Origin of the sequence: Micromonospora sp. NPDC050695, from assembly GCF_040654415.1 — a bacterium.
Taxonomy (GTDB): domain Bacteria; phylum Actinomycetota; class Actinomycetes; order Mycobacteriales; family Micromonosporaceae; genus Micromonospora.
Window position 1 is genome coordinate 1 of the sequence record NZ_JBFAHZ010000019.1, and the last position, 55,635, is coordinate 55,635.

Sequence of the window (55,635 nt, forward strand, 5' to 3'; positions counted from 1 at the left end):
GCCCGGTAACATTCCGAACCCGGAAGCTAAGCCCTCCAGCGCCGATGGTACTGCACTCGTGAGGGTGTGGGAGAGTAGGACGCCGCCGGACAATCATTCCAGAAAAGGTCACCCCGCAGGGGGTGGCCTTTTCTGCGTTTCCGAGGCTTCTGCGCAACCCTGGTTGTGGTGACCGACTCGGTGATATCGGGGTGTCCCGGGGCGGGGCTCCCCCGATATCACCGAAACCGAGTCGGTCAACGAGATTCGGGCGGGTGGGTCAGTCGCGGGTCTGCATTCCGGCGCGGAGGTGGCGCATCAGGCCGCCGGCGTCGCTGACCGAGCGCCCCGGAAACATCGCCATCACCACGCTGCCGTGATCGGCCCAGCCGCACACCGCGAAGTCGCCGCCCTCGCCGCTGGTGCTGCCACACTTCATGACGCCGCCCAGGTCGCCCGCGGGCAGCTCGCGCAGCCCGCTCACCGCGCCCGTCTCGTCGGACATCAGGCCGAACAGGCTGTCCAGGTCCCGTTCCGGCTGCCAGAGCAGGGTGGTGCCCCCGAAGATCAGGACGGACCGCTTGTCGTCGGCCGGGTCGCGGTAGACCGCGCCGAAGCTGCGGTCCAGCTCGATGTCGGCCGCCAGGCCGCTGCGCAGGTAGTCGGCGGTGCTCTTCGCCCGTTCGCTGTCGTCGCGGGTCAGGCCCGCCACCTGGTCCGGCGAGGTCAGGGCGGTGTCCTTCTGCTGCGCCACCCGCCACCCGCCGACGCCGAGGACCCCGGCTCCGGCCAGACCGACCACCAGCGCCACCGCCCAGCCGACCTTGCGTCGCCGCGACCAGCCGGCCTGCCGCTCGTCGGGGTCGCCCCCGGGGTCACGGGTGCTCAGCCGGATCGGCTCGTCGGTCAGCTCGACGGGCTCGCGACCGCCGTCGAGCGGGCGCTCGGTGAGATGTGCGTCGGACATAGCCGACACCGTACGCGAATGGCAGGTGGCGCACGTCGGGTCCGCCGAAGCCCTCCGTAGACTTTCACGAGTGACCGACAGACTCGATGCCCAACGCCCCGATGCACCCGCCCTGGCCGGCCAGTACCAGCCCGGTGAGGTAGAGCAGCGACGGTACGAGCAGTGGGTAGCCGCCGGGCACTTCCGGGCCTCCGCCGACAGCGACAAGCCGCCCTTCACCATCGTCATCCCGCCGCCGAACGTCACCGGCTCCCTGCACATGGGTCACGCGTTCGAGCACACGCTGATGGACGCGTTGACCCGTCGCAAGCGGATGCAGGGCTTCGAGGCGCTGTGGCTGCCCGGCATGGACCACGCCGGCATCGCCACCCAGAACCTGGTCGAGCGTCAGCTCGCCGCCGAGGGCCTGTCCCGCCACGATCTCGGGCGGGAGAAGTTCGTCGAGCGGGTGTGGCAGTGGAAGGCCGAGTCCGGTGGGGCGATCCTCGGGCAGATGCGGCGCCTCGGCGACTCCGTCGACTGGGACCGTGAGCGCTTCACCATGGACGAGGGTCTGACCCGCGCCGTCCAGACGATCTTCAAGAAGCTCTTCGACGAGGGCCTCATCTACCGGGCCAACCGGATCATCAACTGGTGTCCGCGGTGCCTGACCGCGCTCTCCGACATCGAGGTCGAGCACACCGACGACGACGGTGAGCTGATCTCCATCCGGTACAGCGACGAGGTCGTGGTGGCCACCACCCGGGCCGAGACGATGCTGGGCGACACCGCCGTCGCGGTGCACCCCGACGACGAGCGGTACCAGCACCTGATCGGCACCGAGGTCGAGCTGCCGCTCACCGGCCGCCGCATCCCGATCGTCGCCGACGCGCACGTCGACCCGTCGTTCGGCACCGGCATGGTCAAGGTGACGCCGGCGCACGACCCGAACGACTTCGAGATCGGCCAGCGCCACGACCTGCCCGCGCTCACCGTGATGGACGAGCGTGGCGTGATCACCGTGCCCGGCCCCTTCGAGGGGCTGGACCGGTTCGAGGCGCGGCCGGCGATCGTGGCGGCGCTGCGCGAGCAGGGCCGGATCGTGGCCGAGAAGCGGCCGTACGTGCACGCGGTCGGGCACTGCTCGCGGTGCAAGACGACCGTCGAGCCGCGGCTGTCGTTGCAGTGGTTCGTCAACACGGCGCCGCTGGCCCAGGCCGCCGGCGACGCGGTGCGCGACGGCCGGGTGCGTATCGAGCCCGCCGAGCTGGCCAAGCGCTACTTCGCCTGGGTCGACAACATGCACGACTGGTGCATCTCCCGCCAGCTGTGGTGGGGGCACCGGATCCCCGTCTGGTACGGCCCGCAGGGTGAGATCGTCTGCGTCGGCCCGGACGAGCAGCCGCCGACCGGGGACGGCTGGCGGCAGGACGAGGACGTGCTGGACACCTGGTTCTCCAGCGCGCTGTGGCCGTTCTCCACCCTCGGCTGGCCCGAGCAGACGGTGGATCTCGCGAAGTTCTACCCGACGAGTGTCCTGGTCACCGGCTACGACATCCTCTTCTTCTGGGTCGCCCGGATGATGATGTTCGGCCTGTACGCGATGGACGGCAAGCAGCCGTTCGACGTGGTGGCCCTGCACGGCATGGTCCGGGACGAGCACGGCAAGAAGATGTCCAAGTCGTTCGGCAACGTGGTCGACCCGCTGGACTGGATCGACCGGTTCGGCGCCGACGCCACCCGGTTCACCCTGGCCCGCGGCGCGAACCCCGGGCAGGACGTGCCGGTCAGCGAGGACTGGTGCCAGGGCTCCCGCAACTTCTGCAACAAGCTCTGGAACGCCACCCGGTTCGCCCTGATGAACGGGGCGCACACGACCGGCGAGCTGCCGGCCGCCGAGCGGCTCTCCACCGTCGACCGGTGGATCCTGTCCCGACTCGCGCACGTCACCGCCGAGGTCGACGAGCAGTTCGAGGCGTACGAGTTCGCCAAGGTGTGTGACCTGCTCTACCACTTCGCCTGGGACGACGTCTGCGACTGGTACGTGGAGCTGAGCAAGCCGGTGCTCGCCGAGGGCGGTGAGCGGGCCGAGACCACCCGCCGGGTGCTCGGGCACGTGCTGGACCAGCTGCTGCGGCTGCTGCACCCGGTGATCCCGTTCGTCACCGAGGAGCTGTGGCTCGCGCTGACCGGTGGGGAGACGGTGCAGACGGCCGCCTGGCCGGTGGCCGACCGTACGCTGGTCGACGATGCCGCCGAGGCCGAGTTGGCCAGTGTGCAGCGGGTGGTCACCGAGATCCGTCGGTTCCGGTCCGACCAGGGGCTGCGCCCGACGCAGCGGGTGGCCGCCCGGTTGGACGGGCTGGCCGGGGCGGGTATCGCCGCTCACGAGCCGCTGATCCGCTCGCTGGTCCGGCTGGACCCGGCCGGCGACGACTTTCAGGCCAGCGCCACGCTGGCCATGCCCGGCGCGGTCGGTGTCGCGTTGGACACCCGGGGGTCGATTGACGTGGCCGCCGAGCGGGCCCGCCTCACCAAGGACCGCGCGGCGGCTGAGAAGGAGGTCGCGCAGGCCCGGGCGAAGCTCGGCAACCCGGCCTTCATCGGCAAGGCCCCCGAGCCGGTGGTCGCGAAGATCCGCGACCGGCTCGCCATCGCCGAGGCCGACCTGGTCCGGATCGACGCTGCTCTGGAGACGCTTCCCTCGTGACCGACCGTACCGATTTCGCCGCCGTCGAGGCCGAGCTGGCCGCCCGGGGCTTCACCCGCATGGTCTTCGAGCTGGACCGGATCGAGTCGCTGCTCGACCTGCTCGGCAGTCCACAGCGGGCGTACCCGTCGATCCACCTGACCGGCACCAACGGCAAGACGTCCACCGCTCGCATGATCGACTCGCTGTTGCGGGCGTTCGGGCTGCACACCGGCCGGTACACCAGCCCGCACCTGGAGACGGTGCGGGAGCGGATCAGCCTGGACGGGGAGCCGGTCAGCGAGGAGCGGTTCGCGGCGGTGTACCGGGAGGTCAAGCCGCTGGCGGAGCTGGTCGACGCGCGGTCCGACGAGCCGCTGACCTACTTCGACATGACCACCGCGCTGGCGTTCGCCACGTTCGCCGACGCGCCGGTCGACATCGCGGTGGTGGAGGTGGGTCTCGGCGGCGCCGAGGACGCCACGAACGTGATCCAGGCCGGGGTCTGCGTGATCACCCCGATCGGCCTGGACCACACCGAGTGGCTCGGTGACACGCTCCAGGACATCGCGCTGGCCAAGGCCGGCATCATCCACCAGGGCGCCACCGTCATCGCGGCGGCGCAGGAGGAGGAGGCCGCGCGGCCTCTCCTGGAGCGCTGCGCCGAGGTGGGCGCCACCATCGCCCGGGAGGGCGCCGAGTTCGGGGTGTTGAGTCGGGCCATCGCGGTCGGCGGTCAGGTGCTCAGCCTGCAGGGGCTGGGCGGTGTCTACGACGACGTGTTCATCCCGTTGCACGGCGCGCACCAGGCGCAGAACGCCGCCGTGGCGCTCGCCGCCGTGGAGGCGTTCCTGGGCGCGGGGACCACGCGGCAGCTGGATGTCGAGGCGGTCCGGGAGGGCTTCGCCTCGACCAGTTCCCCGGGGCGGCTGGAACGGGTCCGCAACGCGCCGACCATCCTGCTGGACGGCGCGCACAACCCGCACGGCATGGCTGCCACCGTGACGGCGCTGCAGGAGGAGTTCGCGTTCAGCAAGCTGGTGGCGGTGCTCGGCGTACTCGCCGACAAGGACGCGTCGAGCCTGCTGGAGCTGCTGGAACCGGTCATCGACGTGGTGGTGGTGACCCGCAACAGCTCGCCGCGGGCGATGCCGACGGAGGAACTCGCCGCGCTGGCCGTGGAGATCTTCGGCGAGGAGCGGGTCGAGTCGGCCGACGAGATGCCGGACGCGATCGAGGTGGCGGTGGCGCTGGCCGAGGAGGACGTCCCCGGTGAGTTGAGCGGGGTCGGCGTGCTGGTCACGGGGTCGGTGGTGACGGTGGCCGACGCCCGTCGGCTGCTGGTGCGATGACCGGCCCGGAGCGGAACTCCCGCGCCACCGACGGGCCGAGCGGGGCGTCGCCCGACCAGGCCAGGCCCGGGGCCTCAGGGGAGGCGCACGCGGCCGATCAGCCTGGGGAGGCGCAGCCGGCCGATCAGCCGGGCGGGCAGCCGCGCCGGTCGGGGCTGCGTGACCCGCAACGGGCGGTACGCGGACTGGGCGCCGGGACGCTCGGCCTGGAGGCGCTGGTGCTGCTGCTGGCCATCCAGCCGATCCGGGTGGTCGGGGGTGACCTGAGCGGCGCGGCGATCGGCGCGGTGGTGGCCCTGGCGGTGGCCGCCATCCTGGTCGCCGGCATGATGCGCCGCCCCTGGGCGTGGCACGCCGGTACCGTGCTCCAGGGCCTGCTGCTGTTGGCCGGCCTGCTGCACTGGTCGCTGTTCGCGCTGGGCGTCATCTTCGCGCTGGTGTGGGCGTACGCGGTGCACGTCCGCCGGGTCATCCTCGGCTGACCCGGCTCAGGCGTCGGCCCGTTCGCGCCACTGGGTGAGGGCGATGCCGTGGCCGTCCGGGTCGCGGAAGGCCGCCGCCCACACCTCCAGCTTGCTGCCCCGGTTGACCACCCGTGGGGCGTACGTGAAGCGGACGCCCGAGCCGCGCAACCGCTCGTACGCCGCCTCGATGTCGTCGACCTCGAGGTTGACGTGGACGAGCCGGCGGCTGATCGGGGCGGCCCCGGTGACCTCGCGCAGCACCAGTCGGGTCGTGCCGGAGGCGAGCACGGCGTTGCCCGCCCCCTGGTCGACCTCGGTGAAGCCGAGCATGTCGCGGTAGAAGCCGAGGGACCGGTCCAGGTCGGTGACCAGCAGGGTGAGGCCCACCCCGCTGATCGGGCCGGCCGGGTCCGCCGTGGTGCCCCCGTCGAACCCGAAGATCGCCTCGTCGAGTTCCTCGGCGGTGACGGGCCCGGTCGTCGTCGCCGTGCCCGAGGTGGGATCGTCCAGGGGCAGGTCGAGCGGGTCCAGAGGGTCCGTCGCGGCGGAGCCGGAACGTTGGGCGGGAGCCGGGTCGAAGCGTTCGGCCTCGGGCTGGTCGAAGCGCTCCTCGGCGGGCGGGCGCGGTGCCGGGGTGGCCCGTCGGGGCAGCCCGCCCGTGGTCGGCTGGCCGGCCGGCTGTTCGACGACGACACCCTCCAGCACCACCGGGCCGCCCGGGCTCTGGTGCATCACCACCGCCTCGCGCTCCTCCGGGTCGACACCCGGGTCGTCGCGCAGCGGATCGGCGCGCAGCGGGTCCGGGCCGAGCGGGTCACGGAACGGGTCCGGGCCGAACTGGTCGCGGAAGTCGTCGTCCGGCGCGCGGTCGGCCCACGGTGGGGCGTCCTGCTGGATCAGCATCTCGTCCAGGGGTTCGGCGTCGGCGAACTCCGGCGGGAGGTCGGCGACGGCCGCCGACTCGGCGTGCGTCGCCACCTCGTCCCAGAGGACCTTGACGTGCCGCTGGTCGTCGAGCGCGACCCGGATCGGCAGGGTCTGGCCCAGCGACGGCCACTTCGACACCGGCACCCGTGGCTCGATGATCTTCTTGGATCGCGGCGGCAGGCCGGGGGCATCGATCACCAGTTGCAGCTCGCAGCGGCCGAACGCGTACTGGGTGGGTGGTTCGGACGCGCTGTGCACGTGCCCGACGCCGACCACCCAGGTGCGCCCACCGCCTTTTACGGTGGCCAGCGCGATCGCCAGCACCAGCAGGGCGACCCCGATCGCCACGATGGGCCAACTGGTCATGCCGAGGCCGAAGAGGACGACGAACGTGGCCACGGTGCCGAGCACCGTGCCGATCAGCTTGCGTACCGGCGCGATGGGCCGGTTCCCGCCATTCGCCACAGTGGACCTCCCGGGGGTCAGGGCCAGGCTAGGCCGGATCGGCCACCGGGGGAAAGACCGGCCGCCGCGCCGGGGCCGGGACCGGGTCGCTAGGCTGACCGTACCGATCCCGAGCGTCCAGCGCGTACAGGAGGAACCCAGCGTGTCCAGCAACAGCCCGGATGAGCGTAGCCTCGTTCTGATCAAGCCCGACGCGGTCCGCCGCGGCCTGGTCGGCGAGGTCCTCTCCCGCTTCGAGCGCAAGGGGCTGCGAATCGACGCGATGGTGCACCGGACGATGGACGCCGCGCTCGCCGACGCGCACTACGCCGAGCACGTCGACAAGGCGTTCTACCCGCCGCTGAAGGACTTCATGACCGGCGGCCCGCTGGTCGCCCTGGTGCTCTCCGGCGATGAGGTCATCGACGTCGTCCGCGGGCTGGTCGGCGCGACCGACGGCCGCAAGGCCGCCGCCGGCACGATCCGGGGCGACCTGTCGCTGTCCAACCGGGAGAACCTGGTGCACGCCTCCGACTCACCGGACAGCGCCAAGCGCGAGATCGCGCTCTGGTTTCCCGAGCTGGGCTGACGCTCCGCTTCAGCCGGCCGGGGGCAGTTTCGTCGGATTGCCGACCAGGTAGATCCCGGTGATCCGGCCCTCGGCCGCGGTGACGGTCAACGCGTACCGGTTGCCGTCGTCGCGGGTGAGCAGCGCGGCGGGTTCCCCGTTGAGTTCCAGCCTGCGGGTCGTCCAGCGCCGGTGGGGGCCGTAGATCCCGGCGAAGAACCGGGAGATCCGTTCCGAGCCGGTGATCGGGTTGCGGGCCGCCCGCACCCGTCCACCACCGTCGCTCCAGGCGATGGCATCTCCGGCGACCAGTCCGGTGAGCGTCGCCAGGTCACCGTCGCGGGCTGCGGCCAGGAACGCGTCGAGCAGCCGCTCCCGTTCCGACCGGCTGGCGGTGAACCGCCGCTGCTCCTGCCGTACCCGGGTCACCGCCCGGTGGTGCAGCTGCCGGCAGTCCGCGGGAGTCCGGTCCAGGATCTCCGCGATCTCGGTGTACGGCAGTTCGAAGGCGGTGTGCAGGACGTACACGGCACGCTCCGGCGGGGTGAGCCGTTCCAGCACGTGCAGCAGCGCGGTCGAGAGCGAGTCACGCAGCTCGACGCGGTCCAGTGGGCCGAACGGTGACGGCACGGTCGGCACCGGCTCCGGCAGCCACGTCCCCACGTACCTCTCGCGGGCCGCCTGTCGGGCCCGCAGCCGGTCCAGGGCCAGCCGGGTGACCACCCGGGACAGGTACCGACGGGGCTCGTCCACCGTCGAGCGGTCCACGCCCAGCCACCGCAGGTACGTCTCCTGGAGCACGTCCTCGGCGTCGTGGCGGCTGCCGAGCAGCCGGTAGGCGAGCCCGAGCAGCATCGGCCGGTGCGCCTGCAGCGCACCGGCCGCCTCTGCCGCCGCGTTGGTCACACGTGCGCCGGAGGCTCCAGGCGCATCGTCACCCCGATCCGGTTCCACACGTTGATTGTGGCGATCGCGAAGACCAGGTCGGCCAGTTCCTTCTCCGACCAGACCTTCGCGGCGGCGTCCCACACCTCGTCGGGCACCCCGTGCTCGCCGAGCTGGGTGACCGCGTCGGTGAGCGCCAGCGCGGCCCGTTCCCGCTCGTCGAAGAACGGCGCCTCCCGCCAGGTGGCGACCGCGAACAGCCGACGGCTCGACTCGCCGTTGGCGAGGGCGTCCCGGCTGTGCATGTCCACGCAGTACGCACATCCGTTGATCATCGACGCGCGCAGCTTGATCAGTTCCAGCACGGTGTGGTCGACGTTCGTCTGGACGTACTTCTCCATCCCCATGACCGCCTGGTACGCCTGCGGCGCCACCTGGGTCGGGTTCATCCGTTGCACGACTACCTCCCTGATCGGTCCGATACCGTCACGACGGATCGGCCGGGGTGGGCCGTGACAACCGTGGCTGTGACCCCGCTCATGCCCGGGAGGCGGTGCTGGATCAGCCGCGGCCCGCCGGCACGGTGTCCGCCAGCACCTCCCGCGTCGGGGGGATCTGGACGTCCTCGGCGGCCGTGGCGGACGGGGTGGGCGTGGTGGGCGTGGTGGGCGTGGTGCCGTCGCTGTCGCGCGGACCACGCCGGGTCACCCGGGCGGCCAACCGGCGCCCCACCTCGATCATGGGTAGCTCGACCCAGCGGTAGAGCACGTCCGCGACGATCAGCGCCACCACCACGGCGCCCAGGAAGACGGCGGTGCTGCGCCGGCCCATGGCCGGCAGCAGGCCCACCGCCACCCGCGCCGCGATGGACTGGATCAGATACATCGAGTACGACCGCTCGCCGATGAAGACCAGCGGACGTAGCCCCAGCCCGCGGGCGAGCACGCTGCGCGAGAGCAGGGGCGGCAGCAGCAGCGCGGCAGCGGCGGCGTACGTGCCGATCAGCGCCTCCTGGCCGAACCGGATCGGCCAGTACTGCACGGCCACCTGGAACACGATGAAGACCACGATCGCGGCGGTCGCCGTCACCGGGTGGGTCAACGGCCGAACCAGCGCGAAGCCTCGCGGGTGGTGCATCACCACGGCGGTGAGGCAGCCGAGCAGGATCGCCACGTAGTGGATCGGCCAGCTCAGCCAGGCGATGTCCGGCGGGATCATCGCGATGAAGAGCACGAGCAGACCGGCCGTGACCGCGAGCCGGCGGCGGAAGGCGGCGGTCACCAGGACGAACGCGATGGCCGGCCAGAACAGGTAGAACTTCTGCTCGATGCCGATCGTCCAGGAGTGCAGGTACGGCGCGGTCCCGGGCAGGAGTTCGTTGATGAAGAGCAGGTAGTACTTCATCAGGCGTTCGATCGTCTCGGCGCTGCCGCTGAGCCGGGCCAGGCCCCAGGTCAGGAAGAGCACGAGCAGGTAGACCGGCATGATCCGGAAGAACCGCCGCAGGTAGAACGCGCGCAGCGACACCCTGCCGTACCGGTGCTCCTCACGCAGCAGCAGCGTCGTGATCAGGAAGCCGGAGAGCACGAAGAACAGGTGGACGCCGATCCAGCCGGTCAGCCACTTCCAGGACGGGCCGCCGTAGTGGAAGGCGAAGACCATGATCGCCGCCACCGCCCGCAGCCCGTCCAGCGCGGGAAACCGGCGCATGGCCTGAAATTCGTCGTATCGAAGCGAACGCACCGGCGAAGTTTGCGTGAGCGCGCCACCGGGGGTCAAGCCGACCGGACGACTGGCGTTCACGTTCGCGTCACCCGGGCCGCCGCTCACGGTCGCCTCCGACCGATAGACCGACGTGGTCAACCCATGATCGGGAGGAAGAATGACCGAGCTTGATCGACGTACCCTGCTGCAGGCCGGCCTGGTGGCCGGGGCCGGAGTCGCCGGCGGCGCCCTGCTGGGTGGCGCCGGGGCGAACGCCGCTCCGGCCTGGCGCCCGGCGGGACGCCCGGTCCTCACCCACGGGGTGCAGAGCGGCGACGTGACCGCGGACTCGGCGCTGGTGTGGACGCGGGCCGACCGGCCGGGTCGGATGCTGGTCGAGGTGAGCCGCCGGCCGGACTTCCGCGGCGCGCGGACGCTGCGCGGCCCGGTGCTGGCCCCGACCGGCGACTTCACCGGAAAGGTCCGGCTGCGGGGCCTGCCGGACGGCGAGCGGCTGCACTACCGGGTCCGGGTGGAGAGCCTGGACCGGCACGGCGTGGTCAGCGAGCCGCTGACCGGTTCGCTGACCACCGCCCCGGGGCGGCACCAGCGACGTGACGTCAGGTTCGTCTGGACCGGGGACATCGTCGGGCAGGGCTGGGGAATCGACCCGACCTACGGCGGAATGTCGATCTTCCGGGCGATGCGCGAGACCCGGCCGGACTTCTTCCTGTGCAGCGGCGACACCGTGTACGCCGACGGCCCGCTGGTCGAGTCGGTGACGCTGCCCGACGGGCGGATCTGGCGCAACCTGGTCACCCCGGAGAAGAGCAAGGTCGCCGAGACGCTGGCCGAGTACCGGGGGCAGTTCGCGTACAACCTGCTCGATGAGCACCTGCGGGAGTTCGCGGCGGCGGTGCCGCAGATCAACCAGTGGGACGACCACGAGGTGCTCAACAACTGGTACCCGGGGGAGATCCTGGACGACCCGCGCTACACCGAGCAACGGGTCGACGTGCTCGCCGCCCGGGCGAGTCAGGCGTTCCACGAGTGGCTGCCCGTGCCGGACAACGGGCCGCTGTACCGGCGGCTGTCGTACGGGCCGCTGCTGGACGTGTTCGTGCTCGACATGCGGACTCACAAGGACCCCAACGACGGCAACACGTACGCCGACCCGAAGCGTGGTCTGCTCGGCCGGGAGCAGCGGGAGTGGCTGATCCGGGAGCTGAAGAGGTCCACCGCGACCTGGAAGGTGATCGCCAACGACCTGCCGATCGGGGTCGTGGTGCCGGACGGTCCGACCGCCCAGGAGGGTGTCGCGCAGGGCGACCCGGGCGCGCCGGCCGGGCGTGAGCTGGAATTCGCCGAGGTGCTGCGGGCCACCCACCGGGCCGGGGTGACCGGCATGGTCTTCCTGACCGCCGACGTGCACTACTCGGCCGCCCACCACTACGACCCGTCGCGCGCCGCGGTCGGCGACTTCACGCCGTTCTGGGAGTTCGTCTCCGGTCCGGCGCACGCCGGCGCGTTCGGCCCGAACGCGTTGGACGGCACGTTCGGCCCGCAGGCGGCCTTCGTGCACGCCCCGCCACGGGCGAACACCTCCCCGGCGGAGGGCTTCCAGCACTTCGGCGAGGTGTCCATCGACGGCGAGTCCGAGGCCCTGACGGTCCACCTGCGTGACCGGGACGGCACCTCCCTCTGGAGCACGACCCTCCCCGCCCCCTGACCCCTTGGTTGATCATGGCGTTGTCGCCGCGGCACCCCGACGGGGGCGGCGGCAACGCCATGATCGACGGGGTCGGGCGGGTGGACGGCCTCCCCGGGCGGTCGGGATGAGCAGGGTGCTCAGCAGCTCGATGGTCGCGGTCGTGCCAGCGCCGTTCGGTCCGAGCAGGCCGAACAGCTCCCCGTTGCCAACCGTCAGGTCGACGCCGCGGACTGCCTGATCCTCCCGACGCTGGGGTCGTCACCATCCCCTGCGGCTGCGGTACGTGCGGCTCACCCCGACCGCCTCGATCGCGTGTTCGCTCGCGACACGCAGGCTAGAAGCGACCGGGACGGGTGCGAAACGAATTCGGATCGAGCCGAATGCTCAGGCCGAGGCGCTCACCGGCTCGTCACCGATGAGCTGCACCAGCGCCAGTCCGGCCGGTTCCAGGCCGTAGAGCACCCGTCGGCCCGCCCGGCGGCGGTGCACCACGCCGGCGGCCAGCAGAGCGGAGAGCTGCTCCGACACGGTGCTCGGGGCGAGCCCCAGAGTGGCCGCGAGACCGGCGGTGGTGGCCGGCCGCACCAGGGCCCGCAGCACCTGGGCGCGACCCCGGCCGACCAGCACCGCCAACCGATCCGTGGCCGGTGCGGTCCGGGGTGCCGAGGTGGGCCCACCCTCGGCGAGCACCACCGCCCCGCGCGCCTGGTAGGAGACGGCGACGATCTCCGGATGGTCGGTGGCGCAGACGAGTGCTCCCTGCGAGAAGATCAGGGGAATCAGCAGCAGCCGCTGGTCCACCGCCACGAACTGCTGCTCCGACGGCTTCACCAGCGTCAACACCGGCTTGTCCCAGCGCACCCGCTCGTGCAGGTCGGCCAGCAGGGCGTCCGGACCGTCGGCGGCGAGCGCCCGAGCCCGGTGCAGGACCTCCTCGTCCAGCGCTGCCCGCATCGCCGGCCACCACGGCGCGATGGCCGCCTCCCAGTACGCCTCGATGCCGTCGGCGAGCCGGTCCAGGGCGGCCCGCCGGTCCGTGACGAACGGGCCCAGCCACTCCGGCAGGTCGTCCGGGTCGTAGTAGCGGGGGATCTGCTCGGCGATCACCTCAGCCGGCGTCGCCCGCAGTTCGGCGAGTTGTTCGGCCAGGGTCGGCGCGGCCGACGTGGGGATCGGGCTGAGGAAGTCCGGTGCGGGTAGGCCGACGGTCAGCAGCCGGGCCGGCGCGGCCGCCGGCACCTCGTCGAGCACCCGCCGTGCGTGCCGCGCCCAGGCGGTGTACGGCCAGGGCACCTCTTTCGGAGGCCGGCGCAGCACGAACAGGCTGGTCAGCACCTCCCAGAGCGGGCTGGTGGCGATCCGGGTACGGCCCAGCGTCGGCTCGTCCAACTCGATCCGGATCACCCGGCCAGCCTAGGGTGCCGGCGCGCGCGTTTACTCGGCGGCGGTGCGGTGGGTGGGTCTTGTATCGTTGACGGCCGTAAGGCGATGACCCGGCCATCACCGGTGAGCCTCCGGAAGAACAGCCGGGCAACCGGCCCAGTAGAACCGGACGGGTGCGGCCCGTCACAGCCGGCAATGAGCGGGCGGTCGATCCTGACCGCCAAGCGGGGTGGTACCGCGGGCCACCGGGAGCGCCGTTCGAGGCGTACCCCGGATGGTTCGTCCTCGCAGACCCACGTTGCGTGAGCTGCATGAGGAGAGCGACCCCCGATGGCCTATCCGTTGCACGACCCGACCGCCGCCGGTGTCCCGGCGAGCCCGGACCTGCCCGCGGTCGAGCGCCGGGTGCTGGAGCACTGGACGGCCGACAAGACCTTCGAAGCCTCCGTCGAGGCCCGTCCCGCCGGTGACGACGGCAAGAACGAGTACGTCTTCTACGACGGCCCGCCGTTCGCCAACGGCCTGCCGCACTACGGCCACCTGTTCACCGGGTACGTCAAGGACGTGGTGCCGCGCTACCAGACCATGCGCGGGCGGCACGTCGAGCGGCGCTTCGGCTGGGACTGCCACGGCCTGCCCGCCGAGGTGGTGGCCGAGAAGCAGCTCGGCATCACCAGCAAGGCGGAGATCATCGACCTGGGCGTGGCCCGGTTCAACGAGGCCTGCCGCACCTCGGTGCTGGAGTTCACCCAGGACTGGGAGCGGTACATCAACCGGCAGGCCCGCTGGGTCGACTTCGCCAACGACTACAAGACCCTCGACCTGGACTACATGGAAAGCGTCATGTGGGCCTTCAAGACCCTGCACGACAAGGGTCTGATCTACGAGGGCTTCCGGGTGCTGGCGTACTGCTGGCGGTGTGAGACCCCCCTGTCGAACACCGAGACCCGGATGGACGACGTCTACCGGGACCGGCACGACCCGACGCTGTCGGTGTGGTTCGGGCTGACCGCCGACGAGTCCGCCCCGGAGCTGGTGCGCGGGCCGGTCAGGCTGGGCGTCTGGACGACCACGCCGTGGACCCTGCCGTCGAACCTGGCGCTCGCCGTCGGCCCGGACATCGAGTACGCGGTGCTGGAGCACCGGGGTTCCCCCGACCGCGAGGGCAGCGGGGAGCGCTACGTCGTCGGCGCGGCGCGGCTGTCCGCGTACGCCAAGGAACTGGACGGGTACGAGCAGGTCGGCACGGTGTACGGCCGCGACCTGGTCGGCCGCCGCTACACGCCGCTGTTCGACTTCCTCGTCGAGCAGGCCGGGGACAACGCCTACCAGGTGCTCGGCGCGGAGTTCGTCACCACCGAGGACGGCACCGGGATCGTGCACCTCGCCCCGGCGTTCGGTGAGGACGACCAGAACGTCTGCAACGCCGCCGGCATCCCCACCATCGTCACCGTGGACGACCACACCCGGTTCACCGCGCTGGTCCCGCCGTACCAGGGTGAGCAGGTCTTCGACGTCAACAAGCCGGTGATCCGGGAGCTGAAGGAGCGGGGGGTGGTGCTCAAGCAGGACACCTACACCCACTCGTACCCGCACTGCTGGCGCTGCGACACCCCGCTGGTCTACAAGGCGGTGTCCTCGTGGTTCGTCGCGGTGACCCAGTTCCGGGACCGGATGGTCGAGCTGAACCAGGAGATCAACTGGACGCCCGGCCACATCAAGGACGGCTCGTTCGGCAAGTGGCTGGCCAACGCCCGCGACTGGTCGATCAGCCGGAACCGGTTCTGGGGCTCCCCGATCCCGGTGTGGAAGTCCGACGACCCGAACTACCCGCGCCTGGACGTCTACGGCTCGCTGGCCGACATCGAGCGGGACTTCGGCGTACGCCTGAGCGACCTGCACCGGCCGGCGGTGGACGACCTGGTCCGCCCCAACCCGGACGACCCGACCGGCCAGTCGATGATGCGTCGGGTGCCGGAGGTGCTGGACTGCTGGTTCGAGTCCGGGTCGATGCCGTTCGCCCAGGTGCACTACCCGTTCGAGAACGCGGACTGGTTCGAGCACCACTACCCGGGTGACTTCATCGTCGAGTACATCGGGCAGACCCGCGGCTGGTTCTACACGATGCACGTGCTGGCCACCGCGCTGTTCGACCGGCCGGCGTTCCGCAACTGCCTCAGCCACGGCATCCTGCTCGGCTCGGACGGCCGCAAGATGTCCAAGAGCCTGCGCAACTACCCGGACGTCTACCACGTCTTCGACGCGTACGGCTCGGACGCGATGCGCTGGATGCTGATGTCCTCGCCGGTGCTGCGCGGCGGCGACATGGCGGTCACCGAGGCGGGGATCCGCGACGCCGTCCGGCAGGTGCTGCTACCGCTGTGGAACGTCTGGTACTTCTTCTCGCTGTACGCCAACGCCGACGGCTACACCGCCCGCCGCCGCACGGACTCCACGCACCTGCTCGACCGCTACGTGCTGGCGAAGACCAACGAGCTGGTGTCGACGGTCGGCGCGCAGATGGAGGCGTACGACATCTCCGGCGCCTGCGCCACCGTCCGCTCCTACCTGGACGCGCTGACCAACTGGTACGTGCGCCGCTCCCGGGACCGGTTCTGGTCCGGTGACGCCAACGCGTTCGACACCCTGTCGACCGTGCTGGAGACGCTGTGCCGGGTGGTGGCTCCGCTGGCGCCGCTGACCGCGGAGGAGATCTGGCGCGGGCTCACCGGGGAGCGTTCGGTGCACCTGACCGACTGGCCGGAGGCGAGCGAGTTCCCGGCCGACCACGACCTGGTCGCCGCGATGGACGCCACCCGGGCGGTCGCCTCGGCGGCGCTGTCGCTGCGCAAGGCCAAGGGTCTGCGGGTGCGGCTGCCGCTGTCGAAGCTGACCGTCGCCTCGCCGGCGGCGGAGCAGCTGCGTCCGTTCGCCGACCTGGTCGCCGACGAGGTCAACGTGAAGGCCGTGGAGTTCAGCGCGGAGCTGGCCGCGTACTGCGAGCAGGTGCTGACCGTGGTGCCCCGGGCTCTCGGCCCGCGGGTCGGCAAGCAGGTGCAGCAGGTGATCAAGGCGGTCAAGGCGGGCGACTGGGAGCTGGTCGACGGCGCCCCGGTGGCCGCCGGCGTCACCCTGGCCGAGGGCGAGTACGAGTTGCGCCTGGTCGCCGCCGACGCCGAGCACTCCGCGCCGCTGCCCGGCGGTGAGGGCGTGGTGGTGCTGGACACCGAGGTCACCCCGGAACTGGCCGCCGAGGGGCTGGCCCGGGACGTGGTGCGGGTCGTGCAGCAGGCCCGCCGGGACGCCGACCTGGACGTCTCGGACCGGATCGTGGTGTCGGTGTCGGCCTCCGAGGAGGTGCGCGCGGCGGTGGCCGCGTACATCGACTTCGTGTCCGGGGAGGTGCTGGCCGACTCGGTGGACTTCGCCGAGGGCCTCGACGGCTTCGCCGGCGAGGTGGGCGAGGGCGAGGGCGTGACGGTCACCGTCCGCCGGGTGTGACGTACCGGGGCGGGCGCCCTCGCCACCTCCATCGGGGGGAGCGTGAGGGCGTCCGCTACCGTGACACCGCCTGAATCCGCACGACCGCCGGAGGACCAGTGCCCCTGCTCTACACCATCGGCAAGTTGACCGTGGCGCCCACGCTGCGGTTGGCGTTCCGCCCGACCGTGGAGGGTCTGGAACACGTGCCGGAGACCGGCGGAGCGATCTTCGCCGGCAACCACCTCTCGGTGGCCGACGAACTGTTCCTCGGCACGGTCGTGCCCCGGCACCTGGCGTTCTGGGCGAAGTCGGAGTACTTCAAGGGCACCGGCGTGAAGGGCGCGATCTCGAAGTTCGTCCTCACCGGCCTGGGCGCGATTCCGGTCGAGCGGGCCGGTGGGCGGGCCGCGCTGTCCGCGTTCGACGCGGCGATCCCGGCGCTCAAGGGCGGCGACCTGGTGGTGGTCTACCCGGAGGGCACCCGCTCCCCGGACGGCAAGCTCTACCGGGGTCGGACCGGGGCGGCCCGGCTGGCCATCGCCGCCGGCGTGCCGATCATCCCGGTCGGCATGATCGGCACGGACAAGGCACAGCCGATCGGGGCCCGGGTGCCCCGCCCCGGCACCGCCAAGATCACGGTCCGGTTCGGCAAACCGCTGGACTTCAGCGGCCGGCCCGACGACCGCACCTCGCTGCGGCAGATGACCGACGAGATGATGAGCGAGATCCAGAAGCTCACCGGCCAGGAGTACGTGCCCCGCTACGCCCCGCCGCGCGCCCACCCGGACCCCACCCGCGACGCCTGACCCCGCGGCGGCAACGCCCGCCTAGCGGCCCGCCATGCACGTCGCCGCCGGTCGGCTGCGCCCCATGAGCCGGCACCGTGTCATCGGTCAGCAGGAGCAACCGCCGGCACCGTGTCATCCGTCGGCCGGAGCAACCGCCGGCACGCCGACGGCGCCACCTCAGCCCCGTTCGGGCTGGACGATCTGGGCGCGCAGGGTGGCCAGCAGGGCGGCGCTGTCGGCGACCGAGAGCCGGGTGAACACGCCGGTGGCGATGCTGCCGTGGTCGACCGAGGTGCAGACCACCACGTCGCTGCCGTCCGCCCGGCCGACCGCGCAGCGCTCGTGCCTGCCGCGCACACCGGTGTCCACGGTTTCGGGGGCGTCCAGCGCGTACCGGTCGGTGAGCCGACTGATCTCGGCCTCCGCGTCCGACTCCGGGCTCAGGCGGAAGCCGGTGCCGCCGAAGACCGTCACCCGCTTGCCGCTGGTCGTGGAGTAGACGCCGGCGAAGGTGTCCTCGGCCAGCCAGTGCTGCTGGCGTACCTCGCTCTCCAACTGCCGGGCGGTGTCGGCGCTGCGGTTGTCCTGCCGCAGGCTGAGGTCCTCCACCTGCTCGGGCAGAGCCGCGCGGACCGGGTACTGGGCCGAGATCGGGAACCCGTAGTAGGCGGGGCAGCCGCAGCAGCACGCCAGCGTGAGCAGCAGCAGCCACGGCCAGCGGCGTCGACGCCGAACCGGGACCGGCACGTACCCCTTGGGGGCCTGCCAGCCCGGTGGCGCCGCGGAGCGCCGGCCCCGACGCTGCTTCGGTACGGGGGCCGGCGCGGGCGGTGACATCGGCCGGGCCGGCGGCGGCGCGGGCGACATCGGCCGGGCCGGCGGGACCGGCCGCGCGGCCGGTGGCGACACCGGGTGCGAACCGATCGACGGAGCGGGCGGACCGGACCACTGCCGGGTCGCCGGCGGCGTGGGGTAGGGCAATGTCGGGGGCAGTGGGGGCAACTCGGCGGACGGCAGGTCCCAGCCGCCGGTGTCCACGCCGGCCCACGGGTCGACCGGGGTGCGGTGCTCCGGAGGCTCGTGGGGCACGGGTGGCGGCGGAGTCGACTCGCTCGACGCGCCCCAGGTCCGCCGGCGCGGCAGCAGGGGAGGCACCGGCGCGGAACCACTCCACCTGGGCGCGGGAGCCTCCGCGGTCGCGGCCGTGTCCTGCTCGACGGCCGTGTCCTGCTCGACGGCCGTGCGCTGCTCGACGGCCGTGTCCTGCTCAGCGGCCGTGCGCTGCTCAGCGGCGGGCGAGCCCTCCGGTTCGGGCTGGTCCGAGAGGTCCGGCTGGTCCGAGGGTTGCGGCAGGTCCGAGGGGTCCGGCTGGTCCGAGGGTACGGGTGGGGAGGTCGGCTCGTCGGCGACCGCCCGGTCCCGCTCCGGCTCCGCGCCCGGGGTGCTCCCGTCGGCCGGCCGTGCTCCCGGCTGGGGCTCCGGCATCGCGGCAATCTCCTCTCGCGCCGGTCCGAGGTTAATACCGCGCCGCCACCACCGCAGACCGGGCGTGCGCGCGGTCACCGGCGGGTGGGCGCGTACCCTTGGGCATCATGAGTGCCCCGTCCACGACGCCGCGCGCGGCCGCGACCAATTCGAGCGACGACTCCAGCTCGGAGCGTCTGACGCCGCGCCGCGACCTGGAGCCGTCGGTCTGGCCCCGGCTGGAGCCGCTGCTCCCTCAGGTTTCCAAGCCCATCCAGTACGTCGGTGGCGAGTTGGGCGCGGTGGTCAAGGACTGGGACGCGGCGACCGTGCGCTGGGCGCTGATGTATCCCGACGCGTACGAGGTGGGCCTGCCCAACCAGGGTGTGCAGATCCTGTACGAGGTGCTCAACGAGCTGCCCGACACGCTCGCCGAGCGGACGTACGCGGTCTGGCCGGACCTGGAGAGCCTGATGCGCACGCACGGCGTGCCGCAGTTCACCGTCGACGCGCACCGGTCGGTCCGCGACTTCGACGTGTTCGGCATCTCGTTCTCCACCGAGCTGGGTTACACCAACATGCTCACCGCGATCGACCTGGCCGGCATCCCGATGCTGGCCGCCGACCGCACCGACGCCGACCCGGTGATCGTGGCTGGCGGGCATGCCGCGTTCAACCCGGAGCCGATCGCCGACTTCATCGACGCCGCGGTGCTCGGCGACGGTGAGGAGGCGGTCCTGGAGATCACCGCGATCGTCCGGGAGTGGAAGGCCGAAGGCTCCCCGGGTGGCCGCGACGAGCTGCTGCTGCGGCTGGCCCGCACCGAGAGCGTGTACGTGCCGCGCTTCTACGACGTCGACTACCTGCCCGACGGGCGCATCCAGCGGGTCGTGCCGAACCGGGCGGACGTGCCGTTCCGGGTGCACAAGCGCACGACGATGGACCTGGACGCCTGGCCGTACCCGAAGAAGCCCCTCGTGCCGCTGGCCGAGACGGTGCACGAGCGGTACGCGGTGGAGATCTTCCGGGGCTGCACCCGGGGATGCCGGTTCTGCCAGGCCGGCATGATCACCCGGCCGGTGCGGGAGCGGTCGATCACGACCGTCGGGCAGATGGTGCGCGAGGGCCTGGAGTTCTCCGGCTTCTCCGAGGTGGGCCTGCTGTCGCTCTCCTCGGCGGACCACTCCGAGATCGGTGACATGTGCTCGGGCCTGGCCCAGCAGTACGAGGGCACCAACGTCTCGCTGTCGCTGCCGTCGACCCGGGTGGACGCGTTCAACATCGACCTCGCCCAGGAGTTGTCCCGCAACGGACGGCGCACCGGTCTGACCTTCGCCCCGGAGGGCGGCTCGGAGCGGATCCGCAAGGTCATCAACAAGATGGTGTCGAAGGAAGACCTGATCCGCACCGTCGTCACCGCGTACAGCAACGGCTGGCGGCAGGTGAAGCTCTACTTCATGTGCGGCCTGCCCACCGAGACCGACGAGGACGTCCTCGAGATCGCGGACATGGCCCACGAGGTGATCAAGGCAGGTCGGGCCGCGACCGGGTCCAAGGAGATCCGCTGCACCGTCTCCATCGGCGGGTTCGTGCCGAAGCCGCACACCCCGTTCCAGTGGGCCCCGATGGAGCGTCCGGAGGTCATCGACCACCGACTCAAGATCCTCAAGCAGGCGATCAACTCGGACCGCTCGCTGGGCCGGGCCATCGGCTACCGCTACCACGACGGCGAGCCCTCGCTGATCGAGGGACTGCTCTCCCGGGGCGACCGTCGGGTCGGCTCGGTGATCCGCAAGGTGTGGGAGAACGGCGGCCGGTTCGACGGCTGGAGCGAGCACTTCTCGTACCAGCGCTGGGTGGACGCGGCGGCCGAGACGTTGCCCGCGTACGGGGTGGACCTCGACTGGTACACCACCCGTCGGCGCGACGAGCTGGAGGTCCTTCCCTGGGACCACCTGGACTCGGGCCTGGACAAGGACTGGCTCTGGCAGGACTGGCAGGACTCGCTCAGCGAGTTCGAGCAGGACGACTGCCGGTGGACGCCGTGCTTCGACTGCGGCGTCTGCCCGTCGATGGACACCGAGATCCAGATCGGCCCGACCGGTCGCAAGCTGCTCCCGCTCACCCCGCTGGGCGGCAACGGCATGAAGGTCCCGTCGGCCGGCAACCCCGCCTGACCGCCTGACCGTCTGGTGGCCGCAGAGCCGCCGGGCAGCGCCGGGTGGCGGTGAACCGCTACCCTCCATAGCCGACACGTCACCCGCCGGGCCCACGCCCGGTGGGTGACCGGCGTTCACGGAGGGAGGCGTGGTGTCCGGAGTCTCCATGAACACCGGCAAGCTCGGCGAACTCGTCTCCGAGATGTCGGAGACGGCGGAGTCGCTGCGGTCCGGTGTGCTCCCCACGATCGAGTACCTGCGGCTGCCCTCCGGTGCCGCGCCCGCGTTCGACGCCGGCTTCTCCGCCGCGTACGCCGACATGCACGAGACGACGACGCAGGCCGTGTCCGCGCTCGCCGCCGCGCTCGCCGAGGTCGCACAGGGGCTCGGCCGGGTCGTCGAGCACTACAAGACGATGGAGCAGCGGCACGGTCAGTCGTTCGACACGGCTCTGGACTGAGCGCGGTCCGGGCGACCGGGCCCGCTCCTCTTCTTCGACAGCACACGGGGGCAGCTGTTATGGACGACAACGTGGTATCCGGCGTCGACACGGCGCGCACGATCGGCCTGGATGCGGTCATCATCGCGCTGGGCGGGACACTCGCGGTGGCCGCCGAGCCGTCCGGCGCGGGGGCCCTGGCGATGGCCTTCGTCAGCCCGATCGCCGTCATGAACATCCGCAGCTGGGCGCCGTTCCAGGAGGCCGACGACAAGTGGACCGGCCTCGCCGAGGAGTTCTCGTCGCTGGCCGGCCGGCTGTCCCGGCTCAACGGCGAGGTCGACGGCCTGTGGAAGGGCGGCGGCGCCGAGGTCTTCAAGAGCTTCCTCACCACCAACGTGGTCGAGCCGCTGGACGCGCTCAAGGAACTGGCCATCACGGCCTCCGCCGGCTGCAACGGCGTCGCGGACGGCCTCGAGACGCTCTTCTGGGCCTGGTCGGTGGGCACCGGCCTCGCCATCGTCGGCTGCATCGCCGCCAACGCCGCCGGCCCGGCCGGCCCCGCCTTCAAATGGGCGATCATCGGCAGCTGGGCCGCGTTCGTGACCGGCATCATCATGGCGATCGTCGGTCTGATGCAGGCCATGCGCGGCGCGAACAGCGCGATCGGCACCGCGGTGGCCCAGCTCAAGCGGGGATTCGAGCTGACCGGGGACAAGGTCGACGCCGAGAGCGCCCGCATCGGGGACCGCTACCGGGAGATCGTCAGCGACCCGGAGAGCTGGAACAAGGAGATCGTCGTACCGGGCACCTGACATCCGACGAACGGAGCAGTGATGAGTGATGCCTACCGTAGGGCCGTCGACTCCGTCCGGGAGGTGACCCGCACCGAGGCGTACGAGCCCGCGTTGCGGCGGGCCGAGGAGGCCACCCGGGACCTCGTCGCGTTGGTGACCGAGGCCCGGGAGCGGACGTACGAGGGGTTCGACGAGACCGGGACGGTCGCGGCCGTCGTCGACGGGGCGGGCGGGGTGACGGACGTACGGATCAGCGCACGGGCCGTCCGGGACCTGCCCGCCGACCTCCTGGGCACGCACTGCCGCCAGGCGGTGACCGCGGCCCGGCTCGCCATGGCGCAGAGCATCCGGGCCAGCCTCGACGACGTCGCGGCGGAACCGGTCGACTGGGACGCCGGTGCGCCGGACCCGCTGACGGTGTGGCACGACGCGACGCGGGGGCTCCGATGAGGAGGGCCGACCTCGCGCAGCTGGTCACGGAGATGACGGCACTGCTGGAGACGGCCACCAGCGAGACCGGTCGACTGGCCCGGGAGGAGTTCGTCGGTACCGCCGCGGACGGCCTGGTGACCGCCACGGTGTCCGGCGCGAAGGAGCTGCTGGACATCTCCGTCGCCGCGCGGGCCCACCGGACGGTGGACAACAGCACGCTCGGCGAGGCGGTGGTGGAGGCGGTCCGCGCCGCCGAGGCGCTGGCCGACCAGCGCCGCTCCGAGATCATGTCCGGGCTGCGGCTCGGGGGCGTCGACGTCGACACCTTCCTCGCCGATCCGATGTCGTTGGTGCCGCGGGGGAGGACGGGCGATGAGTCCTGACAAGGCCCGTGTGCTGGTGGTGATGCTCTCGGTGGTCGCCGTGATCCTCGTGGGTCTGGTGGTCCTGGAGGTCGTCCAGGCGGTACGGAGCGAGTCGGCCTGGAGCGGCGTGGCCGTTCTCCTGGGTCCGTTGGCCCTGGTGGGGCTCGGTATCGCACTGCTGGTCCCGCAACTGCGTCGCTGACATCGACACCGGTGGCTACGATTGACGGTGGCGAGGGCTGCCTCGATGTGGTCACACTCGATACGCTGCGTTTGACATGGACCGACCCGGCGGGTCGGGAACGGGGAGGAATCGCATGGGGGACATTCCGCCGCCGAACACCGGCGATCTGCACGTCAGCGTCGAGGACCTGGACGCGGCGGCGACCTACGTCGAGCGCCTCAAGCAGTACGTCGACGACACCATCCGTTACGAGATGGAGCGCGTCAAGGAGCGGATGAAGGGCGACAGCAACAAGGCCCAGACCGTCCCGAACGGCACCCCCTTCGGCGCCTTCGAGGATGCCCGGATGCAGTGGCAGGCGCTGACCAAGTCCACGGCCAACATGGAGGCGCACCTCACGACGCTCTCCCAGCGGCTCGCCGCGCTCAAGCAGGGCACCGAGGACATCGCCAAGGCGTTCCGGGACGCCGAGGCGCGCAACGCCGCCAACGGCAAGGAGATCGAGCGGCTTCTGGACGCCGCGGCGCCGCCGCCCACGGCCGGCGGCGCACCCACGTACCCGTACACGGCCTGAGGGGGACGGCATGGCTGGAGGAACCTGGGAGCGGTGCGTCCGCGAGGTGACGCTCTCCGCAGACCCGGAGACGGTCGGCTCGGTCGGTGCGGGGTGGAGCAACCTCTCCGCCGGCCTGGGCTATCTGCGCGACGCGCTGGTCGGCCGGTCGTTCGTCGGCCCGATCGCGACCGGTCAGGAGCGCCCGCACGTCGGCGGGCTGCCCGCGATGCTCGCCGGGTGGAAGGGCAGTGGCGGCGACGCGTACCGCGAGCACCTGGGCGAGATCGGCAAGCAGATCGAGGATCTGATCACCGACGCGAGCAACGTCAGCGGCGCGCTGACGCGGATCGAGGGTGACATCCGCAGGGCGGTCGCCACGATCCCGATCCCGCTGATGGACGACTTCGGCTGGAACGAGTGGAGCCTGCCCAACGGCACCGAGCTCGACGACTCCCGCGACGGCGAGAGCACGTCGGGGTTCCTCGCCGCGCTGCGACAGGATTACCAGAGCAACCCGGGATCGTACGCCGACGGCGCGTTCCGCGACAAGGCCGACGACCTGGAAGCGACCATGAAGGTCGACGGGCAGGCCGGCGACCAGAAGCGCGGCGGCTGGTGGGACACCAAGTCCCACCTGGACAACTGGTACCGGGACAATCAGCAGGCGGCCAACACGGCGATGTCGCCGCTGCCCAAGGCGGTGTACACCGAACGTCCCAAGCTGGTCGTGCAGGACCCGGGGACCAACACGGACGTCTACCGGCCCGACGACCGGACGCCGCCGAAGGGCCGCACCGACACGGGTGACATCGGTGGGAACGGCAACGTCGACATCGGTGGCAACCCGGACATCGGCAGCAGGCCGCCCGGCGTCAGCGACACCGGCAACGGTCCCACCTCCAGCGTGGGCCCGTTCTCCCCGCCCACCACCGGTGGTCCCGGCGGCCCCTCGCCCACCGGCTCCGACCCGTTCAACCCGCCGTCCACCGGCTCGGGCTACCCGAGTGGCGACGAGGACTACAGCAGCGGCCTGGCCGGCGCCGGGCCGGGCGGCCTCGGCAGCGGGTACGGCGGCGGCCTGGGCGGCTCGGGGGTCGGAAGCGCCGGCCTGGGTGGCGCCGGCGGCGGGTTCGGTGCCGGCGGCGGCGTCGGTGCGGCCGGCGGAATCGGTGCCGGTGGCGGCGGCCTGGGCGCGGCCGGCGGGATCGGCGTGGGTGGCATCCCCGGCATGGTGGGTGGCGGTAACGGCAAGGTGCCGCCGATGACGAGCGCGGCGAACGCGTTGCGCACCGCGGCCGGTGGTGCCGGCGGCGCCGGAATGGCGGGCGGAGCGCGGGGCGGTGCCGGCATGATGGGCGGCGGCATGATGGGCGGCGCGGGTGGTGCCGGGCACGGTGGTGGCGCTACGGGCTCCGAGCACTCGTCGTGGTTGACTGAGGACGACGATCCGTGGGGCCCCGGTGACGGTGCGTCCCCGGGCATCCTGCGATGAGGACGGACGGATGAGGGTTGACGGCGCGGCACGCCGGCCGATCACGGCCTGTGTGCTGGCGGGGCTCCTGGTGCTGGGGGTCGCCCAACCGGCGGCCGCCGCGCCCCGGCGGACCGAACAGTGGTATCTGGACGAGCTCCGGATCGACCAGGCGCACAAACTGTCGACCGGCCGGGGTGTGGTCGTGGCCGTGGTCGACAGCGGCGTCGACGCCACCCACCCGGACCTGCGGGGTCGGGTGCTCGCCGGTGGCCGCAGCTACGGTGCCAGCGGTGACGGGCGGGCTGACGAGGACGGGCACGGCACGCACATGGCCGGCATCATCGCGGCGACGAACGCCAGCAGCGACGGTGTGGACGGCATCGCCCCCGACGCGCGGATCCTGCCCATCAAGCTCTACGCGGGTAAGAACCCGCCGTACGACGAGAGCGCGATCGCTCTCGGCATCCGGATGGCCGTGGACGGCGGCGCCAAGGTGATCAACGTGTCCCAGGGCAAGCCGTCGGCGGTCACTCCGGAGGAGGCGAGCGCCATCAGCTACGCCCTGGACCGCGACGTCGTGGTGGTGGTCGCCGCCGGCAACCTCTCCAAGGGTGACGTGGACGTGGCGGCTCCCGCAAACGTTCCCGGCGTTCTCGCCGTCACCGGCACGACGCGGGGTGGCGCCTTCTGGTCCGGGTCGGCCAAGGGGCCCGAGGCGGTGGTCGCCGCACCCGGGGACGGTGTCTACAACGCGGGCCCCAACCAGGGTTACGGCTGGGGTGACGGCACCTCCGACTCGGCCGCGATCGTTTCCGGCGTCGCCGCGCTGATCCGGGCGAAGTATCCGAACCTCGACGCCCCCAACGTGATCAACCGGATCATCCGGACCGCCCGGGACGCCGGTCCGGCCGGCCGGGATCCGCAGTACGGCTTCGGCCTGATCGATCCGGTGCGGGCGCTGAGCGCGAACGTGCCGCAGGCCGCGGGTAACCCCCTGCTGGCCCCGGGCGCCGCACCGCCCTCGGCGCCGGGTGGCACCGCGGCGGCCGACGACGAGTTCGACGTCACCCAGCACGGTGACCGCGGTGGCCCGACGGATCAGCAGGTCATGGTGGTCGGCATCGGCATCGCCGTGGTGCTGGTGCTGCTGCTGGGGCTGGCGGTCTTCCTGATGTGGAACCGCCGCCGCTACCGCCGTGAGGCGGCGCTGTCGACCGACATCCCGGACGACCTGCTCGACAGGGCATCTCCCGCCGGGTACGACCCACCGTCCGGGTACGCCCCACCGCCCGGCTACGCCCCACCGCCCGGCTACGCCCCACCGCCCGGTTACGCCCCACCGCCCGGTTACGCCCCGCCGGCGGGGTACACCCCGCCCGGTGCGACGCCGCCTGCCCCGCCGCGGGAGCGGTAGCCCGGCTCCGATCGTCCGTGGCCGGCCGGTGACCTGCGGGGTCGCCGGCCGGCCCTCGACGTTCTGGCGGGCCGACACGACCCCGCTGACCGGTTTGCGCCGGTTCATCGGCCCGGTCCCGCCGCCCCCGGTTGCGCACCGTCACGAGCCCTGCGCCAGGATGGGCGGACACGCAGGTACACCCGAGGAGCCCACGATCGCCAGAAAGCCTCAACCCGAGGGCGGCCAGGCACCGGTCGTCCAGCGCGTCCGCATCCGGTACGCCAAGCGCGGACCACTGCGGTTCACCTCGCACCGGGACTTCGCCCGGGCCTTCGAGCGTGCGCTGCGTCGGGCCGCCGTGCCGATCGCCTTCTCCCAGGGTTTCACGCCGCACCCGAAGATCTCCTACGCCAGTGCCGCGCCCACCGGCGTCGCCAGCGAGGCCGAGTACCTGGAGATCGGCCTCCAGGCGCCGGTCGACCCGCAGGAGTTGCGGGCCGCGTTGGACGCCGCGCTCTCGTCCGGCCTGGACGTGCTGGACGCTGTGATCGCCGACGGGGGGAGCCTGCCGGACCGGATCGAGGCCTCGCACTGGCACATCGAGTTGCCCGAGGTCGACCACGCCGTGCTGCGCGCCGCCGTGGACGCCTTCACCGCCGCCGACGAGGTGCTGGTGGAGCGGATGACCAAGCAGGGCCGACGTACCTTCGATGCCCGCGCGGCCGTGATATCGATCGATGTCCTTGCCCCAGCGCCGACGCCTTCCGGGGCGCCGGCCGTCCCGTGTGCGATACTCGAACTGGTCGTACGACAGGTCACCCCGTCCGTACGGCCCGATGACGTCCTTTCCGGCCTCCGCGTGGTGGCCGACCTGGAGCCGCCGGTCTCGCCGAGGGTGACCCGGCTGGCTCAGGGCACGCTGACCGCGCAGGGTGCGATCGTGGATCCGTTGGATGCGGACCGCGGCGGGGCAGCCATCGTTGGGCTCTGACCGACGGTCAGTGCTCTGGCAGGCAGACTTCGGCGGTCGCGCACCACGCGCGCCCGGCGGAAACACTTTTGCGGCGACCCTGCGTGGCAGCGCTCACCCGCGCCCGGGCTAGCCAGAACTGGAGAACGTCCATGCTCGAGAACGAGCCCGAGGGCGGCGAACGGACCGGTTCACAGCCGGCCGGTGAGACCGCCGACCAGAGCGCCACCCCCGACGGCCCCGCCGTCGCGAACCCGACTGCGGCCGCCGGTGCCGAGCCGTCCGGGGCGGGGGCCGCCGAGCCGTCCGGGGCGGAGGCCGCTGAGCCCGCCGCACCGGCGCGGCGTACCCGGGCCACCCGGCGACGGGCCGCCCCGCTCAACCAGCCGGAGCAGGCCGAGGCGCCCGTGGAGGCGTCCACCGGCGGGGCTGGCGCCGTCGAGTCGCCGCAGGCGGAGGTCTTCGCACCGGTCTCCGGTGACCTGGACGTCGCCCCGAAGACCCCCCGGCGCCGCCGCAAGGCGACCCCCGTCGAGACGACCGCCGAGGAGCCGCTGGTCGCGGCCAGCGCGGAACCTGCCTCCGCCGAGGTCGTTCCTCCGGTCAAGGTGACCCGTACCCGGCGGAAGAAGACCACGCCGGCCGTCGTCGAGGAGCCGCCGGCCGTCGAGGAGCCGCCCGCCGTCGAGGACGAGGCCGCGGAGACGCCGGCGGAGTCCGACCTGCGGGAGGCGGAGGCCGAGCTGAACGAGGCCACCCTCGCGCCGAGCGGGACCGACGCCGAGACGACCCGGACCAGCGGTGCGCAGGAGCGGTCCGGCGAGGTGCCGCCGGGCGTGGCCGTGGCCGCGGTGTCGGATGAGCCGGTCGAGCCGACCGAGGTCATCGAGCCGGAGCAGCCACGTACCCGCCGCCGTCGCGCGGCGCTCACCGCGCCCACCGTGCTGTTCATGGCGCCGCAGCCGGACGCCGTCCCGGTGACCCGGCCGGCGGAGCCCGCCCCGGTCGCCGAGGAGCCGGCCGTGGAGGCCGAGCCGTCCCGCCGTCGCCGGCGCGGTCGCCGCGACGTCGAGCCGGTGGAGCCGGTCGAGGCGATCGAGGCCGAGGAGGAGCCGACCGACGAGGCCGACGAGGCCACCGAGGCGGATGAGGACGACGAGGACAGCGCGGCCGCGCGTCGTCGCCGCCGCCGTGGACGCCGTGGTCGCGGTCGGGGCAAGGGCGGTGCCGAGGACGCCGAGGACGAGGAGTCCGAGGAGGCGGCGCAGGCCGAGGACGAGGAGACCGTCGAGGCGGAGGCCGAGGGCGACGAGGACGAGGAGTCCGAGGGCGGAGACGGGATGACCCGTCGTCGTCGGCGTCGTCGTCGCCGGGGCGCGGGCGACACGGAGGGTGCCGCCGACGACGGCGTACCGACCGTCGTCAAGATCCGCGAGCCGCGCAAGACCGTCGACGAGGTGCAGGGCGTCTCCGGCTCGACCCGGTTGGAGGCCAAGCGCCAGCGCCGCCGGGACGGCCGGGAGCAGCGGCGTACGCGTCCGCCGATCCTCAGCGAGTCGGAGTTCCTGGCGCGCCGGGAGGCGGTCGACCGGGTGATGGCGGTCCGTCAGCGCGGTGACCGCACCCAGATCGCCGTCCTGGAGGACGGCGTGCTGGTCGAGCACTACGTCACCCGCAACTCCTCCGGCACGATGGCCGGCAACGTGTACCTGGGCAAGGTGCAGAACGTGCTGCCGAGCATGGAGGCGGCGTTCGTCGACGTCGGCCGGGGCCGCAACGCGGTCCTGTACGCCGGTGAGGTCAACTGGGACACCTCCGGCCTGGAGGGGCGCGCCCGCTCGATCGAGCAGGCGTTGCGCTCCGGCGACTCGGTGCTGGTCCAGGTCACCAAGGACCCGATCGGGCACAAGGGCGCCCGACTGACCAGCCACATCGCGCTGTCCGGCCGGCACCTGGTCTACGTGCCCAACGGCAACGCCTCCGGGATCAGCCGGAAGCTGCCGGACACCGAGCGCAAGCGACTGCGCGACGTGCTCAAGAAGCTGGTCCCGGACGGCGCGGGCGTGATCGTCCGGACGGCCGCCGAGGGTGCCAGCGAGGACGAACTGGCCCGGGACGTCAAGCGGCTCCAGGCGCAGTGGGAGGACATCCAGGCCAAGGCCGCCGAGGGTGGCGCGCCGGTGCTGCTCTACGAGGAGCCCGACCTGGTCATCCGGGTCGTCCGGGACCTGTTCAACGAGGACTTCCGCGAGCTGGTGATCGAGGGCGAGCAGTCGTACGACATCGTCGAGTCGTACCTGTCGCACGTCTCCCCGGACCTGGTCGACCGGGTGCGTCGGCACGTCGGCACGAGCGACGTCTTCGCCGAGTACCGGATCGACGAGCAGATCATCAAGGGCCTGGACCGCAAGGTCTTCCTGCCCTCCGGTGGCTCGCTGGTGATCGATCGCACCGAGGCGATGACGGTGGTCGATGTCAACACCGGCAAGTACACCGGCTCCGGGGGCAACCTGGAGGAGACGGTCACCCGCAACAACCTGGAGGCGGCCGAGGAGATCGTCCGTCAGCTGCGGCTGCGGGACATCGGCGGCATCGTGGTGATCGACTTCATCGACATGGTGCTCGAGTCCAACCGTGAGCTGGTGCTGCGCCGGCTGACCGAGTGCCTGGGACGGGACCGCACCAAGCACCAGGTCACCGAGATCACCTCGCTCGGCCTGGTGCAGATGACCCGTAAGCGGATCGGCGCGGGCCTGCTGGAGGCGTTCAGCGAGACCTGCGAGTGCTGCAAGGGCCGGGGCGTCATCATCCACACCGAGCCGGTGCCGGAGAAGCCGCGTACCGGTGGGGCGGGGGAGAAGGTCAAGGCGGTCGCCTCGTCGGTCGCCGCCGCCACCCCGTCCGCCGAGCAGGGCACCGCGTCGTCCCGCCGCCGCGCCCGCAAGAGCGCGTCGGCAGAGAAGACGGTGGTCGAGATCACCGACACCGACACCGACACCGACACCGACACCGACACCACCGCCGAGCCGGACGCCGACTACGTCGACACCATGGGCTACGACCTGTCCCGCTACGAGTCGGACAGCGCCGCCGCGCCGGCCGTCTCCGACAGTCAGCAGGGCGAGTCCGCCCGGCTGGCCGCGGCGGACGACCCGGATGCGCTCGCCGACGGTGACTCCGACGAGGAGAGCACCGAGGGCGGCGCGGGCCGGCGCCGCTCCCGCCGGGGTGGCGCCCGGCGGCGGACCCGCCCCTGACGGCCTGACCGGCCCAGTGTTTGACGAGGTCCCTTCCCCGGCAATGTGACGGGGGAGGGACCTCACCGGTCCGGCCACCTTTCGGTCAGGAGAAGAAGATGCGTCGTCTGCTCGCCGTCACCGTGCTGGTCGCCGCGCTCTCCGTCGGGTCCGGCTGCGCCACCGGCGAGAGCCCGTCCGGTCCGACCAGCGGGGCGACGCCCGGGGGTGCCCCGGTCGGGTCGACCAGCACGCCCGTGGGCGGCGGGGCGGCGGCCGGCAACGCCGCCCAGGTCTGCGTCGCCGCGCGGGAGGCCGGCACCGCGGCCGTCCAGACGTACGTGGCGGAGTTGGGCCGGATGATCGCGGCGGTGGGCGCGGGGGACAGCGGCACCGCCGAGGCGGCCCGTGAGCGGGCCGAGGCGGCGCTGGCCGGCTGGCGGACCGCGCTGCGGGAGCAGTCGGCGCTGACGGCCGATCCGCAGCTCAAGACGTTGCTCACCGACATCGGCACCGAGGTCGCCGCGCTCGGCGCCGACGTCGAGTCGATCGACGAGACCGAACTCGACCGGCTCCAGCAGCGCCTCGACCAGCTCTGCGCCCGCTGACCAGGGCGGGCCGGTTTGGGGTCCGGGCGGGCGATGGCGTACTCTTGCCTGCGGCGCACTTTTGGTGTGCCGAGTTCCCGTGTGCCCACGCCGCCGTGCACTACTACCCGGCGAGCCGCCACGGGGACGACCGCCAGCAGCCTCAACGACAGGGAGTCCGCCTCCGATGTACGCGATCGTCAAGACCGGCGGCAAGCAGTACAAGGTCGCCGAGGGCGACGTGATCGAGGTCGAGAAGCTCACCGGTGCCCCCGGTGACGCGGTGAAGCTCACCGCGGTGCTCCTCGTCGACGGTGACGACCTGGTGACCGACGCGGCGAAGCTTGCCGAGGTCGCGGTGTCCGGCGAGATCGCCGCGCACACCAAGGGCCCGAAGATCCGGATCCACAAGTTCAAGAACAAGACCGGCTACCACAAGCGCCAGGGTCACCGCCAGCCGTTGACCCAGGTCAAGGTGACCGGCATCTCCAGCGGGAAGTAGGTCGTCCTCCAATGGCTCACAAAAAGGGTGCGTCCAGCTCGCGTAACGGTCGTGACTCCGCGGCCCAGCGACTCGGCGTGAAGCGCTTCGGTGGTCAGGTTGTCAGCGCCGGTGAGATCCTCATCCGGCAGCGTGGCACCAAGTTCCACCCCGGTGACCTGGTCGGCCGTGGCGGCGACGACACGCTGTTCGCGCTGTCCGCCGGTGCGGTCCTGTTCGGCACCAAGCGCGGTCGCAAGACCGTCAGCATCGTTCCGCAGCAGTAGTTCTCTTCGCTCAAGCGGGCCGCGGACCTCCGGGTCCCGGCCCGCTTAGCCTTTTTCACGACGTGCGGGGTCCGACCTCGCTGGAAGGATTCACACCGTGGCGACGTTCGTTGACCGGGTCGTTCTGCACCTGCAGGCCGGCGATGGCGGGCACGGCTGTGTCTCGATCCACCGCGAGAAGTTCAAGCCCTTCGGGGGGCCGGACGGCGGTAACGGCGGGCACGGCGGCAGCGTGTCGCTGGTGGTCGACCCGCAGGTGACCACGCTGCTCGACTTCCACTTCCACCCGCACGTCAAGGCCGACAACGGCAAGGGCGGCGCCGGGTCGAACCGGGACGGGGGCAACGGGCACAACCTGGTGCTCAAGGTGCCCAACGGCACGGTGGTGCAGACCACCGACGGCACCGTACTGGCCGACATGGTCGGCGCCGGCACCACCTTCGAGGTGGCCCGCGGCGGGCGCGGCGGGCGGGGCAACGCCTCGCTGGCCAACGCCAAGCGCAAGGCTCCGGGCTTCGCCGAGCTGGGGGAGCCCGGCGACCAGTTGGACATCGTGCTGGAGCTCAAGAGCGTCGCCGACGTGGGCCTGGTGGGCTTCCCGTCGGCCGGCAAGTCGTCGCTGATCTCGGTGATCTCCGCGGCGAAGCCGAAGATCGCCGACTACCCGTTCACCACCCTGGTGCCCAACCTCGGTGTGGTCCGGATGGACAACCACACCTTTACCGTCGCCGACGTGCCGGGTCTTATCCCGGGCGCGGCCACCGGCAAGGGGCTGGGCCTGGAGTTCCTGCGGCACATCGAGCGCTGCGCGGTGCTGGTGCACGTCATCGACTCGGCGACCCTGGAGCCGGGCCGTGACCCGGTCGCCGACATCGACGCCATCGAGGCCGAGCTGAGCCAGTACGGCGGGCTGACCGACCGCCCGCGGCTGGTGGCCGTGAACAAGGTCGACGTGCCGGACGGCCGGGACCTGGCCGAGATCGTCCGCCCGGACCTGGAGGAGCGCGGCTACCGGGTGTTCGAGGTCTCCGCGGCCACCCGCGAGGGGCTCAAGGAGCTGACGTACGCGATGGCCGAGCTGGTCGACGCGGAGCGCAAGGCCGCGCCTCCGGCCGAGCCGACCCGGATCGTGATCCGGCCGCTGGCCGTGGACGACGACGGCTTCACCATCACGAGCGAGGCGGACGGCTCGTACACCGTCCGTGGCGTACGGCCGGAGCGGTGGGTCAAGCAGACCAACTTCGACAACGACGAGGCGGTCGGCTACCTGGCCGACCGGCTGGCGCGGCTCGGTGTCGAGGACAAGCTCGCCAAGGCCGGCGCGCAGCCCGGTGACCTGGTCCGTATCGGGGAGCGCGAGTTCGACTGGCAGCCGACGCTCTTCGCCGGTGTGGAGTTCGTGCCCGGTAACCGGGGTACCGACATCCGGCTGGAGGAGAAGTCCAACCGGGCGTCGGCGGCGGAGCGGCTCGCCGCGCGCAAGGCCCGCCGGGTGCGGTCGGCCGACGAGGTGGGTGCGGACGCGTCCGACGACGAGCCCATCGACGACGAGGACGACGCCGAGTAGCCGGTTGCGCTCCGTGATCGGGTTGATTGCCGGAAACCTTCGCGAAATCCACCCGGCCTAGCGTTGGGTGATGCTGATCGAGTCGCGGCCCGCCACCGATCCGGAGATCGCCGCTCTGCTCGTCGCCCAGCAGCGTGAGCTGCGTGAGGCCGACGGTGGGTTGGACGGGCAGGTGTTCGTCCCCCATGACGACGTCCGCTACCTCGCGGTGGTGGTGAACGGCCGGGCGGTCGCCTGCGGCGGCCTCCAGGCGCTCGACGCCGCCACCGGCGAGGTCAAGCGGATGTACGTCCGGCCGGCGTACCGGGGGCGGGGCATCGCCCGCCAACTGCTCGCCGCGCTGGAGGAGTGCGCGTTCCGGCAGGGCCACTCGGTGGTCTGCCTGGAGACGGGCACGTACCTGCCGGCCGCCATCGGGCTGTACACCTCGTGTGGCTACGAGCCGATCCCGGTCTACGGCGAGTACGTGGGCAACCCGTACAGCGTCTGTTTCGCCAAGCGGCTCCCGGTCGCGGCCTGAGCGCAGGTCGGGCGCGTGGGCCTGGGTGTCTACGCGCCGGTGGTGGCGTGGGATACGGTGACCGGCTTCGACTCCGGTGAGGCGTGTTGGCGCAGGACGATGCTCAGCAGGATGAGGGCGCCCACCGCGAGGAACTCGCTCTGCCAGTTCTGCATCGACTGGAACCAGAAGTCGCTGGTGCGCAGGAACTCCCACACCCCGATCGGCGGCGCCCCGCTCTGCAACGCCTGTTCCTGGTTGTACGCGGCGGTGCCGCCGAGCAGGTGCCCGACGAACGAGCCGGCGAAGATCAGCAGCAGCGCGAGGGAGAGGCTGTTGCGGTAGACCACCAGGGGCAGTCCGCCGGCGCGTACCGGCCAGGGTGACTGCGCGGTGGCGCGGCGCTCGTCGTCCTCGGGCCGGTCGGTCTGGTCCACCGGTTTCGACTCGGCCGAGCCGCGCTGCACCAGGTATGCGGTGAGCAGCACGTACCCGCCCATCTGGAGGAACTCCGACTCCCAGTTCTCGAAGACCGCCTCGACGAAGTGGCCGCTGGTCAGGTACGCCGGCCAGCTCAGCGGCGCGGCACCGAACTCGGTCAGCTCCTCGTTGTGGGTCTGCCAGCCGAAGACGCTCTGCAACACCAGGAAGACCAGGAACGCGCCCAGCATGGCGACGGTCAGCGCGTTGTCGCGTAACCAACGGGGCATCTCGTTACCTCCCTCGCGGATCGCCCCCGGATACCCACACCCCGACGGCCGCGAAACCGCCCCAGCGGCAGGTCAGGGCCGGTCGGCCGGGGTGTCCAGCCGCCCGCCGGTGCCCGCCTGGTTGGAGAGCAGCAGCCCGAGCGCGAGCATCCCGAAGCCGAGCGCGAGGTGCAACCAGTTGTCGGCGTCGTTGACCGGCAGGATGTTCGCCCCGCCCTCCGGGTTGATGGCCTCGATCGCCAGGCCGTACAGCCAGAGGACGAGGTAGATCGCGCCGCCGCCGGCCAGGAACACGCGGGCGCCGCCGACGCTGCGGGCCAGCACCAGGCCGGCCAGCCCGAACAGCAGGTGCACCGCGTTGTGCAGGATCGACACCTGGAACAGCCCGAGCAGCCGTGCGTCCGAGTGATGCCCGGCGAAGGTCAACTCGCCGTAGTCGGTGGTGATGCCGGGGATGTAGCCGAGGATGCCGATCAGCAGGAAGACCCCGGCCACGGCGAGCGCGGCCACCTGCACCCGGGGTCGCGGGCCGGGCGGCCGGCCACCTCGCGCGTCTCGTGCCATCGCTGCCCCCTCCGTGGATCTGCCGGCCCTGCGAACCTCACTGTCCGCGGCGGCGATGTGACGCAGCCCGACGATCCTCCATTTTGAAGTCGATCCGGTCGGCGGCGCAGAGAAATGCACGAAGAGGTATGGAAGAGGAAACGGAGGGTAGGTGAAGTGGTGGCGGCCGCGGAGACGCGGCCACATCCCCCCAGCACAACCGCGACGACTTTCCGAGCGGAAGGGAAATCATGACCTACGATCTGTCACCTACGACTTCCACCTACGGACAGCAGTCGACCAACGGCGGTGGCGTCCGCGAGCAGGCCCGCCAGGTCGGGTCGGAGGCCGCTCACGCCGGTGGCGCGGTCGCGCAGACAGCCAAGGAGCAGGGCACCGAGGTCGGCCGCGAGGCGGCCCGGCAGGCCCGCAACCTGTACGGCGAGGCGCGTACCCAGCTCACCAGCCAGGCCGGCGAGCAGCAGCGCCGCGCGGCGACCGGGTTGCGTTCGCTGGCCGACGAGATGCGCTCGATGGCCGAGCAGGGTGGCCAGGCCGGTCCGGTGAGCGAGCTGGCCCGCCAGGCCGCCGACCGGGTGCACGGTGTGGCCGGCTGGCTGGACGAGCGCCAGCCCGGCGACCTGATCACCGAGGTACGCGACTACGCCCGCCGTAACCCGGGCACCTTCCTGGTCGGCGCCGCCGTGCTCGGTGTGCTGGCCGGGCGGCTGACCCGCAGCATCTCCGCGGCCGGTGACGACTCGGGCAGCGTGTCCCCGAGCTACCGCGGTGCCGGGGCGTACGACCCGGAGCGGACCGCGGTGATCCCGACGCAGGCGGACACCGTCCCGCAGGGCGGTCACCTCGACCCGACCCCGGGCACGTACGCCGCGCCGACCTCCGGTGGCTACGCAGACCCGACGCCCGGTGGTTACACCGACCCGGCGCCCGGCGGCTACACCGACCCCGTCCGGGGTGAGCACCCGGAGCACACCGGCACCGGGCAGCCGCTGCCGCCGGTGAGCCAGACCGACCCGCTGCCGGGCGTGCCGTCCAGCGGCACCACCCGCCCGTGAGCCACCGAGTCATCCGAAGGGAGGCGACGGCATGACCATGCCGACGCAGGGGTCCGGGTTGGACTCCGGGTACCGGCCCGACGCGGGTGCCCCGCACACCGCGGCGGATGTGAAGAGCAGCTCGCTCGGTGAGCTGATGCGCCAGGTGACCAGCGACCTGTCGACGCTGATGCGTCAGGAGGTGGAGCTGGCCAAGGCGGAGATCCGTCAGGAGGGCAAGAAGGCCGGCAAGGCCGCCGGGCTCTTCGGCGGTGCCGGCTTCGGTGGCTACATGGTGGCGCTGTTCGTGTCCATCGCCGTGTGGCAGTTCTTGGACAACGTCATGGACTCCGGCCTGGCCGCGTTGATCGTGGCCGTGATCTGGGCCGTGGTCGCGGCCGTCCTCTACTCGATGGCCAAGAAGAACGCCCAGCACGTACGCGGCCTCAAGCAGACCAACGACAGCGTGCAGCGGATCCCCGACGCGCTCAAGCCGCACCCGGAGGGAGTCACCCGATGAGCACCGATCCCGACCAGATCCGCCGGGAGATCGAAGCCACCCGCAACAGCCTCAGCTCCGATGTGGACGCGTTGGCGTACAAGGTCAGCCCCAGCCGCATCGTCGACGACCGCAAGCAGCGGGCCCGTTCCGCGTTGCAGAATGTGAGGGACAAGGTCATGGGAACCGCGTCTGACCTCGGCCACGGCACCGGCCACGCCGCCCACTCGGTGGGCGACCGCGCCTCGTCGGCGGCCTCCAGCGTCAGCGACGCCGCGCACTCGGCGGCCTCCACCGTCAGCGACGCCGCGCACAGCGCGCCGCGGGTGATCCGGCAGAAGTCCCAGGGCAACCCCCTCGCCGCCGGCCTGATCGCGTTCGGGGTGGGCTGGCTGGCCTCCTCGCTGATCCCGGCCTCGCGTCGGGAGCAGCAGGCCGCCGTCCAGGTCAAGGAGAAGGTCAGCGAGCACAGCGGGGCGGTGAAGGAGAAGCTGGGTGAGGTGGCCAGCGAGCTCAAGCAGGAGCTGCGCGAGCCGGCCCAGCACGCCGCCGAGTCGGTGAAGTCCACCGCTCAGGACGCCGTGCACGCCGTCCGGGACGACTCGAAGTCCGCCGCGCACGACGTGAAGGACACCGTCCAGCAGTCCCGCCCCTGACCCACGCACCCGACAGCTCGCGGCCACCGTCCCCGGTGCCCGCGAGCTGTCGCGTGTCACCCCCTCCGACGTCCGCGATCGTGCGGCTCCTGGTGCAATTTTGTCGAGCCGTGCGGCTTTTGTCCCAGCAGAAAGTGCAGGATCGCGCGGGCGCGGGCGCGGGCGCGGGCGCGGGGGCTGGGGCGGGCGTGGGGGTGGGCGGCTTGGCGGATGCGGGTGTTGCCGTAGCGGACGCCGTCGAACAGGAGCCGCTGGCTGACCGCCAACCAGCTGCAGGCGCCGCGCTCCACCAGCCAGAGCGGGGCGGCCAGCGGGGTGCTCGGCGGGAACACGGCGTTGCCGCCGGCGCGGCGGCGGCCCACCTCTGCCAGGGCGACGACAGCGGTCGCCGCGGCGAGCAGCGGTCCACGCCGGTGGGTCGCGACCGCCGCCGCCAGCGCCGGCAGGACCGCGAGCGCGGTCACCAGGCGGGCCGGCTGGGCCAGGTCGTCGTACGCCTGGCGGACCCGCTGGCCCCGGAAGTGCGCCGCGTCGGGCGGCAGTCGGCGTACGTACAGCCAGGCCGGTCGGACCTCGACCCCGCCGTACGCGCGCACGGTGCGGATCATCTCCAGGTTCTCGAAGAGGACGTCGGGGTCGTACCCGCCCATGTCGAGGAAGGTGCTGCGGCGTACCGCGAGGGTACCCGGATAGTCGTCGCCGAGCGCCCGGTTGAGCAGTGTCCGGCCGGTGTCCCACCAGGCGTGCCAGGGCAGCGGGTGGAAGTAGTTCTGCGGGCGGACCAGGTCGGCCCGGTCCAACAGGCGGTGCACCGCGCGCAGCCCGGTCCCGTCGTACCGGATGTCGTCGTCGGCGATCACCACGTGCTCGTGGCGTGCCGCGCGGACCCCGGTGAGTACTCCGACGACCTTGCCGTTGAGCCCTCGCGCGGTGGGGTCGGGCGGAAGGTGGCGGACCAGGCCGCGCCACGCGTCGGCGTGCCGGGCGAAGACGTCCGGGGGTGAGCCGTCGACCACGAGCACCTCGACGTGCTCGGCCAACCCGCGCAGGTAGTCGGTCAGCTCGTCGAGACCGGCGTCGGTGTGCCAGTGCAGCGGCAGCACGTACGTCATCGGCAGCGGGCCGGCCGGGACGTCCCGCCGTACCCCGACTCGACCTGGCGGACGGCGCATGGTCGTCAGGCGGTCCGGCGGATGTTGGCGAGGGTCAGGCCGACCGGTGGCAGGGCGGGCATCCGGTGCAGGTCCAGGGCCAGGTTCTGGACGGGGACGTCGTAGCTCATGGTGGTGGTCAGGTTGGTGACCGCCCGCTTCATCAGGTCGATGGTGATCCACTCGCCGGCGCAGCGGTGCCCCGCCCAGTGGTCGCCGCCGCCCTGCGGGATCAGGTCGAACGGGTCTGCTCGGCGGCCGGCGAACCGCTCCGGACGGAACAGCTCGGGTTGTGGCCAGAGGGTCGGGTGGTGGTTGGTGCCGTAGAGGTCGAGCAGCACCCGCCTGCCTCGGGGGAAGTGGTGGCCCTCCCAGTCGAAGGAGCGCCGGACCCGGGCCGCCGCGATCGGGAAGAACGGGTAGTAGCGGCGTACCTCCTGGACGAACTGCCCGGTCGCCTCGTCGTCGTCGCGGACCCGCTGCCGCCAGGCGGGGTGGTCGTGCAGGGCGAGCGCGGCGAAGGCGATGTACTGGTCGACGGCGACCACCGGCCGCAGCAGGTTGAGCAGTTCCACCGCGGCGATCCGGCGGGGGAGCAGCGTGCCCCGCGCGTCCCGGTGCTCGGCGATCACCGCCAGGGCGCTGCCGGCCGGTGCCGGGAGCAGGCCGAGGCGGGTCCGCTCGATGATGGTGGCGATCCAGCGTTCGGCGCGGCGGCGGGCGAGCAGCCCTCGCCAGTGCCGGGGGCCGACCACCGCGGGGGCCTCGATCATGGCGTGCAGGTCGATGGCGCGGCGGTTCACCTGTGACGTCGCCAGCGGCACCCCGGCCCAGGCGCACACCGCCCGGGTCAGCAGGCGGCCCACCTCGTCGTAGAGCGGGACCGGCCCGGCGGCCTCCCAGGCGGGGATCCGGGTCCGCCACTCCTCGTCGAAGAGTTCACCGAGCTGCCGGATCGCGGTCGGCGTCATGATCGACATGAGCATGGCCTTGCGGTCGGAGTGCTCCGGCCCGTCCAGCCCCTGCACGCCACCGCGGCCGGTGAGGGTCCGTTGCACCCGCAGCGGCATCGCGGTGCGCCGCTGGAAGCGCTCGTTGTCGTAGAACAGCGTCGCCGCGGGCCGGCCACGGAGGCAGATGGTCGGCGCGAGCAGGATCCGGGTCTGGAAGACGTCGCTGCCGTACCGGTCGCAGCGTTCGCCGATGAACCGGTAGCCGGCGCGGAGCAGCGCGAGGGTGCTGTCCGGGCTGCGGTCGGCCGGCATGGTCGCCATCGGGCCTCCTCGGGTGCCGGTGGCGGCCATCGCCACGGCCCGGCTGCGTCTACCCTCGTGGCCGCCGCTGAATCCCCCGCGTCGACGGCGCGCCGGCTGGCCCCTCCCAGGGGCGGCGGAACCTGGTTTGCTGCTGGTGGGGCCGCCGTCGGCGGCAGTGCCGGTCGGCCGGCGCGGCCTCCAGTGGGCCGACGGCCACGACCACGGGGAGGGCGAATGCGCGACAACAGGTCGCCGTACTGGCGGCAGCGGCGGGCAGCGGGGGCACTGGGCCCGGGCCGGGACGTACGGGCACTGATCGGGCCGCCCGGGCGGCCGACCCGGCCGCACCGGTTCTTCACCGTGCACCTGGGCTTCACCGCGCCGGGCGCGGCCGACGCCCGCGAGCTGGCCGTGGGGTACGCGGAGGCGCTGAGCCTGCTCCGCCCGGAGGTGGCGCTCGGCGCGGCGGCCCTGTCACCGGCCGACGCGTGGCACCGGGCCGAGCGGCTGTTCTGTGGGGCGGTCGGCCCCGACGGCGAGCGCTGCGTCGATGTGGCCGAGCACCCCGGCTTCCACCACGCCCCGGGCCCCGGGGGCCTCGGCTGGGGCGATGGCGATGCCTGACCCGGCGGTCACGGGTGGCGGGTGTCCCGCGCCACCCGTGACCCCCGGCGGCAGTCAGTCCAGGTCGAATTCGCCGTCCTGCGCGCCGGCGACGAACGCGTCCCACTCGGCCTGTGTGAAGACCAGCACCGGCCCCTCCGGCTCGGAGGAGTTGCGCATGCCGATGAGATCGTCGACGAAGGCGACCTCGACGGCGCTGTCGGAGGTGTCCCCCTCGGCCCGCTGCCAGACCGCCCGAGAGAGGTCGAAGTCGCCCTTGGGGTGTTGCGCCATGGTTCTTTCCTCCAGTGCCGAGGGTCGTGTGGTGACCGCGTGCCGATCCCCATCGGGCAGGATAAGCGGATGCCGAGCCTGACCCGTGTAGAGGCGACCGCGCGTGGCGCGGCGATTACTGTCGAGTCCTATCAGGTGGACCTCGACCTGACCGGCGACGGGGACGTGTTCCGCTCCCGCGTCGCGATCCGGTTCCGGGCGACGCCCGGCACCGCGACCTTCGCCGAGGTCAAGCCCGCCACACTGCTGGCGGTACGCCTCAACGACCGCGACGTCGACCTCGACACGTTGACCGACAACCGGTTGCCGCTGGGTGACCTCGACTCCACGAACACGCTGTTCGTCGAGGCCGACATGGCGTATTCCAACACCGGGGAGGGGATGCACCGCTTCGTCGACCCGGCCGACGGCGAGACCTACCTGTACGCGGTGAGCTTCCTCGACAACGTGCAGCGCATCTTCGCGGCGTTCGACCAGCCCGACCTGAAGGCGCCGTTCACCCTCACGGTCACCGCCCCGCCGGCGTGGACGGTCTCCGGCAACGGTGAGCTGGCCGCCAACCCGGCCCCCGGGCGCTGGGAGTTCGCCCCGACCGTGCCGCTGGCCACGTATCTCTTCTCCCTGGTCGCCGGGCCGTACCACGTGCGGCGGGCCGAGCACGACGGCGTGCCGCTGGCCCTCTACTGCCGACAGTCGCTCGCCGAGCACCTCGACGCCGACGCCGAGGAGATCTTCACCATCACCCGGCAGAGCCTGGACCGGTTCCACGAGCTCTTCACCGAGCGCTACCCGTTCGGCAAGTACGAGCAGGCGTTCGTGCCCGAGTTCAACCTCGGCGCCATGGAGCACCCGGGCATCGTCGCGTTCCGTGACGACTACGTGTTCCGGTCGGCGGTCACCGACACCCAGCGGGAGCTGCGGGCCACCACGATCGCCCACGAGATGGCGCACATGTGGTTCGGCAACCTGGTCACCATGCGCTGGTGGGACGACCTGTGGCTCAACGAGTCCTTCGCGGAGTACCTGGGCATTCGGGTCGCCGCTGAGGCGACCCGCTTCGAGCGGACGTGGACGACGTTCGCCATGCGCCGCAAGGCCTGGGGGTACGCGGCCGACCAGCGTCCCTCCACCCACCCGGTGGCACCGGAGGAGGTGGCCGACGCCGCCGAGGGCCTGCTCAACGTCGACGGCATCTCGTACGCCAAGGGGGCCAGCGTGCTGCGGCAGTTGGTCGCGTGGCTCGGCGACGAGGCGTTCCTCGCCGGTCTGAACGCGCACTTCGCCGCGCACCGCTTCGGCAACGCCACCCTCGCCGACCTGCTGACCAGCCTCTCCGCCGGCGGTCGGGACCTGTCCGGTTGGGCCGAGCTGTGGTTGCGCCGGTCGCAGGTCAACACGCTGCGCGCCGAGGTGGCCCTCGACGCCGACGGCCGCTACACCGAGGTGGCCGTGGTGCAGACCGCGCCCGAGTCGTACCCGGTGCTGCGGCCACACCGGATCGGCGTGGGCCGCTACGCGGCGGACGGCACCGTGCGGCGCGACGAGGTGGATCTCGACCCGACGGTCGACGGCGGCCGTACCGTGCTCGGCGGGCTGACCGGCGAGCCGGCGGCCCGGCTGCTGGTGCTCAACGACGGTGACCTCACCTTCGCCAAGGTGCGCCTGGACCCGGCGTCGGCGGACGCCGTTCCGCTGGTGCTGCCGGCGCTGGGCGACTCCCTCACCCGGGCGGTGCTCTGGGGTGAGGCGCTGGACGCGGTGACCGACGGGGAGCGGCCGGTCACCGGCCTGGTCGACCTGATCGTCGCGGCGCTGCCGGCCGAGACCGAGGTCATCATCGCGGAGGACGTGCTGTCCCTCAGCCGGTCGCTGGTCGACCGTTACCTCGATCCGCTGACCCGGTCGGCGGCGCTCGCCCGGATCGCCGGGGCGTGCCGGCACCTGCTCGACGGGGCGCCGGCGGGGGAGTCGTTGCAGCTCGCCGCCGCCCGGGGCTGGATCGCCGCGACCACCGACGCGGATCTGCTCGTCGGTTGGCTCGCCGGCCGGGATGTGCCGGCCGGGCTGAAGGTCGACGCGGAGCTGCGGTGGGCGGTGCTGCGTCGGCTGGTCGTGCTGGGTGCCGCCGGCGAGGCGGAGATCGCCGCCGAGGCGGCTGCCGACGTCAGCTCCACCGGTGCGGAACGGGCCGCCCGCTGCCGGGCCGCCCTGCCCGACCCGGCCGCGAAGCAGGCCGCCTGGGACATCATCGTGCGTGACACCGAGCTGTCCAACCGGCTGCTGGAGGCGACCGCTGAGGGGTTCTGGCAGCCCGAGCAGGCCGAGCTGACCGCCGCGTACGTCGAGCGGTACTTCACCGACATGCCGGCCGCCGTGGATCGGCGTACCGCGTGGACGGCCGACCGGGTGGCGAAGCTGGCGTTCCCCCACTACGCCGTGGCGCAGCCGACCCGGGAGGCGGCCGCGGCGCTGCTGGCCCGCGACGACCTGACCCCGGGTCTGCGACGGGTCGTCACCGACGCCGACGACGACCTGCGGCGCGCGCTCGTCGCCCGTACGGCGGTGGCCGCCGCGGCAGCCTGAGGTCGGGTCCGCCCGACGGCCGGAGAACGCGGGCGGGCGCGGGGTGGCTCACCGGTCACCCCGCGCCCCGCGTTCAGCGCAGCGCGGGCTCCGCCGTCACCGGTGCGTCGAAGTCGATGACATAGCGTTGCTCGTGGGCGACGGTCTTCTCCGGGTCCATCACCGTGCGCACGAACAGCGGCATCAGCAGCGGCATCAGCGTCCGGGCGACCGGCCCCGGGGCCTTGGTGTGGTTGATCCGTGCCGCGCGGGCGGCGACCTTCTCCACCCGCGCACGACGCAGCCGCACGTACGCGGCGAACGCCGCCTGGACGTCCGGCAGGTCACGCAGGCACCGGGCGAGCTGCACTCCGCTCTCGATGGCCAGCGACGCGCCCTGCCCGGAGCTGTTCGACGGCGCGTGCGCCGCGTCGCCGACCAGCACCATCCGACCCCGGTACCAGTGCGGCACGGGCGGCATGATGTGCAACGAGCCGACCACCTGAAGCTCCTCGGCGCTGCTGGTCGCCATCAGCTCCCGACCCGGATCGTCGTCGCCGTAGCTGGTGCGCAGCGTGTCCATCCACTGTGCCGCCGGCACCGCGCGGGCCTCGACGAGGCTCATCGGCCGTTGCTGCGGCAGGTTGGCCCCCCACCGGGTGCCGCCGCCCGGCTCCGGCCAGTACAGGTAGTAGCCGCGTCGCCCGAACGCGAACGTCATCGTGCCGGGCTCGACGCCCACCTCGTGTCGGGCGACCGCCTCGAAGCCGAGCAGCCCGGTGAACCGGGGGCCGGGCGCGGCCGGGTCGATGAGCCCACGGACCGTGGATCTGATGCCGTCCGCGCCGACGAGCACGTCGGCGGTGGCGGTGCTGCCGTCTTCGAAACGGGCGGTCACGCCGCCGTCGCTCTGCTCGACGTCGACCAGCCGTTTGCCGTACGCGAACGAGACGCCCTCGGCGACGGCCCGGTCGTGCAGCTCCCGGTGCAGCTCGGCCCGGTGCACCACGCGCAGTGGCGGCACCCCGGCCAGCGTGGGCAGGTCGAGGCGTCGCCGCCCGACGGCCATGGCGCTGCGCACGATGGGGGTGGCGGTAGCCGTCACCGCCTCGTCCGCGCCGACGCTGCGCAGCGCGGCGACGCCGTTGGGCGCCAGCGCGAGGGTGCCGCCGATGCCGCCGGCCCCGCTGGCGGTGGCCGGGTACGCCTCGTGGACCGTGGCGGCGATGCCGGCGCGACGCAGCGCCAGCGCCGTCACCGGCCCGGCGATGCCGCCGCCGATGACGATCGCGGTTCGTACCGTGGTCATGCTCTCTCCCTGGGTGTCGTGGTCCGCGCGAGCGCACGGACCTGGGAGGGAGCCCGGTTATCCTCGTGGTTGCCGCTTCGGGCCGGGCGCCTTCCCAGGTGTCGGTTCGGGGTAAGGGCTCCGGCGGGGTGTTGGCGCACCCCGCCGGAGCCGTCCGTCAGTCGGTGGTGTCGGCGCTGTCGGGGCCGGTCCTCTCCGCCAGCTCGGTCAGTTCGGCCGGCATCTCGCCGGTCTCGTGGAAGGCCCGCCACGTGTCCAGCCCGGGATAGCCGCCCGAGGTCAGCTCGGCGAGCAGGGCCCGCAGCCAGGTCGTCTCCGCAGCCCGCAAGGCCAGGTCGTACTCCGATTCCACGAGGAACAGTCGGGGGACCTCCCGCAGGTGGGTGTCGAGCGTCTCGCGGTCCCGGCGGAGCGCGTCGTCCAGCCGGTCGAGCCGCTGCCGGAGCAGGTCGACGGCCTCGTCGGGGTGCAGCGCGGCGAGCACGGACAGCCCGGCGCGGAAGCGGGGATGCTCCGGCATCGGGGTGGAGACCAACTCGCGCGCCCAGTCGACCAGCTCCGCCCGCCCCACGTCGGTGATCCGGTAGACGGTGCGTTCCGGGCGTCGCCCCTCGCGCAGGCTCTCGACCGCCTCGACCATGCCGTGTTTGTCCATGTTGCGGATGACCGTGTAGAAGGAGCCCCACTTGATCTCCATGTCCTGGTCCTTGCCCCAGGCGCGCAGTGTGGTGGCGATCTCGTACGGGTGCATCGGCCGCTGGACCAGGGCGGACAGCACGGCCAGCGCCAGCAGATTGCCGACCTTGCGCCGCTTCGGCACGACACCCTCCCCGCCTCGTCGACGATTACTTGTCGACGAGTATATGCCGGCGCGCCCCCGCGCCGCGACCCCCGCGCCGCGCCGCCCGGAGGTGATCGACTCGCTGTCGATGAAGGCGGGGTGTCCGGGCCGCTGCGGTGCACCGGTTTCCGGGAAACCGAGTCGATCACGGCGGGAAGGTCGGATCGACCGGCGCGAGGCGGGCCGGCGCGCGCCCCTCGCCGGGCCGGAACAGTGGCCCCGGACGCCCGGCCTACGATCACTGGGTGGAGGAAGATATCCGGCGGATCGGGATCATGGGTGGCACCTTCGACCCGATCCACCACGGGCACCTCGTCGCGGCCAGCGAGGTGGCCGACCGGTTCGGTCTGGACGAGGTGGTCTTCGTCCCCACCGGGCAGCCGTGGCAGAAGGCCGACGAACCGGTCAGCCCCGCCGAGGACCGCTACCTGATGACGGTCATCGCGACCGCCTCCAACCCCCGCTTCCAGGTCAGCAGGGTCGACATCGACCGCAGCGGCCCCACCTACACCGTCGACACCCTGCGCGACCTCCAGGCCGAGTACGGCCCCAAGGTGCAGCTGTTCTTCATCACCGGCGCGGACGCGCTGCAACGCATCCTGTCCTGGAAGGATCTGGACGAGATCTTCGAGCTGGCGCACTTCATCGGGGTGACCCGGCCCGGCTTCCCGCTGACCGACAAGCACCTGCCGGCGGACACGGTCAGCCTGATCCAGGTGCCGGCGATGTCCATCTCGTCGACCGATTGCCGCGCCCGGGTCGCCCGGGGCGAGCCGGTCTGGTATCTGGTGCCCGACGGTGTGGTGCAGTACATCGCCAAGCGGCGTCTCTATCAGCCCTGATCGTGCCCGATATGGGCCGTTACGGGTGCCTAACCGACCAGAACTGACAGGTCGAGGCGTCGGCGGGTATGAGACGCTTGGAGGATCGCACGGTTGATCGAAGGAGAACGGTGACAGTTTCCGAACGCGCTCACGAGTTGGCGATCGCCGCCGCCCAGGCCGCCGCCGACAAGAAGGCGCAGGACATCGCGATCATCGACGTCGGCGACCAGCTCGCCATCACCGACGCGTTCCTGCTCGCCGCCGCCCCCAACGAGCGTCAGGTGCTGGCCATCGTCGACGCCATCGAGGAGCGCCTGCTGGAGCTTCCGGAGAAGGCGAAGCCGATCCGGCGCGAGGGCGAGCGGGGTGGCCGCTGGGTGCTGCTCGACTACGTCGACATCGTGGTGCACGTCCAGCACACCGAGGAGCGCGAGTTCTACGGGCTCGACCGGCTCTGGAAGGACTGCCCCACCATCCCGTTCGTCGACCGCGACCTGGTCGAGGCCGACGCCGGCGGGACCGCCGCAGCCGAATGACCCGGCTGATCGTCTGGCGGCACGGCAACACCGACTGGAACGCCGCCAACCGTGTCCAGGGGCAGACCGACGTACCCCTCAACGAGCTGGGCCGCGACCAGGCCCGCGCCGCCGCGCCGCTGCTCGCGGCGCTGCGGCCCGACGCCATCGTGGCCAGCGACCTGAGTCGCGCCGCGGAGACCGCCGCCGCGCTCGCCGCGCTGACCGGGCTACCGGTCCGCTCCGACGCCCGGCTGCGCGAGCGGCACTTCGGTCGGTGGCAGGGCCTGCACCTCACCGAGGTCGCCGAGATGTTCCCGGAGGAGTACGCCCGTTGGCGGGCCGGCGACCCCGATCCGGGCGCGGATCTGGAGCCGCTGCACGACCTCGGTGACCGGGTCGCCGCCGCCCTGCGGGACGCGGCCGACGCGGCACCCGGCGGCACCGTGGTGATCGCCACCCACGGCGGCGGTTCCCGGCAGGGCGTCGGGCACCTGCTCGGTTGGGACTCCGGTGTGCTGCGCAGCATCGGCTCCCTGGCCAACTGCCACTGGACCGAGCTGCGGCACGACGACGTCCGGGGCTGGCAGTTGCGTGCCCACAACGTCGGCCTGGTCACCGTCCCGGCCGTCGCCGACGCGGTCTGAAATCTCGCCTCGGCGTTCGACGCCTCGATCGGCTAGCGTGCCGGGCATGCCCGTCGCGGTCGTCATCGACTCCACCGCCTACCTCTCGCCCGAGTTGGTGCAGGCGCACCGGCTGACCGTCGTCCCGTTGACCGTCGTGCTCAACGGCGCGGAAGGGCTGGAGGGGGTGGAGATCCACCCGGCCGACGCCACCCTGGCGCTGAGCGGCCGGCGGGTCACCGCGTCGACGTCCCGGCCGGCGCCCGAGCAGTTCGCCCGGACGTACCGCCGACTCCTCGACGACGGCGCCGACGGCGTCGTCTCGGTGCACATCTCCGCCGGCCTGTCCGGCACCGTCGAGGCGGCCCGCCTCGCCGCCGCCGACTTCGACGGCCGCGTCGAGGTCGTCGACAGCCGCTCCACCGGCATGGGCCTCGGCTTCCCGGCCATCACCGCCGCGACGGCCGCCGAGGCCGGCGCCGACCTGATCGGGGTACGCGACGCCGCGCTCGCCGCCGTGGACCGGACCACCGTCTGGTTCTACGTCGACACGTTGGAGTTCCTCCGCCGGGGTGGCCGGATCAACGCGGCCGAGGCGCTGCTCGGCACCGCCCTGTCCGTCAAGCCGATCATGCACATGCCGGACGGGGCGATCGTGCTGCGCGAAAAGGTCCGCACCGCCAGCCGGGGCGTGGCCCGGCTCGTCGACCTGGCCGTCGAGGCGGCCGGGGACGACGACGTGGACCTCGGCGTGCACCACCTGGCCGCGCCGCAACGAGCCGAGGCGCTGCTCGCCGCGTTGACCGAGCGGTTCGGTGCCCGGCTGCACGACACGTACGTCTCCGAGGCGGGCGCGGTGGTCGCCGCCCACGCCGGCCCGGGGTTGGCCTGCGTGGTCGTGCACCGCCGGCCAGGAGACTGAGCCGATGCCCACCTCGTGCGTGGTCACCGGAGGCGGCCGTGGCGTCGGCCGGGCCGTCGTGCAACGGCTGGTCGCGACGGGTGCCACCGTCGTCGTCGTGGAGCGCGACGCCGCCGCCGTCGACTGGCTGACCGCAGACCCGGCCGCCGACCGACTTGTCGCCGTGATCGGCGATGCCGGCGACGAGCGGGTCGCCGAGCGCGCCGCCGAACTGGCCGAACGCGCCGCCCCGCTGACCGGCTGGGTCAACAACGCGGCGGTGTTCCGCGACGCCGCGCTGCACGCCGCGTCGGCCGACACGATCCTCGACCTGATCGGGCTGAACCTGCGCCCCGCCACGGTGGGCGCCGCCGTCGCCGTCCGCCGGTTCCTCGCCGCCGGCACCGGCGGAGCGATCGTCAACGTCTCCTCGCACCAGGCCCGCCGGCCCGTGTCCGGCGCCCTGCCGTACGCCACGGCGAAGGCGGCCGTGGAGGGGCTGACCCGTGCGCTGGCCGTCGAGTACGGCCGGCACGGCATCCGCGCCAACGCCGTCGCGCTCGGCTCGATCGCCACCGAACGGCACGCCGAGTTCCTGGCCGCGCAGGAACCCTCCCAGGCCGAGTGGATCGACGCCGAGCTGAACCGGCTGCACCCGGTGGGCCGGATCGGGCGGGCCGACGAGGTGGCGGAGGCCGTCGCGTACCTGCTGTCACCGGCGGCGAGCTTCGTCAACGGCGTCATCCTGCCGGTGGACGGGGGACGGGCCGTCCTCGGCCTCGACCCGGAGGCCCGCTGACCGTCCGAGGCGTTGGAATCGGCGGACCAGGCGGGCCTGACCACCCTCGGCAGGTCTAGCTGTCGGCGACGAAGACGCCTTGCCCCTGCTGACCGTAAACCAGGTTCCGGTCGTGCAGCTCCTTGACGGCTCGGTAGGCCGTGGAGCGTGCGACGTTGTAAAGCTCGCCGATCTCGGACACCGACGGCAGTCGTTGGCCAGGCGAGTATTCGCCCGAGCGGATCTTCTGCTCGATGTCGTCCGCCACCCGGCGGTAGTGCGGTGGTCTCGTCGGCATGGTCGGCTCTCCTGGACTTCAGCGGAGATCATGTTTCCAGCCCGGCCGCGATCGAGACAAGGCGGCAACGCAGCAAAGTGGAGATAGTGAGAACTTGACTACAGTGAGACACTGGATACAGTGAGACAGTGAATCGGATGCTCCTGGACTTCAGCACTCCTGAGCCATCCGGTCTGCCCGCCCCGAGAGCCGCAAGGAGGTGTCCCTCAGGGCGGGCTACGTCGATTCGCGCGGAAGGTGCCGACCATGCCAATCGATGAACCGGTCTCCACAGCGACCGAACTGTTCATGGCCCAGCGGGTACTGGATGCCCACTGGAAACGGGCAACCGACCGGCCGTGGCGAGCAGGCGGCTGCCTGGAGTGCCGAGAACACAACGACTGCCGGCAACTCGACTGGGCGTTGGCGCTGATGGCCGACGTCGCCTCGGTCATGTTGCAGAAGCCGTGACTGATCCAGCCCGCGCCGCCGGCGAACACGGTGGTCGTGGCTTCTACTTCTTCGATCCGGCGGGGCACGCCATCGAGATCATCACGCGGCCGTACCTGTAGCAGCTCTGATCGACGCACCGCCTCCCTAGCAGATCGGAGCATGATCAGGGCGTTGTCCACAGTGGCGTCGGTTGTCCACAGGGTGAGGTCACCGCGCCCCGCCGGGCCGTCCGCCGCCATAGCGTCGGGCCGTGTCGCACGACGAGGAGACAGAGGTACGCCAGCGCCTGCACCGGCTCACGGAGCCGCCGGGCGCTCTGCCGTCGTCCCGGCCGGGAGCGCCGCCCGCTGGCGTACCCCTTGTTGGTGTGTCGTCCGCGCAGCCGGAGGCGGGCGTGGCGTCGGACGGTCCCGTGGCCCAGCCCACGCCGCGGCTGTCCGGGCCGGGAGCGTTCGACCCGGGGCGGCGTGGGGTGCGCGCGTTGGCCGTCGTCGCCGTGGTGGTGGTGTTGGGCGCGGCCGGCTGGGCCTGGCGGTCCCGGCCGCACGCGGAGCCGGTCGCCCCGCTGGCCGCTGAGGCGGTGCCCGCGACCTCGGCGGGTGCCCCCGAAGCGTCCAACGCGGGTGAGCTGGTGGTGGCGGTCGCGGGCAAGGTCCGCAAGCCCGGGTTGGTACGGCTGCCGGCCGGGTCGCGGCTGGCCGACGCGGTGCAGGCGGCCGGCGGTGCGCTGCCCGGCGTCGACGTGGCGCTGCTCAACCCGGCCCGCAAGGTCACCGACGGCGAGCTGATCGTCGTCGGGGTGACGCCCCCACCGGTGCCGGGCGGTGCGGCGGCCCCGGCCGCGGGTGGGGCGGCGCCCGCGGCCGGGCCGCTGAACCTCAACACCGCCACCCTCGCCCAACTCGACGCGCTGCCCGGGGTCGGGCCGGTGCTCGCCCAGCGCATCCTCACCCACCGCGAGCAGCACGGCGGGTTCAAGGCCGTCGGCGACCTGCGCCAGGTCGACGGGATCGGGGATGCCCGCTACGAGCAGCTCAAGGATCTGGTGACGGTGTGAGCAGGTCCGGCTCGTCACCGCCCGTCGCCGAGGCGCAGCCCGCACCACCGGATCTGCGGCTGGCCGGGCTGGCCATGGCCGTGTGGCTCACCACGCTCGCCGGCCTGCATGTCGGCAGCCGCCCGCTCCTGCTGGCGGCCGGGACGGCGGCCGTCCTGACCTCGTGCGGCGCCCTGCACCTGGTTGGCCGCCTCGGTCAACCCCGCGCCGCCACCCGCCGGTACGGCTGGATCGCCGTCGCGGTCGGCCTCGGGCTGGTCTGCGGCGCGGCGGCCACCACCGCCCGGCTCGCCGTCCGGGACGCGCCGCCGATTCGTGCCCTGGCCGAGCAGCGCGCCCCGGTCACGGCCGATCTGATCGTCCGGGACGATCCGCGTCCGATCCGTTCCGCCGGACGTCCCGGCATGCTGCTGGTGTCGACCGAGCTGACTCGGCTCACCGGCCCGGACGGCCGGCGGGTCCGCGCGCCGGTGCGGCTTCTGGTCCTGGCCACCGACCCGGCCTGGCGAGGGTTGCTCCCCGGGCAGCGCCTCACCGCCGACGGCCGCCTCGGCCTTCCGCGCGGCGGTGACCTGACCGGTGCGGTGCTCAGCACCAACGGCCCGCCCGTGCGACAGGGTGCGTCGTCGTGGGCGCAGCGCGCCGCCGGGACGCTGCGTGCCGGCCTGCAACGGGCCTGCGCGCCGCTCCCCGACGATCCGGGCGGGCTGCTGCCCGGGCTGGTTGTGGGAGACACCAGCCGGTTGCCGCCCGCCGTCGAGGAGGACTTCCAAGCCACCGGCATGACGCACCTGAACGCCGTCTCCGGCTCGAACGTGGCCATCGTGGTGGGTGCCGTCCTGCTGTTGGCCCGGTGGGCGCGGGCCGGCCCGTGGCTCGCCGCCGGGCTCTGCGGGGTCGCGCTGGTCGGTTTCGTCATCCTGGTCCGCCCGTCACCGAGCGTCGTACGGGCCGCCACGATGGGGGCGATCGGGCTCGCCGCGCTCGCCGCCGGCCGTCCCCGGGCGGCTCTGCCGGCGCTGGCCGCCGCGATCACCGTGCTGGTACTGGTCGACCCGGAGTTGGCCGGCGATCCCGGGTTCGCGCTGTCCGTACTGGCGACGGGTGGTCTGCTGCTGCTCGCACCGCGCTGGCGGGACGGGCTGCGGCGGCGGGGCGTTCCGCCCGGGGTGGCCGAGGCGTTGGCCGTTCCCGCGGCCGCGCAACTGGCCTGCGGGCCGGTCGTCGCCGGGATCTCCGGCACCGTCAGCCTGGTGGCCGTGCCGGCCAACCTGCTGGCGGTGCCGGCCATCGCGCCGGCCACCATCCTGGGCGTGGTGGCGGCCACCGTGTCGCCGATCTGGCCGGCCGGCGCCGAGTTCGCGGCGTGGCTGGCCAGTTGGCCAGCGTGGTGGCTGGTCGTCATCGCCCGCCACGGCGCCCGGCTGCCGGGCGGCACCCTGCCGTGGCCGGGCGGGGTGCCGGGTGCTCTCCTGCTGGCCGGGCTGACCGTCGCGCTGCTGGTCGCGGTGCGACGGCCACTCGTACGGCGACTGGTCGCGGTGGTCGGTGTCGCCGCCGTGCTGGGCGCCCTTCCGGTCCGGCTGGTGGCTGCCGGCTGGCCGCCGCCGGGATGGGTCGTGGTGGCCTGCGCGGTGGGCCAGGGCGACGCCCTGGTGCTGCCGGTCGAACCCGGTCGGGCCGTGGTGGTGGACGCCGGGCCGGAGCCGGGCGCGGTGGACGGCTGCCTGCGTCGACTCGGCGTACGGGAGGTGCCGCTGCTGGTGATCAGCCACTTCCACGCCGACCACGTGGGGGGGGTGGCCGGGGTGTTCCGGGGGCGACGGGTGGGTGCCGTGCTGATGCCGCCGTCGGCGGAGCCGGTGGAGGGGCGGGATCTGGTGCGCGCGGCGGCGACCGGTGGGCGGGCCACGCTACTGACCACCGTGGCCGGTGCTCGTCATCCGGTCGGTGGCGTCGACCTGCTGGTGCTCGGCCCGCCGTACCCACTGGCGGGCACCAGGTCCGACCCCAACAACAACTCGCTGGTGCTGCGTGCCACGGTCGCCGGAGTGCGGATCCTGCTGCCCGGCGACGCGGAGACCGAGGAGCAGCACGCGATGGTGGCGCGGGCGGCGCCCGGTCAGTTGCGGGCGGACGTGTTGAAGGTCGCCCACCACGGTTCGGCGTACCAGGATCTCCGGTTCCTCGACGAGGTACGGCCCTCCGTCGCGCTGGTGCCGGTCGGCGCCGGTAACACCTACGGGCACCCGAACCTGGGGCTGCTCACCCGGCTCAGCAGGGGCGGTGCCCGGGTGTTGCGGACCGACACCGACGGCGACGTGGCGGCGATCCGCTCGGGCGACGGCCTGGCCGTAGCCCGTCGAGGGGTGCTACCTGGGCACCGACCATGAGCCGGCCGGGGAAGGGCGGTGGAAATTGCACACCACCGAAGCAAATGGCGGGTGTATTGCCAATTAGATGGTTAATTGAGGTGAATGTCTGGATTTGCACTGTGTGCGGGCTACGCCGACTGAGCGCCGAATGACCAGGCACGATCGCACCCCGGGCCGTGCGAATATGGGCGGCGTGACCCCCGCCAGCCTCGCCCCCATTCTGCTCGTCCTCGGCGACGAGGAACTGCTCGCCACGCGCGCGGTCACCGAAGCTGTCGCGAAGGTTCGCGGCGTCGACCCCGAGGTGGACGTCCGCGAATACCAGGCCAGCGCGCTCACCGTCGGCGAGATCGCCGAGATGCTCAGCCCGTCACTGTTCGGCGGTCGGCGGCTGCTGATCCTGCGCTCCGGCCAGGACGCCCGCAAGGACCTGGTCACCGCCCTGCTGGCGTACGCGAAGAACCCCGACCCGGACGTGCAACTGCTGGTCCTGCACCTGGGCGGCGCCAAGGGCAAGGCGTTCGCCGACGGGCTGCGGGCGGCCGGCGCGACGGTCGTCCCGGCGGCCAAGCTCAAGGGGCACCGCGACCGGGTGGCCTTCGTCCGGGACGAGATCCGCCGGGCCGGTGGCAAGTGCACCGACGACGCCGCCGAGGCCCTCATCGCGGCCGTCGGCAACGATCTGCGCGAGTTGGCCGCCGCCTGCTCCCAACTGGTCGCCGACACCGACGGGCGGATCGGCGCCGACACGGTCTCCCGCTACTACCGGGGCCGGGTCGAGGTGACCGGCTTCACGGTGGCGGACGCCACCATGGTCGGCGACGTGCCGGCCGCGTTGGAGGCGCTGCGCTGGGCCCTGCACGTCGGCGTCGATCCGGTGCCCATCGCCGACGCCCTGGCCGACGGGGTGCGCACGGTGGCCCGGGTGGCGTCGGCCGGGCGGGGCAACCCGTACCAGCTGGCCAGCAGCCTCGGGATGCCCGCCTGGAAGATCGAGCGGGCGCAGCGGCAGGGCCGAGGCTGGACGCCGGAGGGCCTGGTCCGGGCCATGCAGGTCGCCGCCGAGTGCAACGCGGCGGTGAAGGGCGGCTCCGACGACCGGGCGTACGCCCTGGAGCGCGCCGTCTTCTCGGTCGCGGCGGCCCGGCAGGGCAGCACCCGGTGACGGGGCCGAACCGCACGGCGTGGGCCACCATCCCCGCCGAGGAGGAGCGTTACCGGCCGCTGTACGCCCGACTCCTCGGCCTGCGGTTCGTCAACCCCGGGGGAGTGCTGTGCTTCCTCTTCTTCGAGGGTGCCATCGCCCTGGCGGTGCTGCTCGCCCTCGCCGAGCTGGTCACCTGGTGGTCGGTGCTGGTGCTGCCCGCGGTGGTGGCGGCGATGGTCAAGCTCAACGACATGGTGGCCGCGGTCGTGGTCCGGTCCGCCGCGCTCGTGCCCGAGCAGGAACGGGACCGCTTCCGCCGGCAGATGGAACCGGTCGTCGGCCGCGCCCGAGTCGAGTGGATGCCGCACAGCGTGACGGGCGTGGTGATCAGCGCCGACCCCGTGCCGCCGCCCCGCCACCCCGACCCGTCGGACTGACTCCGACCGGCCCACCGGCACTCGCGCCGGCTGCGGGCACTCCCGCCCCGGCGGCGACCACGCCTACCGGCACTCCCGCCCCGGCGGCGGACACCCCTACAGACACACGGAAGCCCCGGACCGGGGTCCGGGGCTTTCCGAATCAGTCTGACGGTAGATCGTCAGGCGGACAGCGCCACCACGCGCTTCGCGATCGCGGACTTGCGGTTCGCGGCCTGGTTGGAGTGGATCACGCCCTTGCTGACGGCCTTGTCCAGCTTGCGCGAGGCGTCCTGCATGAGCGCGGTGGCCTTCTCGACGTCACCGGCCTCGGCAGCCTCGTTGAACTTCCGGACGGCGGTCTTCAGCGACGACTTGACCGACTTGTTGCGCAGCCGGGCCTTCTCGTTCTGCCGGTTGCGCTTGATCTGGGACTTGATGTTCGCCACGCGACAGCCTCGTCTTGATAGCTCGGGTTGGTCAGCTTGTGCGCTGGATGACGAACATGCGTCATCGCTGCGCGAAGAGCCAGGTTACCAGGTCGCCCCGGACGAGCCAAAACGGCTCGGCC

Annotated in this window: 55 protein-coding genes and 1 rRNA gene; 39 read left to right on the top strand and 17 right to left on the bottom strand. The window is 72.5% G+C overall.

What is annotated here, in order from left to right:
- Positions 1-91 (top strand): 5S ribosomal RNA (gene rrf, locus AB0H52_RS16750); the annotation flags it as partial.
- A gap of 168 nt (positions 92-259) precedes the next feature.
- On the opposite strand, the gene AB0H52_RS16755 is transcribed toward rrf, so the two are convergent.
- Complete coding sequence (locus tag AB0H52_RS16755; RefSeq protein ID WP_151492427.1) at positions 260-946, bottom strand: hypothetical protein; 687 nt, start codon at positions 944-946, stop codon at positions 260-262.
- Between the two features lie 70 nt (positions 947-1,016).
- Between AB0H52_RS16755 and AB0H52_RS16760 the strand changes: the two genes are divergently transcribed.
- The 3 genes from AB0H52_RS16760 to AB0H52_RS16770 are packed head-to-tail and all read left to right on the top strand — an operon-like array spanning position 1,017 to position 5,448.
- Positions 1,017-3,635, top strand: a complete 2,619-nt coding sequence (locus AB0H52_RS16760; protein WP_151492428.1) for a valine--tRNA ligase — start codon at positions 1,017-1,019, stop codon at positions 3,633-3,635.
- On the top strand, positions 3,632-4,966 hold the full coding sequence (locus AB0H52_RS16765) for a folylpolyglutamate synthase/dihydrofolate synthase family protein (protein ID WP_151492429.1): 1,335 nt from the start codon (positions 3,632-3,634) through the stop codon (positions 4,964-4,966). The genes AB0H52_RS16760 and AB0H52_RS16765 overlap by 4 nt, the downstream gene beginning before the upstream one ends.
- A complete protein-coding gene (locus tag AB0H52_RS16770; protein WP_357948321.1) occupies positions 4,963-5,448 on the top strand; it encodes a DUF4233 domain-containing protein in 486 nt (161 codons plus the stop codon). The genes AB0H52_RS16765 and AB0H52_RS16770 overlap by 4 nt, the downstream gene beginning before the upstream one ends.
- Positions 5,449-5,454: 6 nt before the next feature.
- On the opposite strand, the gene AB0H52_RS16775 is transcribed toward AB0H52_RS16770, so the two are convergent.
- Complete coding sequence (locus tag AB0H52_RS16775; protein WP_151492431.1) at positions 5,455-6,822, bottom strand: VOC family protein; 1,368 nt, start codon at positions 6,820-6,822, stop codon at positions 5,455-5,457.
- Between the two features lie 142 nt (positions 6,823-6,964).
- On the opposite strand from AB0H52_RS16775, the gene ndk reads away from it, so the two are divergent.
- Positions 6,965-7,390: a nucleoside-diphosphate kinase gene (ndk, locus tag AB0H52_RS16780; protein ID WP_151492432.1), complete on the top strand. Its 426-nt coding sequence runs from the start codon at positions 6,965-6,967 to the stop codon at positions 7,388-7,390.
- Between the two features lie 9 nt (positions 7,391-7,399).
- Here the strand turns inward: ndk and sigJ are convergent, their stop codons facing one another.
- The 3 genes from sigJ to AB0H52_RS16795 form a co-directional block, all read right to left on the bottom strand.
- On the bottom strand, positions 7,400-8,275 hold the full coding sequence (gene sigJ, locus AB0H52_RS16785) for an RNA polymerase sigma factor SigJ (RefSeq protein ID WP_151492433.1): 876 nt from the start codon (positions 8,273-8,275) through the stop codon (positions 7,400-7,402).
- Complete coding sequence (locus AB0H52_RS16790; RefSeq protein WP_357948326.1) at positions 8,272-8,712, bottom strand: carboxymuconolactone decarboxylase family protein; 441 nt, start codon at positions 8,710-8,712, stop codon at positions 8,272-8,274. Before AB0H52_RS16790 ends, sigJ begins: the two co-directional genes overlap by 4 nt.
- Before the next feature lie 103 nt (positions 8,713-8,815).
- Positions 8,816-9,997 carry an acyltransferase gene (locus AB0H52_RS16795; protein ID WP_357948329.1) on the bottom strand — a complete coding sequence of 394 codons (1,182 nt, stop codon included), beginning with the start codon at positions 9,995-9,997 and terminating at the stop codon, positions 8,816-8,818.
- A 139-nt stretch (positions 9,998-10,136) separates the two neighbouring features.
- Between AB0H52_RS16795 and AB0H52_RS16800 the strand changes: the two genes are divergently transcribed.
- On the top strand, positions 10,137-11,687 hold the full coding sequence (locus AB0H52_RS16800) for an alkaline phosphatase D family protein (protein WP_151492435.1): 1,551 nt from the start codon (positions 10,137-10,139) through the stop codon (positions 11,685-11,687).
- A 12-nt stretch (positions 11,688-11,699) separates the two neighbouring features.
- Here AB0H52_RS16800 and AB0H52_RS16805 read toward each other — a convergent pair whose 3' ends face one another.
- A complete protein-coding gene (locus AB0H52_RS16805) occupies positions 11,700-11,885 on the bottom strand; it encodes a hypothetical protein (protein ID WP_357948452.1) in 186 nt (61 codons plus the stop codon).
- 168 nt (positions 11,886-12,053) lie between these two features.
- Entirely contained in the window at positions 12,054-13,073 is a 1,020-nt protein-coding gene (locus tag AB0H52_RS16810; RefSeq protein ID WP_151493111.1) for an ArsR family transcriptional regulator, read from the bottom strand.
- A gap of 309 nt (positions 13,074-13,382) precedes the next feature.
- Between AB0H52_RS16810 and ileS the strand changes: the two genes are divergently transcribed.
- Both ileS and AB0H52_RS16820 read left to right on the top strand, forming a co-directional pair.
- Positions 13,383-16,553: an isoleucine--tRNA ligase gene (gene ileS / locus AB0H52_RS16815; RefSeq protein WP_357948333.1), complete on the top strand. Its 3,171-nt coding sequence runs from the start codon at positions 13,383-13,385 to the stop codon at positions 16,551-16,553.
- A 98-nt stretch (positions 16,554-16,651) separates the two neighbouring features.
- On the top strand, positions 16,652-17,341 hold the full coding sequence (locus AB0H52_RS16820; RefSeq protein WP_357948336.1) for a lysophospholipid acyltransferase family protein: 690 nt from the start codon (positions 16,652-16,654) through the stop codon (positions 17,339-17,341).
- A gap of 159 nt (positions 17,342-17,500) precedes the next feature.
- On the opposite strand, the gene AB0H52_RS16825 is transcribed toward AB0H52_RS16820, so the two are convergent.
- Entirely contained in the window at positions 17,501-18,808 is a 1,308-nt protein-coding gene (locus tag AB0H52_RS16825; protein ID WP_357948339.1) for a hypothetical protein, read from the bottom strand.
- Positions 18,809-18,915: 107 nt separating this feature from the next.
- On the opposite strand from AB0H52_RS16825, the gene AB0H52_RS16830 reads away from it, so the two are divergent.
- From AB0H52_RS16830 to AB0H52_RS16905, 16 genes are all read left to right on the top strand, one after another.
- Positions 18,916-20,964, top strand: a complete 2,049-nt coding sequence (locus AB0H52_RS16830) for a TIGR03960 family B12-binding radical SAM protein (RefSeq protein WP_357948342.1) — start codon at positions 18,916-18,918, stop codon at positions 20,962-20,964.
- Between the two features lie 133 nt (positions 20,965-21,097).
- Positions 21,098-21,406 (top strand): hypothetical protein, encoded by a 309-nt coding sequence (locus AB0H52_RS16835; RefSeq protein ID WP_151492887.1) that lies wholly within the window; start codon positions 21,098-21,100, stop codon positions 21,404-21,406.
- Positions 21,407-21,465: 59 nt separating this feature from the next.
- The gene (locus AB0H52_RS16840) at positions 21,466-22,200 is read left to right on the top strand and encodes a hypothetical protein (RefSeq protein ID WP_357948345.1); all 735 of its coding nucleotides are present in this window, start codon (positions 21,466-21,468) and stop codon (positions 22,198-22,200) included.
- A 21-nt stretch (positions 22,201-22,221) separates the two neighbouring features.
- Positions 22,222-22,632, top strand: coding sequence for a YbaB/EbfC family nucleoid-associated protein (locus tag AB0H52_RS16845; protein WP_151492885.1), 411 nt, complete (start codon positions 22,222-22,224; stop codon positions 22,630-22,632).
- Positions 22,629-22,997, top strand: coding sequence for a YbaB/EbfC family nucleoid-associated protein (locus AB0H52_RS16850; RefSeq protein ID WP_357948349.1), 369 nt, complete (start codon positions 22,629-22,631; stop codon positions 22,995-22,997). The genes AB0H52_RS16845 and AB0H52_RS16850 overlap by 4 nt, the downstream gene beginning before the upstream one ends.
- The gene (locus AB0H52_RS16855; protein ID WP_151492883.1) at positions 22,987-23,181 is read left to right on the top strand and encodes a hypothetical protein; all 195 of its coding nucleotides are present in this window, start codon (positions 22,987-22,989) and stop codon (positions 23,179-23,181) included. The genes AB0H52_RS16850 and AB0H52_RS16855 overlap by 11 nt, the downstream gene beginning before the upstream one ends.
- Positions 23,182-23,296: 115 nt before the next feature.
- Positions 23,297-23,737: a hypothetical protein gene (locus AB0H52_RS16860; protein ID WP_151492882.1), complete on the top strand. Its 441-nt coding sequence runs from the start codon at positions 23,297-23,299 to the stop codon at positions 23,735-23,737.
- 10 nt (positions 23,738-23,747) lie between these two features.
- Positions 23,748-25,211: a hypothetical protein gene (locus AB0H52_RS16865; protein ID WP_151492881.1), complete on the top strand. Its 1,464-nt coding sequence runs from the start codon at positions 23,748-23,750 to the stop codon at positions 25,209-25,211.
- A 10-nt stretch (positions 25,212-25,221) separates the two neighbouring features.
- On the top strand, positions 25,222-26,607 hold the full coding sequence (gene mycP, locus AB0H52_RS16870) for a type VII secretion-associated serine protease mycosin (protein WP_357948353.1): 1,386 nt from the start codon (positions 25,222-25,224) through the stop codon (positions 26,605-26,607).
- A 160-nt stretch (positions 26,608-26,767) separates the two neighbouring features.
- Positions 26,768-27,580, top strand: a complete 813-nt coding sequence (locus AB0H52_RS16875) for a TIGR03936 family radical SAM-associated protein (RefSeq protein WP_357948356.1) — start codon at positions 26,768-26,770, stop codon at positions 27,578-27,580.
- Positions 27,581-27,711: 131 nt separating this feature from the next.
- Complete coding sequence (locus AB0H52_RS16880) at positions 27,712-30,816, top strand: Rne/Rng family ribonuclease (RefSeq protein ID WP_357948359.1); 3,105 nt, start codon at positions 27,712-27,714, stop codon at positions 30,814-30,816.
- Positions 30,817-30,914: 98 nt separating this feature from the next.
- The gene (locus tag AB0H52_RS16885; protein ID WP_278121334.1) at positions 30,915-31,403 is read left to right on the top strand and encodes a hypothetical protein; all 489 of its coding nucleotides are present in this window, start codon (positions 30,915-30,917) and stop codon (positions 31,401-31,403) included.
- Between the two features lie 166 nt (positions 31,404-31,569).
- Positions 31,570-31,884, top strand: a complete 315-nt coding sequence (rplU, locus tag AB0H52_RS16890) for a 50S ribosomal protein L21 (RefSeq protein WP_007464063.1) — start codon at positions 31,570-31,572, stop codon at positions 31,882-31,884.
- 11 nt (positions 31,885-31,895) lie between these two features.
- Positions 31,896-32,150 (top strand): 50S ribosomal protein L27, encoded by a 255-nt coding sequence (rpmA, locus tag AB0H52_RS16895; RefSeq protein ID WP_074313740.1) that lies wholly within the window; start codon positions 31,896-31,898, stop codon positions 32,148-32,150.
- Between the two features lie 97 nt (positions 32,151-32,247).
- Positions 32,248-33,717, top strand: a complete 1,470-nt coding sequence (gene obgE / locus AB0H52_RS16900) for a GTPase ObgE (protein WP_151492475.1) — start codon at positions 32,248-32,250, stop codon at positions 33,715-33,717.
- A 70-nt stretch (positions 33,718-33,787) separates the two neighbouring features.
- Positions 33,788-34,237 carry a GNAT family N-acetyltransferase gene (locus tag AB0H52_RS16905; RefSeq protein WP_151492476.1) on the top strand — a complete coding sequence of 150 codons (450 nt, stop codon included), beginning with the start codon at positions 33,788-33,790 and terminating at the stop codon, positions 34,235-34,237.
- Between the two features lie 29 nt (positions 34,238-34,266).
- On the opposite strand, the gene AB0H52_RS16910 is transcribed toward AB0H52_RS16905, so the two are convergent.
- On the bottom strand, positions 34,267-34,926 hold the full coding sequence (locus AB0H52_RS16910; protein ID WP_151492477.1) for a DUF6766 family protein: 660 nt from the start codon (positions 34,924-34,926) through the stop codon (positions 34,267-34,269).
- A gap of 72 nt (positions 34,927-34,998) precedes the next feature.
- Positions 34,999-35,490, bottom strand: a complete 492-nt coding sequence (locus tag AB0H52_RS16915) for a DUF4383 domain-containing protein (RefSeq protein ID WP_151492478.1) — start codon at positions 35,488-35,490, stop codon at positions 34,999-35,001.
- A 230-nt stretch (positions 35,491-35,720) separates the two neighbouring features.
- Here AB0H52_RS16915 and AB0H52_RS16920 point away from each other — a divergent pair, with 230 nt between their 5' ends.
- The 3 genes from AB0H52_RS16920 to AB0H52_RS16930 are packed head-to-tail and all read left to right on the top strand — an operon-like array spanning position 35,721 to position 37,679.
- Positions 35,721-36,545: a hypothetical protein gene (locus tag AB0H52_RS16920; protein ID WP_151492479.1), complete on the top strand. Its 825-nt coding sequence runs from the start codon at positions 35,721-35,723 to the stop codon at positions 36,543-36,545.
- Between the two features lie 31 nt (positions 36,546-36,576).
- On the top strand, positions 36,577-37,044 hold the full coding sequence (locus AB0H52_RS16925) for a phage holin family protein (protein WP_151492480.1): 468 nt from the start codon (positions 36,577-36,579) through the stop codon (positions 37,042-37,044).
- On the top strand, positions 37,041-37,679 hold the full coding sequence (locus AB0H52_RS16930) for a DUF3618 domain-containing protein (protein ID WP_151492481.1): 639 nt from the start codon (positions 37,041-37,043) through the stop codon (positions 37,677-37,679). The genes AB0H52_RS16925 and AB0H52_RS16930 overlap by 4 nt, the downstream gene beginning before the upstream one ends.
- Before the next feature lie 56 nt (positions 37,680-37,735).
- On the opposite strand, the gene AB0H52_RS16935 is transcribed toward AB0H52_RS16930, so the two are convergent.
- Both AB0H52_RS16935 and AB0H52_RS16940 read right to left on the bottom strand, forming a co-directional pair.
- Positions 37,736-38,851 (bottom strand): glycosyltransferase, encoded by a 1,116-nt coding sequence (locus AB0H52_RS16935; RefSeq protein WP_357948366.1) that lies wholly within the window; start codon positions 38,849-38,851, stop codon positions 37,736-37,738.
- Positions 38,852-38,856: 5 nt separating this feature from the next.
- Positions 38,857-40,104 (bottom strand): cytochrome P450, encoded by a 1,248-nt coding sequence (locus AB0H52_RS16940; RefSeq protein ID WP_151488719.1) that lies wholly within the window; start codon positions 40,102-40,104, stop codon positions 38,857-38,859.
- A gap of 216 nt (positions 40,105-40,320) precedes the next feature.
- Here AB0H52_RS16940 and AB0H52_RS16945 point away from each other — a divergent pair, with 216 nt between their 5' ends.
- Entirely contained in the window at positions 40,321-40,710 is a 390-nt protein-coding gene (locus AB0H52_RS16945) for a hypothetical protein (protein ID WP_151488718.1), read from the top strand.
- 54 nt (positions 40,711-40,764) lie between these two features.
- Here the strand turns inward: AB0H52_RS16945 and AB0H52_RS16950 are convergent, their stop codons facing one another.
- Positions 40,765-40,983 carry a DUF397 domain-containing protein gene (locus tag AB0H52_RS16950; protein ID WP_151488717.1) on the bottom strand — a complete coding sequence of 73 codons (219 nt, stop codon included), beginning with the start codon at positions 40,981-40,983 and terminating at the stop codon, positions 40,765-40,767.
- A 69-nt stretch (positions 40,984-41,052) separates the two neighbouring features.
- Between AB0H52_RS16950 and pepN the strand changes: the two genes are divergently transcribed.
- Positions 41,053-43,566 (top strand): aminopeptidase N, encoded by a 2,514-nt coding sequence (gene pepN, locus AB0H52_RS16955; RefSeq protein WP_151488716.1) that lies wholly within the window; start codon positions 41,053-41,055, stop codon positions 43,564-43,566.
- Positions 43,567-43,639: 73 nt separating this feature from the next.
- Here pepN and AB0H52_RS16960 read toward each other — a convergent pair whose 3' ends face one another.
- Both AB0H52_RS16960 and AB0H52_RS16965 read right to left on the bottom strand, forming a co-directional pair.
- Positions 43,640-44,854 carry an FAD-dependent monooxygenase gene (locus AB0H52_RS16960; protein WP_357948371.1) on the bottom strand — a complete coding sequence of 405 codons (1,215 nt, stop codon included), beginning with the start codon at positions 44,852-44,854 and terminating at the stop codon, positions 43,640-43,642.
- 157 nt (positions 44,855-45,011) lie between these two features.
- Positions 45,012-45,674, bottom strand: coding sequence for a PadR family transcriptional regulator (locus AB0H52_RS16965; protein WP_357948374.1), 663 nt, complete (start codon positions 45,672-45,674; stop codon positions 45,012-45,014).
- 266 nt (positions 45,675-45,940) lie between these two features.
- Between AB0H52_RS16965 and nadD the strand changes: the two genes are divergently transcribed.
- From nadD to AB0H52_RS16990, 5 genes are all read left to right on the top strand, one after another.
- Positions 45,941-46,537 carry a nicotinate-nucleotide adenylyltransferase gene (gene nadD, locus AB0H52_RS16970; protein WP_151488713.1) on the top strand — a complete coding sequence of 199 codons (597 nt, stop codon included), beginning with the start codon at positions 45,941-45,943 and terminating at the stop codon, positions 46,535-46,537.
- A gap of 110 nt (positions 46,538-46,647) precedes the next feature.
- A complete protein-coding gene (gene rsfS / locus AB0H52_RS16975) occupies positions 46,648-47,055 on the top strand; it encodes a ribosome silencing factor (RefSeq protein WP_007464025.1) in 408 nt (135 codons plus the stop codon).
- Positions 47,052-47,681, top strand: coding sequence for a histidine phosphatase family protein (locus tag AB0H52_RS16980; protein ID WP_151488712.1), 630 nt, complete (start codon positions 47,052-47,054; stop codon positions 47,679-47,681). Before rsfS ends, AB0H52_RS16980 begins: the two co-directional genes overlap by 4 nt.
- A 46-nt stretch (positions 47,682-47,727) precedes the next feature.
- The gene (locus AB0H52_RS16985; protein WP_151488711.1) at positions 47,728-48,582 is read left to right on the top strand and encodes a DegV family protein; all 855 of its coding nucleotides are present in this window, start codon (positions 47,728-47,730) and stop codon (positions 48,580-48,582) included.
- 4 nt (positions 48,583-48,586) lie between these two features.
- Positions 48,587-49,360: an SDR family oxidoreductase gene (locus AB0H52_RS16990; RefSeq protein WP_151488710.1), complete on the top strand. Its 774-nt coding sequence runs from the start codon at positions 48,587-48,589 to the stop codon at positions 49,358-49,360.
- A 55-nt stretch (positions 49,361-49,415) separates the two neighbouring features.
- Here AB0H52_RS16990 and AB0H52_RS16995 read toward each other — a convergent pair whose 3' ends face one another.
- On the bottom strand, positions 49,416-49,607 hold the full coding sequence (locus tag AB0H52_RS16995; protein ID WP_357948379.1) for a GntR family transcriptional regulator: 192 nt from the start codon (positions 49,605-49,607) through the stop codon (positions 49,416-49,418).
- A 276-nt stretch (positions 49,608-49,883) separates the two neighbouring features.
- On the opposite strand from AB0H52_RS16995, the gene AB0H52_RS17000 reads away from it, so the two are divergent.
- The 5 genes from AB0H52_RS17000 to AB0H52_RS17020 all read left to right on the top strand — a co-directional run bounded on the left by AB0H52_RS17000 (position 49,884) and on the right by AB0H52_RS17020 (position 55,085).
- Entirely contained in the window at positions 49,884-50,087 is a 204-nt protein-coding gene (locus AB0H52_RS17000; protein ID WP_151488708.1) for a hypothetical protein, read from the top strand.
- A gap of 232 nt (positions 50,088-50,319) precedes the next feature.
- On the top strand, positions 50,320-51,126 hold the full coding sequence (locus tag AB0H52_RS17005) for a ComEA family DNA-binding protein (RefSeq protein ID WP_151488707.1): 807 nt from the start codon (positions 50,320-50,322) through the stop codon (positions 51,124-51,126).
- A gap of 74 nt (positions 51,127-51,200) precedes the next feature.
- The gene (locus tag AB0H52_RS17010; RefSeq protein WP_151488725.1) at positions 51,201-53,519 is read left to right on the top strand and encodes a ComEC/Rec2 family competence protein; all 2,319 of its coding nucleotides are present in this window, start codon (positions 51,201-51,203) and stop codon (positions 53,517-53,519) included.
- 166 nt (positions 53,520-53,685) lie between these two features.
- Complete coding sequence (holA, locus tag AB0H52_RS17015) at positions 53,686-54,666, top strand: DNA polymerase III subunit delta (protein WP_151488706.1); 981 nt, start codon at positions 53,686-53,688, stop codon at positions 54,664-54,666.
- Entirely contained in the window at positions 54,663-55,085 is a 423-nt protein-coding gene (locus tag AB0H52_RS17020) for a hypothetical protein (protein WP_151488705.1), read from the top strand. The genes holA and AB0H52_RS17020 overlap by 4 nt, the downstream gene beginning before the upstream one ends.
- Before the next feature lie 161 nt (positions 55,086-55,246).
- Here AB0H52_RS17020 and rpsT read toward each other — a convergent pair whose 3' ends face one another.
- Positions 55,247-55,513, bottom strand: coding sequence for a 30S ribosomal protein S20 (gene rpsT, locus AB0H52_RS17025; RefSeq protein ID WP_109818418.1), 267 nt, complete (start codon positions 55,511-55,513; stop codon positions 55,247-55,249).
- Positions 55,514-55,635: the final 122 nt, after the last annotated feature.

What these genes read in the sequence shown, in the direction of transcription:
- AB0H52_RS16755 (WP_151492427.1), bottom strand. Translation starts at nt 946, where the DNA reads ATGTCCGACGCACATCTCACCGAGCGCCCGCTCGACGGCGGTCGCGAG.
- AB0H52_RS16770 (WP_357948321.1), top strand. Translation starts at nt 4,963, where the DNA reads ATGACCGGCCCGGAGCGGAACTCCCGCGCCACCGACGGGCCGAGCGGG.
- AB0H52_RS16800 (WP_151492435.1), top strand. Translation starts at nt 10,137, where the DNA reads ATGACCGAGCTTGATCGACGTACCCTGCTGCAGGCCGGCCTGGTGGCC.
- ileS (WP_357948333.1), top strand. Translation starts at nt 13,383, where the DNA reads ATGGCCTATCCGTTGCACGACCCGACCGCCGCCGGTGTCCCGGCGAGC.
- AB0H52_RS16825 (WP_357948339.1), bottom strand. Translation starts at nt 18,808, where the DNA reads ATGCCGGAGCCCCAGCCGGGAGCACGGCCGGCCGACGGGAGCACCCCG.
- AB0H52_RS16830 (WP_357948342.1), top strand. Translation starts at nt 18,916, where the DNA reads ATGAGTGCCCCGTCCACGACGCCGCGCGCGGCCGCGACCAATTCGAGC.
- AB0H52_RS16840 (WP_357948345.1), top strand. Translation starts at nt 21,466, where the DNA reads ATGGACGACAACGTGGTATCCGGCGTCGACACGGCGCGCACGATCGGC.
- AB0H52_RS16845 (WP_151492885.1), top strand. Translation starts at nt 22,222, where the DNA reads ATGAGTGATGCCTACCGTAGGGCCGTCGACTCCGTCCGGGAGGTGACC.
- AB0H52_RS16850 (WP_357948349.1), top strand. Translation starts at nt 22,629, where the DNA reads ATGAGGAGGGCCGACCTCGCGCAGCTGGTCACGGAGATGACGGCACTG.
- AB0H52_RS16855 (WP_151492883.1), top strand. Translation starts at nt 22,987, where the DNA reads ATGAGTCCTGACAAGGCCCGTGTGCTGGTGGTGATGCTCTCGGTGGTC.
- AB0H52_RS16860 (WP_151492882.1), top strand. Translation starts at nt 23,297, where the DNA reads ATGGGGGACATTCCGCCGCCGAACACCGGCGATCTGCACGTCAGCGTC.
- AB0H52_RS16865 (WP_151492881.1), top strand. Translation starts at nt 23,748, where the DNA reads ATGGCTGGAGGAACCTGGGAGCGGTGCGTCCGCGAGGTGACGCTCTCC.
- mycP (WP_357948353.1), top strand. Translation starts at nt 25,222, where the DNA reads ATGAGGGTTGACGGCGCGGCACGCCGGCCGATCACGGCCTGTGTGCTG.
- AB0H52_RS16875 (WP_357948356.1), top strand. Translation starts at nt 26,768, where the DNA reads ATGGGCGGACACGCAGGTACACCCGAGGAGCCCACGATCGCCAGAAAG.
- AB0H52_RS16880 (WP_357948359.1), top strand. Translation starts at nt 27,712, where the DNA reads ATGCTCGAGAACGAGCCCGAGGGCGGCGAACGGACCGGTTCACAGCCG.
- AB0H52_RS16885 (WP_278121334.1), top strand. Translation starts at nt 30,915, where the DNA reads ATGCGTCGTCTGCTCGCCGTCACCGTGCTGGTCGCCGCGCTCTCCGTC.
- rplU (WP_007464063.1), top strand. Translation starts at nt 31,570, where the DNA reads ATGTACGCGATCGTCAAGACCGGCGGCAAGCAGTACAAGGTCGCCGAG.
- rpmA (WP_074313740.1), top strand. Translation starts at nt 31,896, where the DNA reads ATGGCTCACAAAAAGGGTGCGTCCAGCTCGCGTAACGGTCGTGACTCC.
- AB0H52_RS16905 (WP_151492476.1), top strand. Translation starts at nt 33,788, where the DNA reads ATGCTGATCGAGTCGCGGCCCGCCACCGATCCGGAGATCGCCGCTCTG.
- AB0H52_RS16910 (WP_151492477.1), bottom strand. Translation starts at nt 34,926, where the DNA reads ATGCCCCGTTGGTTACGCGACAACGCGCTGACCGTCGCCATGCTGGGC.
- AB0H52_RS16915 (WP_151492478.1), bottom strand. Translation starts at nt 35,490, where the DNA reads ATGGCACGAGACGCGCGAGGTGGCCGGCCGCCCGGCCCGCGACCCCGG.
- AB0H52_RS16920 (WP_151492479.1), top strand. Translation starts at nt 35,721, where the DNA reads ATGACCTACGATCTGTCACCTACGACTTCCACCTACGGACAGCAGTCG.
- AB0H52_RS16925 (WP_151492480.1), top strand. Translation starts at nt 36,577, where the DNA reads ATGACCATGCCGACGCAGGGGTCCGGGTTGGACTCCGGGTACCGGCCC.
- AB0H52_RS16930 (WP_151492481.1), top strand. Translation starts at nt 37,041, where the DNA reads ATGAGCACCGATCCCGACCAGATCCGCCGGGAGATCGAAGCCACCCGC.
- AB0H52_RS16935 (WP_357948366.1), bottom strand. Translation starts at nt 38,851, where the DNA reads ATGCGCCGTCCGCCAGGTCGAGTCGGGGTACGGCGGGACGTCCCGGCC.
- AB0H52_RS16940 (WP_151488719.1), bottom strand. Translation starts at nt 40,104, where the DNA reads ATGGCGACCATGCCGGCCGACCGCAGCCCGGACAGCACCCTCGCGCTG.
- AB0H52_RS16945 (WP_151488718.1), top strand. Translation starts at nt 40,321, where the DNA reads ATGCGCGACAACAGGTCGCCGTACTGGCGGCAGCGGCGGGCAGCGGGG.
- AB0H52_RS16950 (WP_151488717.1), bottom strand. Translation starts at nt 40,983, where the DNA reads ATGGCGCAACACCCCAAGGGCGACTTCGACCTCTCTCGGGCGGTCTGG.
- pepN (WP_151488716.1), top strand. Translation starts at nt 41,053, where the DNA reads ATGCCGAGCCTGACCCGTGTAGAGGCGACCGCGCGTGGCGCGGCGATT.
- AB0H52_RS16960 (WP_357948371.1), bottom strand. Translation starts at nt 44,854, where the DNA reads ATGACCACGGTACGAACCGCGATCGTCATCGGCGGCGGCATCGCCGGG.
- AB0H52_RS16980 (WP_151488712.1), top strand. Translation starts at nt 47,052, where the DNA reads ATGACCCGGCTGATCGTCTGGCGGCACGGCAACACCGACTGGAACGCC.
- AB0H52_RS16985 (WP_151488711.1), top strand. Translation starts at nt 47,728, where the DNA reads ATGCCCGTCGCGGTCGTCATCGACTCCACCGCCTACCTCTCGCCCGAG.
- AB0H52_RS16990 (WP_151488710.1), top strand. Translation starts at nt 48,587, where the DNA reads ATGCCCACCTCGTGCGTGGTCACCGGAGGCGGCCGTGGCGTCGGCCGG.
- AB0H52_RS17000 (WP_151488708.1), top strand. Translation starts at nt 49,884, where the DNA reads ATGCCAATCGATGAACCGGTCTCCACAGCGACCGAACTGTTCATGGCC.
- AB0H52_RS17010 (WP_151488725.1), top strand. Translation starts at nt 51,201, where the DNA reads ATGGCCGTGTGGCTCACCACGCTCGCCGGCCTGCATGTCGGCAGCCGC.
- holA (WP_151488706.1), top strand. Translation starts at nt 53,686, where the DNA reads ATGGGCGGCGTGACCCCCGCCAGCCTCGCCCCCATTCTGCTCGTCCTC.